The 55,392-nt window shown below is 66.7% G+C and carries 52 protein-coding genes, 1 tRNA gene and 1 pseudogene; 30 read left to right on the top strand and 24 right to left on the bottom strand.

Features of this window, described 5'->3' with window-relative positions; all coding sequences use genetic code 11:
* Positions 1–77 precede the first annotated feature (77 nt).
* The 4 genes from AC5JLE_RS02440 to AC5JLE_RS02455 all read right to left on the bottom strand — a co-directional run bounded on the left by AC5JLE_RS02440 (position 78) and on the right by AC5JLE_RS02455 (position 4,332).
* Positions 78–1,616: a PH domain-containing protein gene (locus tag AC5JLE_RS02440; RefSeq protein WP_496064987.1), complete on the bottom strand. Its 1,539-nt coding sequence runs from the start codon at positions 1,614–1,616 to the stop codon at positions 78–80.
* The gene (locus AC5JLE_RS02445) at positions 1,613–2,113 is read right to left on the bottom strand and encodes a PH domain-containing protein (RefSeq protein WP_032958281.1); all 501 of its coding nucleotides are present in this window, start codon (positions 2,111–2,113) and stop codon (positions 1,613–1,615) included. Before AC5JLE_RS02445 ends, AC5JLE_RS02440 begins: the two co-directional genes overlap by 4 nt.
* Positions 2,114–2,187: 74 nt before the next feature.
* Positions 2,188–3,324 (bottom strand): GTP cyclohydrolase II RibA, encoded by a 1,137-nt coding sequence (ribA, locus tag AC5JLE_RS02450; RefSeq protein WP_032958282.1) that lies wholly within the window; start codon positions 3,322–3,324, stop codon positions 2,188–2,190.
* An 87-nt stretch (positions 3,325–3,411) separates the two neighbouring features.
* Positions 3,412–4,332 (bottom strand): lauroyl acyltransferase, encoded by a 921-nt coding sequence (locus AC5JLE_RS02455; RefSeq protein ID WP_481445636.1) that lies wholly within the window; start codon positions 4,330–4,332, stop codon positions 3,412–3,414.
* Positions 4,333–4,393: 61 nt separating this feature from the next.
* Between AC5JLE_RS02455 and dtd the strand changes: the two genes are divergently transcribed.
* From dtd to AC5JLE_RS02475, 4 genes are all read left to right on the top strand, one after another.
* Positions 4,394–4,834, top strand: a complete 441-nt coding sequence (gene dtd, locus AC5JLE_RS02460) for a D-aminoacyl-tRNA deacylase (protein WP_134967104.1) — start codon at positions 4,394–4,396, stop codon at positions 4,832–4,834.
* A 90-nt stretch (positions 4,835–4,924) separates the two neighbouring features.
* Positions 4,925–6,778 carry an RNA polymerase sigma factor RpoD gene (gene rpoD, locus AC5JLE_RS02465; protein WP_014648552.1) on the top strand — a complete coding sequence of 618 codons (1,854 nt, stop codon included), beginning with the start codon at positions 4,925–4,927 and terminating at the stop codon, positions 6,776–6,778.
* A 266-nt stretch (positions 6,779–7,044) separates the two neighbouring features.
* A complete protein-coding gene (locus AC5JLE_RS02470; protein WP_496064988.1) occupies positions 7,045–7,356 on the top strand; it encodes a hypothetical protein in 312 nt (103 codons plus the stop codon).
* A 40-nt stretch (positions 7,357–7,396) separates the two neighbouring features.
* A tRNA-Ile gene (locus AC5JLE_RS02475) sits at positions 7,397–7,472 on the top strand.
* 412 nt (positions 7,473–7,884) lie between these two features.
* Here the strand turns inward: AC5JLE_RS02475 and AC5JLE_RS02480 are convergent.
* From AC5JLE_RS02480 to AC5JLE_RS02505, 6 genes are all read right to left on the bottom strand, one after another.
* Positions 7,885–8,454 (bottom strand): YdcF family protein, encoded by a 570-nt coding sequence (locus tag AC5JLE_RS02480; protein ID WP_241884841.1) that lies wholly within the window; start codon positions 8,452–8,454, stop codon positions 7,885–7,887.
* 294 nt (positions 8,455–8,748) lie between these two features.
* Entirely contained in the window at positions 8,749–8,931 is a 183-nt protein-coding gene (locus tag AC5JLE_RS02485) for a hypothetical protein (RefSeq protein WP_496064989.1), read from the bottom strand.
* A 4-nt stretch (positions 8,932–8,935) separates the two neighbouring features.
* Entirely contained in the window at positions 8,936–9,496 is a 561-nt protein-coding gene (locus AC5JLE_RS02490; RefSeq protein WP_032958323.1) for a fasciclin domain-containing protein, read from the bottom strand.
* Between the two features lie 177 nt (positions 9,497–9,673).
* Positions 9,674–9,925 (bottom strand): hypothetical protein, encoded by a 252-nt coding sequence (locus tag AC5JLE_RS02495; RefSeq protein WP_164109741.1) that lies wholly within the window; start codon positions 9,923–9,925, stop codon positions 9,674–9,676.
* Positions 9,926–10,016: 91 nt separating this feature from the next.
* Positions 10,017–10,262, bottom strand: coding sequence for a hypothetical protein (locus AC5JLE_RS02500; RefSeq protein WP_014648541.1), 246 nt, complete (start codon positions 10,260–10,262; stop codon positions 10,017–10,019).
* A gap of 669 nt (positions 10,263–10,931) precedes the next feature.
* Complete coding sequence (locus AC5JLE_RS02505; protein WP_401729926.1) at positions 10,932–11,324, bottom strand: DoxX family protein; 393 nt, start codon at positions 11,322–11,324, stop codon at positions 10,932–10,934.
* A gap of 117 nt (positions 11,325–11,441) precedes the next feature.
* Between AC5JLE_RS02505 and AC5JLE_RS02510 the strand changes: the two genes are divergently transcribed.
* The 3 genes from AC5JLE_RS02510 to AC5JLE_RS02520 all read left to right on the top strand — a co-directional run bounded on the left by AC5JLE_RS02510 (position 11,442) and on the right by AC5JLE_RS02520 (position 13,106).
* The gene (locus AC5JLE_RS02510; protein WP_041863852.1) at positions 11,442–11,861 is read left to right on the top strand and encodes an H-NS histone family protein; all 420 of its coding nucleotides are present in this window, start codon (positions 11,442–11,444) and stop codon (positions 11,859–11,861) included.
* A gap of 49 nt (positions 11,862–11,910) precedes the next feature.
* Positions 11,911–12,318: a hypothetical protein gene (locus tag AC5JLE_RS02515; protein WP_049404777.1), complete on the top strand. Its 408-nt coding sequence runs from the start codon at positions 11,911–11,913 to the stop codon at positions 12,316–12,318.
* A gap of 164 nt (positions 12,319–12,482) precedes the next feature.
* A complete protein-coding gene (locus tag AC5JLE_RS02520) occupies positions 12,483–13,106 on the top strand; it encodes a hypothetical protein (protein ID WP_227864596.1) in 624 nt (207 codons plus the stop codon).
* A gap of 287 nt (positions 13,107–13,393) precedes the next feature.
* Here AC5JLE_RS02520 and AC5JLE_RS02525 read toward each other — a convergent pair whose 3' ends face one another.
* Both AC5JLE_RS02525 and AC5JLE_RS02530 read right to left on the bottom strand, forming a co-directional pair.
* A complete protein-coding gene (locus AC5JLE_RS02525; RefSeq protein ID WP_046432704.1) occupies positions 13,394–14,035 on the bottom strand; it encodes a glutathione S-transferase family protein in 642 nt (213 codons plus the stop codon).
* Between the two features lie 86 nt (positions 14,036–14,121).
* Positions 14,122–14,391, bottom strand: a pseudogene (locus AC5JLE_RS02530) (helix-turn-helix domain-containing protein); the annotation flags it as partial.
* 122 nt (positions 14,392–14,513) lie between these two features.
* Here AC5JLE_RS02530 and AC5JLE_RS02535 point away from each other — a divergent pair.
* Together AC5JLE_RS02535 and AC5JLE_RS02540 are read left to right on the top strand one after the other, a co-directional pair.
* Complete coding sequence (locus AC5JLE_RS02535; RefSeq protein ID WP_227864594.1) at positions 14,514–14,750, top strand: EamA family transporter; 237 nt, start codon at positions 14,514–14,516, stop codon at positions 14,748–14,750.
* Between the two features lie 453 nt (positions 14,751–15,203).
* Positions 15,204–15,656, top strand: coding sequence for a PA2169 family four-helix-bundle protein (locus AC5JLE_RS02540; RefSeq protein ID WP_014648535.1), 453 nt, complete (start codon positions 15,204–15,206; stop codon positions 15,654–15,656).
* A 91-nt stretch (positions 15,657–15,747) separates the two neighbouring features.
* Here the strand turns inward: AC5JLE_RS02540 and AC5JLE_RS02545 are convergent, their stop codons facing one another.
* Together AC5JLE_RS02545 and AC5JLE_RS02550 are read right to left on the bottom strand one after the other, a co-directional pair.
* Positions 15,748–16,419 (bottom strand): response regulator transcription factor, encoded by a 672-nt coding sequence (locus AC5JLE_RS02545; RefSeq protein WP_164109733.1) that lies wholly within the window; start codon positions 16,417–16,419, stop codon positions 15,748–15,750.
* 314 nt (positions 16,420–16,733) lie between these two features.
* Complete coding sequence (locus AC5JLE_RS02550; protein WP_014038605.1) at positions 16,734–16,835, bottom strand: class III lanthipeptide; 102 nt, start codon at positions 16,833–16,835, stop codon at positions 16,734–16,736.
* Between the two features lie 460 nt (positions 16,836–17,295).
* Here AC5JLE_RS02550 and lanKC point away from each other — a divergent pair, with 460 nt between their 5' ends.
* The 5 genes from lanKC to AC5JLE_RS02575 are packed head-to-tail and all read left to right on the top strand — an operon-like array spanning position 17,296 to position 24,993.
* Positions 17,296–20,016 carry a class III lanthionine synthetase LanKC gene (gene lanKC, locus AC5JLE_RS02555; RefSeq protein ID WP_164109731.1) on the top strand — a complete coding sequence of 907 codons (2,721 nt, stop codon included), beginning with the start codon at positions 17,296–17,298 and terminating at the stop codon, positions 20,014–20,016.
* Positions 20,013–21,656, top strand: coding sequence for an ABC transporter transmembrane domain-containing protein (locus AC5JLE_RS02560; RefSeq protein ID WP_164109730.1), 1,644 nt, complete (start codon positions 20,013–20,015; stop codon positions 21,654–21,656). The genes lanKC and AC5JLE_RS02560 overlap by 4 nt, the downstream gene beginning before the upstream one ends.
* Positions 21,657–21,693: 37 nt before the next feature.
* Positions 21,694–23,019, top strand: a complete 1,326-nt coding sequence (locus AC5JLE_RS02565; protein ID WP_164109728.1) for an ABC transporter permease — start codon at positions 21,694–21,696, stop codon at positions 23,017–23,019.
* 10 nt (positions 23,020–23,029) lie between these two features.
* A complete protein-coding gene (locus tag AC5JLE_RS02570; protein ID WP_032958343.1) occupies positions 23,030–24,244 on the top strand; it encodes an FtsX-like permease family protein in 1,215 nt (404 codons plus the stop codon).
* 53 nt (positions 24,245–24,297) lie between these two features.
* Positions 24,298–24,993 (top strand): ABC transporter ATP-binding protein, encoded by a 696-nt coding sequence (locus AC5JLE_RS02575; RefSeq protein WP_496065008.1) that lies wholly within the window; start codon positions 24,298–24,300, stop codon positions 24,991–24,993.
* A 79-nt stretch (positions 24,994–25,072) separates the two neighbouring features.
* On the opposite strand, the gene AC5JLE_RS02580 is transcribed toward AC5JLE_RS02575, so the two are convergent.
* Positions 25,073–28,423, bottom strand: a complete 3,351-nt coding sequence (locus AC5JLE_RS02580; RefSeq protein ID WP_496064990.1) for an autotransporter domain-containing protein — start codon at positions 28,421–28,423, stop codon at positions 25,073–25,075.
* A 174-nt stretch (positions 28,424–28,597) separates the two neighbouring features.
* Here AC5JLE_RS02580 and AC5JLE_RS02585 point away from each other — a divergent pair, with 174 nt between their 5' ends.
* From AC5JLE_RS02585 to AC5JLE_RS02595, 3 genes are all read left to right on the top strand, one after another.
* Complete coding sequence (locus AC5JLE_RS02585; protein ID WP_496064991.1) at positions 28,598–28,963, top strand: hypothetical protein; 366 nt, start codon at positions 28,598–28,600, stop codon at positions 28,961–28,963.
* 137 nt (positions 28,964–29,100) lie between these two features.
* A complete protein-coding gene (locus AC5JLE_RS02590) occupies positions 29,101–29,301 on the top strand; it encodes a hypothetical protein (protein WP_134965937.1) in 201 nt (66 codons plus the stop codon).
* A 104-nt stretch (positions 29,302–29,405) separates the two neighbouring features.
* Positions 29,406–29,756: a VOC family protein gene (locus AC5JLE_RS02595; RefSeq protein WP_032958352.1), complete on the top strand. Its 351-nt coding sequence runs from the start codon at positions 29,406–29,408 to the stop codon at positions 29,754–29,756.
* Between the two features lie 15 nt (positions 29,757–29,771).
* On the opposite strand, the gene AC5JLE_RS02600 is transcribed toward AC5JLE_RS02595, so the two are convergent.
* Positions 29,772–30,401, bottom strand: coding sequence for a TetR/AcrR family transcriptional regulator (locus AC5JLE_RS02600; RefSeq protein ID WP_046432686.1), 630 nt, complete (start codon positions 30,399–30,401; stop codon positions 29,772–29,774).
* Between the two features lie 124 nt (positions 30,402–30,525).
* Here AC5JLE_RS02600 and AC5JLE_RS02605 point away from each other — a divergent pair, with 124 nt between their 5' ends.
* Entirely contained in the window at positions 30,526–31,998 is a 1,473-nt protein-coding gene (locus AC5JLE_RS02605) for an MFS transporter (RefSeq protein ID WP_164167088.1), read from the top strand.
* 11 nt (positions 31,999–32,009) lie between these two features.
* Here AC5JLE_RS02605 and AC5JLE_RS02610 read toward each other — a convergent pair whose 3' ends face one another.
* Complete coding sequence (locus AC5JLE_RS02610; RefSeq protein ID WP_046432675.1) at positions 32,010–32,315, bottom strand: KGG domain-containing protein; 306 nt, start codon at positions 32,313–32,315, stop codon at positions 32,010–32,012.
* 194 nt (positions 32,316–32,509) lie between these two features.
* On the opposite strand from AC5JLE_RS02610, the gene AC5JLE_RS02615 reads away from it, so the two are divergent.
* A complete protein-coding gene (locus tag AC5JLE_RS02615) occupies positions 32,510–33,994 on the top strand; it encodes a DUF4434 domain-containing protein (RefSeq protein WP_164167086.1) in 1,485 nt (494 codons plus the stop codon).
* Positions 33,995–33,998: 4 nt separating this feature from the next.
* Here AC5JLE_RS02615 and AC5JLE_RS02620 read toward each other — a convergent pair whose 3' ends face one another.
* The gene (locus AC5JLE_RS02620; RefSeq protein ID WP_014648520.1) at positions 33,999–34,463 is read right to left on the bottom strand and encodes a MarR family winged helix-turn-helix transcriptional regulator; all 465 of its coding nucleotides are present in this window, start codon (positions 34,461–34,463) and stop codon (positions 33,999–34,001) included.
* A 49-nt stretch (positions 34,464–34,512) separates the two neighbouring features.
* Between AC5JLE_RS02620 and AC5JLE_RS02625 the strand changes: the two genes are divergently transcribed.
* The 3 genes from AC5JLE_RS02625 to AC5JLE_RS02635 all read left to right on the top strand — a co-directional run bounded on the left by AC5JLE_RS02625 (position 34,513) and on the right by AC5JLE_RS02635 (position 39,159).
* Positions 34,513–35,424 carry a S41 family peptidase gene (locus AC5JLE_RS02625; protein WP_049439338.1) on the top strand — a complete coding sequence of 304 codons (912 nt, stop codon included), beginning with the start codon at positions 34,513–34,515 and terminating at the stop codon, positions 35,422–35,424.
* A gap of 98 nt (positions 35,425–35,522) precedes the next feature.
* Positions 35,523–36,416 (top strand): NAD-dependent epimerase/dehydratase family protein, encoded by an 894-nt coding sequence (locus AC5JLE_RS02630; RefSeq protein WP_014648518.1) that lies wholly within the window; start codon positions 35,523–35,525, stop codon positions 36,414–36,416.
* A gap of 211 nt (positions 36,417–36,627) precedes the next feature.
* Positions 36,628–39,159 carry a methyl-accepting chemotaxis protein gene (locus AC5JLE_RS02635; protein ID WP_100450657.1) on the top strand — a complete coding sequence of 844 codons (2,532 nt, stop codon included), beginning with the start codon at positions 36,628–36,630 and terminating at the stop codon, positions 39,157–39,159.
* A 78-nt stretch (positions 39,160–39,237) separates the two neighbouring features.
* Here AC5JLE_RS02635 and AC5JLE_RS02640 read toward each other — a convergent pair whose 3' ends face one another.
* Positions 39,238–39,624, bottom strand: coding sequence for a DUF2628 domain-containing protein (locus tag AC5JLE_RS02640; RefSeq protein WP_014648516.1), 387 nt, complete (start codon positions 39,622–39,624; stop codon positions 39,238–39,240).
* Positions 39,625–39,841: 217 nt separating this feature from the next.
* Between AC5JLE_RS02640 and AC5JLE_RS02645 the strand changes: the two genes are divergently transcribed.
* Positions 39,842–40,012 carry a hypothetical protein gene (locus AC5JLE_RS02645; RefSeq protein WP_005419553.1) on the top strand — a complete coding sequence of 57 codons (171 nt, stop codon included), beginning with the start codon at positions 39,842–39,844 and terminating at the stop codon, positions 40,010–40,012.
* Between the two features lie 60 nt (positions 40,013–40,072).
* Here the strand turns inward: AC5JLE_RS02645 and AC5JLE_RS02650 are convergent, their stop codons facing one another.
* Positions 40,073–42,118: a TonB-dependent receptor domain-containing protein gene (locus AC5JLE_RS02650; RefSeq protein ID WP_164167084.1), complete on the bottom strand. Its 2,046-nt coding sequence runs from the start codon at positions 42,116–42,118 to the stop codon at positions 40,073–40,075.
* 496 nt (positions 42,119–42,614) lie between these two features.
* Between AC5JLE_RS02650 and mdoH the strand changes: the two genes are divergently transcribed.
* From mdoH to hemC, 5 genes are all read left to right on the top strand, one after another.
* On the top strand, positions 42,615–44,540 hold the full coding sequence (gene mdoH / locus AC5JLE_RS02655) for a glucans biosynthesis glucosyltransferase MdoH (RefSeq protein WP_041863849.1): 1,926 nt from the start codon (positions 42,615–42,617) through the stop codon (positions 44,538–44,540).
* A gap of 50 nt (positions 44,541–44,590) precedes the next feature.
* Positions 44,591–45,250, top strand: coding sequence for an alpha/beta hydrolase (locus AC5JLE_RS02660; RefSeq protein WP_046432661.1), 660 nt, complete (start codon positions 44,591–44,593; stop codon positions 45,248–45,250).
* Between the two features lie 3 nt (positions 45,251–45,253).
* On the top strand, positions 45,254–46,297 hold the full coding sequence (locus AC5JLE_RS02665) for a sensor histidine kinase (RefSeq protein ID WP_414615637.1): 1,044 nt from the start codon (positions 45,254–45,256) through the stop codon (positions 46,295–46,297).
* Between the two features lie 10 nt (positions 46,298–46,307).
* Positions 46,308–47,039, top strand: a complete 732-nt coding sequence (locus tag AC5JLE_RS02670; protein WP_014648511.1) for a LytR/AlgR family response regulator transcription factor — start codon at positions 46,308–46,310, stop codon at positions 47,037–47,039.
* A 653-nt stretch (positions 47,040–47,692) separates the two neighbouring features.
* Complete coding sequence (hemC, locus tag AC5JLE_RS02675) at positions 47,693–48,604, top strand: hydroxymethylbilane synthase (protein WP_014648510.1); 912 nt, start codon at positions 47,693–47,695, stop codon at positions 48,602–48,604.
* Positions 48,605–48,657: 53 nt separating this feature from the next.
* Here hemC and AC5JLE_RS02680 read toward each other — a convergent pair whose 3' ends face one another.
* Positions 48,658–49,434, bottom strand: a complete 777-nt coding sequence (locus AC5JLE_RS02680) for a DUF481 domain-containing protein (RefSeq protein ID WP_032961276.1) — start codon at positions 49,432–49,434, stop codon at positions 48,658–48,660.
* A gap of 106 nt (positions 49,435–49,540) precedes the next feature.
* Positions 49,541–50,143: a LolA-like protein gene (locus AC5JLE_RS02685; RefSeq protein ID WP_134966655.1), complete on the bottom strand. Its 603-nt coding sequence runs from the start codon at positions 50,141–50,143 to the stop codon at positions 49,541–49,543.
* Between the two features lie 81 nt (positions 50,144–50,224).
* Between AC5JLE_RS02685 and AC5JLE_RS02690 the strand changes: the two genes are divergently transcribed.
* On the top strand, positions 50,225–51,196 hold the full coding sequence (locus AC5JLE_RS02690; protein ID WP_014648507.1) for a helix-turn-helix transcriptional regulator: 972 nt from the start codon (positions 50,225–50,227) through the stop codon (positions 51,194–51,196).
* A gap of 25 nt (positions 51,197–51,221) precedes the next feature.
* Entirely contained in the window at positions 51,222–52,016 is a 795-nt protein-coding gene (locus AC5JLE_RS02695) for a MetQ/NlpA family ABC transporter substrate-binding protein (RefSeq protein ID WP_014648506.1), read from the top strand.
* Positions 52,017–52,152: 136 nt separating this feature from the next.
* On the opposite strand, the gene glpK is transcribed toward AC5JLE_RS02695, so the two are convergent.
* Together glpK and glpD are read right to left on the bottom strand one after the other, a co-directional pair.
* On the bottom strand, positions 52,153–53,652 hold the full coding sequence (gene glpK / locus AC5JLE_RS02700) for a glycerol kinase GlpK (RefSeq protein WP_197557133.1): 1,500 nt from the start codon (positions 53,650–53,652) through the stop codon (positions 52,153–52,155).
* Positions 53,653–53,757: 105 nt separating this feature from the next.
* On the bottom strand, positions 53,758–55,263 hold the full coding sequence (gene glpD, locus AC5JLE_RS02705; RefSeq protein WP_496064992.1) for a glycerol-3-phosphate dehydrogenase: 1,506 nt from the start codon (positions 55,261–55,263) through the stop codon (positions 53,758–53,760).
* Positions 55,264–55,392 lie beyond the last annotated feature (129 nt).

The raw sequence follows: 55,392 nt of genomic DNA on the forward strand, positions 1-55,392 counted from the left end.
GGTTTGGGCGGGCCGGGGGCGGCAAACCTGGTTTTGTTTGGGGGTGGCGGCCCCGGGCCCGGCACTACCGGTATTGCTTACCAGCGCAACTTGCGCCGCGCCAGCGCCGCGGCCAGCTGCTCCATCACGTGTTGCGCCTGCGCCTGCGGCAGGTGGCGCAGGGTCAACGCCACATCACCGTGCGCACCGGCCGTATCCAGCTGCAGGCTGCTGGTGCCGAGCAGCTTGTCCAGCGGTGAACGCTGCAGGCGCAGGCCCTGCACCTTGTCCAGCTCGGCCCAGCGCCACCAGCGCTTCCACCAGCCGCCGCGCACGGCCACGTAATGGGCATCCAGATACCAGCCCATGCGCGCCATCTGCCGATGTGCCACCAGCAGCGCCACCGGCAGCCAGGCCAGCACGATCAGGCCCCATGATCCCCAGCGCCAGTACGCGGCCGCTGCCAGCAACGGCACCAGCAGCAGCGCGCCCAGGCACAGCCGCCACCAGCCACGCTGCGGAATGGACTGCCATTGCGCCGGCGGCCATTGCAGTTGAGGCAACAGGTGCTGCACCAGCTGCTCGCAGCGCATTGCCGGTGCCAGCGGTGCCAGCTCGCGCAGGGCGCGGTCCTCGTCGCGCGAGGGGCCGCCGGCGGCGCTGTCGATGCGCAGCTGGCGCAGGCCGAACCAGCGATGCAGGGTGGTTTCGCGCAGCGTCCAGGCCTGGATGCGGCGACGCGCGACACTGCTGCGGGTACGGCTGAGCAGGCCGGCCGAGACGGTCAGGCGGCGATCCTGCTCGCTGAGGGTGAAGCCGTGATAGCGCAGCAGGGTCAGCACCACCGACAGCGCACGCAGCGCCAGCCAGCCCAGCAGCAAGGCTGCGGCCAGCAGCAGGAAGGCGCCGGCCACGCCGGGATGCAGGTGGCTTGCGTAGCCGAAGGCTTCCCGGCCGCCACGCTGGATGGCCGCGTCCATCACCGGCCGCGGCACGGTCTGGAACAGCACGCCGAAGGCGGCGATCGCCAATGCCCAGCCGCGGTTGGACAGCAGGCCCATGCGCACCACATCCCAGCTCGACAGGCGCAGCAGCACCTGTTCGGTGTCGGAGTCGGTGATCGAGGGGGCGGCCACGACGTCGGCGGCCTGCGGTGCCTGCCCACGCTGGCGCACCAGTCGTTCCAGCGCCAGCGCCTGGTCCAGCTTCAGCACGCGCATTTCGGCTTCCGGACGCACGCCGCCGGCCGATTCAAGGTGCAGCTCGGCCACGCCGAACAGGCGGTGCAGCGGGTTCTGCCGCACTTCCACGTTGTGGATGCGGGCGAACGGGATCTCGCGGCGGTTGCGCGCCAGCAGTCCGCTGCGCACGGTGATCGCGTCGCTGCCGATGCGGTAGCGGTAGCTGAGGTACTGCAGCACCGAGACCAGCACCAGCGCGGCAATCGCCGACAGCGGAATCAGCTGCGCCCACATCGGGTCGCGGTCACCGCGCTGGCCGAACACCAGCAGCGCCACCAGCGGCAGGAAGTAGTGGCGCAGCTGCATCAGCAGCACGAACAGCCACGACCACGGGTGCAGGCGATGGTCCTCGCCACCGGCAGGCAGCGATGCGGGCAGGGGCGGCGGCAGGCTCACAGGGCGTCGGCGTCCTGGTCGAGCTGATGCGACAGGGTGTCACGCAGGCGCTCGGCGTCGGCCTCGTCCAGGCCGCTCACGGTCACTGCGCTCATGCGGGTCCCGGCAGTGTGCACGATCAGCGTGGCCAGGCCGGCACGGCGTTCCAGCGGGCCGCGGCGCAGGTCCAGGTGCTGCACGCGCGAAATGGGGATGCGCGTTTCCAGCTGCCACATCAGGTCGCGGCGCAGGCCCAGCCCTTGGGTATCCAGCCGCCAGCGGGTGCGGGTCAAGCGCCGGTGGCCAAGCCACGCGCCGAAGACGATGCCGATCAGCAGCCCAAGGGCGGCCGTCCACAGGCCGCCGGGCAGCTGGAAGAACCACGCGGCCGCGGCCAGCGGCAGGCCCGGCACGAACAGTCCGCCGAAGGCGCCTTCCAGTGCGGCCAGGCGGGCGGCGCGCTGCGGCAGCGACTGCCAGGCATCGGCAGGCGGGGAGGTCAGGGGAACGTCGATCACGCGGGCTCCGTCAGGTGGCAGGGCGGGCGGTGGCGGCAGGGCCGCACCGCGCAGACGGTAGCAGGTCGACCGCGCTACTGGGCAGCCTGGATCAGCGCGTCCACATCCAGCATGTGGCCGGCACGATCGGCCTTGGTGCGCAGGTAGTGTTCGTTCTCGGCAGTGATCTCGCCGGTGACCGGAATGCAGTCCAGCACCTCGATGCCGGCGTTGCGCAGACGCTGTGCCTTGGTCGGGTTGTTGCTGAGCAGGGCCACGCGCGAAATGCCCAGGCCATGCAGCATCGCCACCGCACTGCCGTAGCGGCGCTCGTCGGCACCGAAGCCCAGCTGTGCATCGGCATCGATGGTGTCCAGGCCGTCGTGCTGGTAGCCGTAGGCGCGCATCTTGGCGGCGATACCGGTGCCGCGGCCTTCCTGGTCCAGGTACAGCAGCACGCCGCCGCCCAGTTCCTTCAGCTTGCGCAGGCCGCGCCGCAGCTGGTCGCCGCAGTCGCACTTGAGTGAGCCGAACAGGTCGCCGGTCAGGCACGAGGAGTGCACGCGTACCGGCACCACCGCCGACAGGTCCGGTTCGCCGACGATGATCGCGACCTGGTCGCGCTGGGCCACGCCGCCGCGGAACACCGCGAAGGTGGTCATGCCGACGTCGCGCAGCGGTACCGGCGAACGGGCGACCAGTTCGTAATCGTGGGCGGCGTGTGCCGCGCCCTCGGCCAGGTCGCACAACGCCACTTCGGCCGCACCCGCAAAGGTCATGTCCTCTGCATCCAGGCGCACCGCCACCATCGCCGGCAGCAGCAGGCCCAGGCGGGCCAGCTCCACCGCGCCGGCATCGAAGGCGTCGCCGGCCGTCCAGTCGTCCGGCATCGGGCCGGGCTCGCGCAGGTAGCCCAGCGAGGGCAGGGCATCGAAGGCAACCCCCGCCAGCGGCAGGCGCGCGCCTGCCGGTGCCTCCACGCCGAGCACGCGGGCGCGGGTGGCGGTCAGGAACAGGTAATGGCGCTCGCGTGCGGCAGCGGCGAAGGCAGCGAAGCTGCTGGCAGTGGCGCTGTCCAGTGCAATCACCGCCAGCCGCTGGCCCTGCCCATCGTGGAGCAGTACCGGGCGACCGGCACGCAGTTCGGCCACCGCGCGTTCGCAGCGGATCGCGGCGGGGTCGCCGAACAGGGAAGAGGCAGCAGGCATGGCGGGACCGGGGGAGGCGGACATCGCAGTCTCTATGGGGGCGCCGGCGTCGTATTCAACGTGGTGCGGCCGCCGGTCGCAGGGGCCGGATGGGCATGGGCGTGGGGGCCGTCAGTGCGGATGCTCTTCGGTCGCATACGGATCGTCCTCGCCGCTGCCCGGTGGCCGCAGCGTATAGCGCTTGTAGGTCCACTGGTACTGCGTCGGGTCGCGGCGGGCGATGCGCTCGATGCCGGCATTGAGCGCGGTGGCGGCCACCTGCGGGTCCGGATCGGCCACGGCCGGGTCGGTCGGCTCGATGTGCAGGGCGAATTCCATGTCCGGCCCGATGCGCTCGCACCAGCCATACAGCACGGTGGCGCCGGTGCGCTCGGCCAGCCGGTTGACCAGGGTCATGGTCAGCGCCTGCACGCCGAAGAACGGCACGAACACGCCATCGCCGGCCTTGGGCTGCTGGTCGGGCAGGATGCCGGTGGCGCCGCCGTCCTTGAGCACCTTGAACAGCTGGCGCACGGCCGGGCCCTCGGCGCGTACCTGCTGCACGTTCTGGCCGCCGCGCACCAGCTGCAGGAAGGCGTCGCTGGCCTCGTCTTCCGGCGGCTTGTAGACGATGGCGATCTGCCCGCGCGAGGCCAGCCACTGGTTCAGCAGCTCCCAGTTGCCGAAGTGCGGTGCGGCCACGATCACGCCCTTGCCGCTGGCCAGGGCCGCGTCGTACAGGGCTTCGCCGTGGCGCTGCTTCAGGTGCAGCCGCAGGTTGTCGGCCGGCTGCCGGCTCCACAAACGCAGGGTCTCGATGGCCTGCAGCGCAGTGGAGCGCAGCAGTTCGCGGTGCAGGCGGTCGCGTGCAGGACCGTCCAGCTCCGGGTAGGCCAGTTCGAGGTTGCGCCGGGTAACGCGGCTCTCACGGGCATTGACACGAACCCACGTCCACGCCAGGGCGTGTGCGAACCCCCGCAGCAGCGGCCAGGGCAGGCGGGCGAACAGGGTGGTGGCGCGGTAGACCAGCCGGGCTTTGCGTTGCGGATTCATCGGCGCCAGTTTAGCCAAGGGCGCTGCTATCGTGGCCGGCCCCGTTCATTGGAAGCCCACGATGCTCGTCCTGATCCAGCGTGTCAGCCAGGCCGCCGTCCATGTCGACGAGGAGGTGGTGGGGCAGATCGGCCCCGGCTTGCTGGCCCTGGTCGGCATGGAACCGGGGGATAGCGAGGTCCAGCTGCGGCGGATGGCCGAACGCCTGCTGGGTTACCGGGTGTTCGCCGACGAGGCCGGGAAGATGAACCGGTCGCTGCGCGACACCGGTGGCGGCCTGCTGCTGGTCAGCCAGTTCACCCTGGCGGCCGATACCCGTTCGGGCATGCGGCCGAGCTTCACCAGCGCCGCACCGCCGGACGAGGCTGAACGCGGGTTCAATCGATTTGTCGACATCTGCCGTGAAAATCATGCGCCAGGGGTGGAAACGGGCCGGTTTGGCGCCCATATGGTCGTCAGCCTGGTCAATGACGGTCCCGTGACCTTCCTTCTCAGGCCCTAGGCCGCCGGGACCACCGCCCGGCAGGCAGGGCCCCGGGCTGGTATAATGCTACGTTCCCTATTTCTCCCTAGCCGGTGGCGCGAGCACTACATGGCCAACGAACGTCCTGCCCAATCCGAAATCAAGCAACTGATCAGCAAGGGCCTGGAACAGGGCTACCTGACCTACGCCGAAGTCAATGACCATCTGCCGGACGACATGGTCGACCCGGAACAGATCGAAGACATCATCGGCATGATCAACGGCATGGGCATCGATGTCCATGAAGTTGCGCCGGATGTGGAAACCCTGCTTCTCAACGACGGCAACACCGGTAACCGCGAAGTCGATGACACCGCGGCCGAAGAAGCTGCCGCCGCGCTGAGCGCGCTCGACACCGAAGGTGGCCGTACCACCGACCCGGTGCGCATGTACATGCGCGAAATGGGCACGGTCGAGCTGCTGACCCGCGAAGGCGAAATCGCCATCGCCAAGCGCATCGAGGAAGGCCTTTCGCAGGTCCAGGCGGCCCTGGGCCAGTTCCCGGTTTCGGTCGAATCGCTGCTGACCGACTACGAGGCCCACAAGGAAGGCAAGAAGCGCCTGGCCGAAGTGATCGTCGGCTTCAACGACCTGGCCGACGAAGAGCCGGCGCCGCCGGCGGTCGCTGCCGATGACAGCAGCGATGCCGACGCAGAAGGCGACGAGGACGAGGACGATGACGTCGAGGGTGGCGAGGAAGAAGCCGCACCGACCGGTCCGGATCCGGAGGAAGTCGCTGCGCGCATGCAGGCGCTGAGCGATGCTTTCAATGCCTTCAAGAAGGCGGCGACCAAGGGCGACAAGAAGAACCTGCCGCGCCTGCGCGAAGAGATGTCGGCGGTGTTCGTCACCCTGAAGCTGCCGCTGCCGCTGACCGACGTGCTGACCAAGCAGCTGCGCGACACCATGGCGTCGATCAAGGCCCATGAGCGACGCGTGCTGAACCTGGCCACCGTCACCGCGCGCATGCCGCGCAAGGACTTCATCCGCTCCTGGGAAGGCAACCAGACCAACCTGGAGTGGGTGGAAGACGCACTGAAGCGCAAGCAGAAGTGGTCGTCGGCCCTGCGCGAAGTGAAGGACCAGATCATCGCCGAACAGCAGGCGACGATCGACATCGAGAAGCTGACCCAGCTGGACCTGGAAGAGCTGAAGGAAATCAGCCGTGCCATGGCCTACGGTGAAGCCAAGGCGCGCAAGGCCAAGAAGGAAATGGTCGAGGCCAACCTGCGCCTGGTGATCTCGATCGCCAAGAAGTACACCAACCGTGGCCTGCAGTTCCTCGACCTGATCCAGGAAGGCAACATCGGCCTGATGAAGGCCGTGGACAAGTTCGAGTACCGCCGCGGTTACAAGTTCTCGACCTACGCCACCTGGTGGATCCGCCAGGCGATCACCCGCTCGATTGCCGACCAGGCGCGCACCATCCGTATTCCGGTGCACATGATCGAGACGATCAACAAGTTGAACCGCATTTCCCGCCAGATGCTCCAGCAGTACGGCCGCGAGGCCACGCCGGAGGAGCTGGCCAAGGAAATGGACATGCCGGAAGACAAGATCCGCAAGGTGATGAAGATCGCCAAGGAGCCGATCTCGATGGAAACCCCGATCGGCGACGACGAGGATTCCCATCTGGGCGACTTCATCGAGGACACCAACGTGGAGTCCCCGATCGAGAACACCACCAACATCAACCTGTCTGAAACCGTGCGCGACGTGCTGGCCGGCCTCACCCCGAGGGAAGCCAAGGTGTTGCGCATGCGCTTCGGCATCGACATGAACACCGACCACACGCTGGAAGAAGTCGGCAAGCAGTTCGACGTGACCCGCGAGCGCATCCGCCAGATCGAAGCGAAGGCGCTGCGCAAGCTGCGTCACCCGAGCCGCTCGGAGCAGCTGCGCAGCTTCCTGGATATCGATTGATTTCCAGCGGCTGGTGAAGCGTTGAGAGAAACCCCGCCTGGTGCGGGGTTTTTCTTTTTGGGGTGCCTGGACATGCCCGACGGGGCTTGCCGATGACGCATCTGCCGTTTGAATTTTTCCTGCGACGGTCGCACGCTGATCGCGCAGATGCTCAACACATCCCGTAGGCGGGCCGGTCATCACCGGCGCCGATGCAAGCGCGCGGCAGGTCACGTGCAACTCGTACGGCCTGCGGCATTGATTCGTCATGCATCTGGAGTCACGCCATGAATGATGTGGAGCACAATGTTCCCGAGCCCGTGCAAACCGATTTCCCGCCGCTGCTGGACTGGGATGAGGTGATGCGGGATGAGTGCGAGGATCGATTGGGATTTGCACGCCGTACGACGTATGCGCTGCTGACGCTGTCGGAGGCCGGATTGCTTGCCGGCTTCAGCGGCGACAACCAACAGGGACTGGAGCAGATCAGAAGGATGGTTGCGTTGTTCCAGGCATGCCTGAGGCGGCAGGTATGGCTCGCGGAAGCGGCGGAGAGGCGGCTGGGGCGTATTTCGGAGGCGCTTGCCGCCGCCGGGTAGCCGATCGGGCGCGGCCTCCACTACACTGTGACGCTGCGCCGGGCCTATAGCTCAACGGTTAGAGCAGGGGACTCATAATCCCTTGGTTCCAGGTTCGAATCCTGGTGGGCCCACCATAAGAAGCAGGTGCTTGGGCGTCGGGCCCGATGCCTCTACCGCGTCGGCGGAAAGAACATTGGAAATAATTCTCGGACGCCGATAGGGTTCCACGGGATTTACTGCGCATCGACAGGCAATGGACACTTGTTGCCATGACAAGGAAGGCAGCAAGAAACGAATGGTTGGTCCTCGCCGGCAGGTGCGCGGAGAGTACACGGAGGCGGCCACGCCGGCTGGCTCTATCGCCAGGACCATATCTCCATGGTGACGCTCGAAAGCGGCAAGATAAGGGCCTACAGGGAGTACTGGGATCCTTACGTTGCGCTGAGGGACTTCGGGCTGGTCAGGCCCGGTGTTGCCGCTCGGTAGCCCTGAACAGCACACGGCGTCGTGGCGTGATGCGTGCAGCGTGCCTTGGCAGCACCTGGATCAGCTTTCTGGAAGCTCGATCAGGAATCCCCTTCTTATGTAGTCCGGGATCTTCACGTACTCGGCCCTGACGCGTTCGGCGAACTCCGGATCCAGGTGCCAGTCACTCTTGTCCACCGCGAAATAGTTGACCCACTGCGCGGTAACGGTTGGCCCTGGCCAATGACGGGCCATTGTCATCAGATATCGACGCGCGGAACAGATTTTTCCGATGGCAATGACGCTCCGTCTCTCTTCGAGAGGCAGCATGCGCTCGGCAAGCTCGCGCGAGCGCCATACGTTCTCACCAGTGTTCATGGCGAGCGGCTCGATGATGAGCACATGCTCTGGAATTCCCAACTCCATGAGGCGGGTAGCCATGGTTTCGGCTTCTGAATCGTGAAGACCTCCGGTCATGCCACCGGAAACGACTGCCTTCCGGAACATTCTCTTGTGCCACAGGGTGACTACTGCCTGGCAGAAATCCTCCACTCCGTGCCGAGTTCCGAAGATCAGTGCGAGATCTGAGCGTACTGCAGGGCGCTCCGGCATGACGTAGTCGCCTATGCGCTCGATGTCTTCCAGTTGCATGGCTGCTTCCCTCATGGTCAATTTGGCTGGCTTCTAAGTTGACCACTGGAGTATTACGGCCTGTGGGTTCTCGAATTGGTACGAAGACCCTCTTCGACGCGCAGGTCAGGGGGGCGGCCCACAATCTGGTGGTGCATCTCCTGGATACCCCGCATGACATTCGTCGTGATCGCGTCCGCGAGCGCAATCGCGAGAAAGGCGCAACGTTCCCCATGGAGGTACCCGCTGCCTTCTGTGAGCTGGCGAGCGAGCATTGGGAACCGATGGACCCAACCGAATGCGAGATCTACGACGTCAGGTAATCACCTGGAATCCAAGGCCCCCTTCTGACTGACAGGGATACCAAGGCCCCAACGCCGCTGCACGCTCCTGATACATGAGGTAGCGCGTCATCGCCCGCAGCCGCGATGCTGATTCATGGGAGGAGACGGCGGCAGCCGCGATGCGGCTGCCGCGCATGTGCTCGTCCTGCTGCATGCAACTACTTCGGCATCAACACCGTGTCGATCACGTGGATCACGCCATTGGACTGGCCGACGTCGGCAATGCTGATCCCCGCCTTGCCGCCCTTGGCATCGATGACCCACAGCTTGCCGTCATGCAGTGCGACGGTGAGGGATTCACCTTCAACGGTCTTCAGCGTGGCCTTGCCGCCGTGCTTCCTGGCATCGGCCATCAGCTGCGCTGAACTGTAATTGCCCGGCACCACGTGGTAGGTCAGGATCTTGGTCAGTTGTGCCTTGTTTTCAGGCTTCACCAGCGTATCGACCGTACCTGCGGGCAGCTTGCTGAAGGCTGCATTGGTGGGCGCGAAGACGGTGAAGGGGCCGGCGCCATTGAGGGTATCGACCAGGCCCGCTGCCTTGACCGCAGCGACCAGGGTCGTGTGGTCCTTGGAGTTGATGGCGTTCTGGACGATGGTCCTGGTGGGATACATTTCCGCCCCGCCGACCATCACGGTACTGGCGGCGAAGCTCATTGAAGTGGCTGAGACGAGTACGGCGAAGCTGACTGTGGCGGCTATCCGCTGAAGGGCTTTCACGGCGCGTTCCTCTATAGGATGCCCGCAAGGCGCGGGCATCCTAGATACGCGCTGGCGCGGCCCTTGGATGCAGGCAGATGCATCAGTGCGCGTTGTCGCTTGAAACGTCGCAGCGTTGTAAAAGCCGAGTGAACGACTGCCCCTGCCGGCGGCTACGCAGCACGAACTGCGCGCCGCTCAGCGGCGCGGATGACGGATGTCGGATGGGCAGCCAGAAAGGCGCGCGTTGCTGATGGCCTGGCGGACACCACAGCCACGGCATGACAGCACGGTTCCACCGGCAACGTGTTCCATCTCATGCTCGTCCCACACGCTCGTCGATCCGCAGGCGGTGCAGGTGGCGACGATCTGCAGTGCGCGGGCCAGGTCGCCCTGCTCCCCAGCCCTGTAGGTGAGATCGGTGATCTGAAAAATACCGGTATGACTCATGGGAATGCCGGGGGGTGCTTGTTGACGAACGATAGGGCCCACCGGGTATCGGTCGTGTCGGTGCTGTGTTGATGGATGGTTGAAGTGCAGGCTATTCGTCGCTGCGTCGATTGAGCTCTTCAAGCCGTGCGCGGCTGACTGACTGGTGATTGCCGCAGGTTGGGCAACTGAGGGCAGCCGCACCGTCGAGATCGACAAGGCCATGGTTGGGAATGGCCCTGAACTGCCAGGAACACTTGATGCAGGAGCAATCGATTCGGGTGACCTGCAGCAGGGTGCCGTCTGCCCGCGTCACTCCCTCGACGCTGATTACGTAGAACTGTCCGATGTCACGCATGAAGATGAACGAAATCCCTGAATCCGTAGGGCGCCATCATGCTGTTTTGTGGGCCATCTGGGACAAAGGTGGCTTGGTCGAATTCTGAAGAGTTAAGAATTCGAGTGACGGTGCGGACTCGCAGCGGGACAAGTAATCCAACGCCGCGCGAGTGAGAGTTGGATACGACGACGTGAGCGCCTTCCGCAAGGTGTTCCAGGGCATTGTCGGCATGTCCCCGTCCGCATGCCGGGATCATTTCCGTGTCCGGCGGCGTGCACAGGGGGAAGGCCGACGTCGGGGGGCGTGGTTGACGGGATGGTGTCGACCCATCGCCAGCATGCCGGTGTCACCGCGCGGGGTCGTCGACCACAGGCATGCTTGGCGTGCGGATGCTGATTCCGATCCCGACAGGAGATCGCATGATGCGCAGTGCTTGTACGTCCTTCGTTCTGGCTGCATCGCAATGCGTTCCGGCATTCGCGTCCGACGCTGGCGAATCAGCCAGGTCAAGACGCCGGCGCCGATCATCGATGGCCTGCAGTACAAGCGCGCCTTCAACGTGGCCGGACCCTCATGGCCGAGGGTTACGGTGCCATCGAGTTCCTGGATGCACAGGGCAAGGTGATCCACACGCTGGCGCCAGAGGCCGAACTTCGCCGCTAGCGCGTGCACACCTCGAATCGAGGCTTACCCGCGCCGACCGCGCCCGTCGATGCTGTAGCGCCCGGCCCCGGTGCAGACCAGCAGCAGGAACCCACCGGCCAGCCCCAGGTTCTTCAGGAACATGATCTGCTGGGTCTGGTCGGCGAAGTTGTGGTGGAAGATGAAAGCGGTGACCAGGCTGAAGCCCGCCAGCACGATCGACACCAGCCGGGTCTGGAAGCCGAGCAGGATGCACAGGCCACTGCCGATCTCGAAGGCGACCGTTGGCCACAGCAGGATGCCGGGCACGCCCATGGCTTCCATATAGGCCTGGGTGCCGCTGAGATCGCCGAGCTTGCCCAGCCCGGAGACCAGGAACAGCGCCATCAGCAGGATGCGCGCAAGCAGGTAGGCAAGCGAATGCGATGAGGTGCTCACAGGGATGTCCTCGGGGATGGCCGACGAAGGCGATCGGAGCCCACCCGCAGTGAAGCCCGTGTCTACGCGGGGGCAAGCCGCCTTGACAGGCGCCGCGCGGCAGTAGACCTTTCCAGCATGACGATCGATATTGAATCGCTCAGCCTGCGGGAGCTGGGCGCCTTGGTGGTTGCCGCTGAACAGCGGAAGCAGCTGATTTCCAACCGCCGTCCTGCCAGCGCGGTGCGGCGTATGCTGAAAGCTGCCGCGGCGGAAGCGGGATATACCCTCGAAGAACTCTTTGGCGATGAAGCCATCGAAGCGGGCGCACCCAGCCGGAAACCGGCACGGCGCAGAACCGGCAAAGTGGCCGCCAAATACCGAGACCCGGAATACAAGCGGCTGACCTGGTCCGGTCGCGGGCGCATGCCGCGTTGGCTCGCTTCCAGGATCCAGAAGGGCCACAAGGTCACCGACTTCCTGATTCCCGGGTTGGCGCGACCGACGGCGCGCAAGGGCAGCCCGATCGGCAAGCGCACGGTCTTCAAGAAGGATTGAACCTGCCACGCTGCTACCCTGCCGGGGTCTTTGAACGAAGGAGCGCGGGATGGCACACGATGCAGGCAGGACGATCACGCCCACGATGCTGTATATCGCCGCGGCCGCGGCCGTGCTGGTCAGCCTGCTGGCCTGGGCGGTGGAATGGAGCGGGATGGCCTATGTCTGCCCATATTGCCGCGTGCAGCGCACGGTCATCGGCGTGCTGGGCCTGCTGACGCTGTTCGCGCGCCCGGGCGGCATCGTGGTGCCCTGGCTGTCGTACAGCGCGGGCGCCTTCGCGTTCGTGGTGGCGGCGATGCAGCACTTCAACGGTTGGAAGCGCATTTCCGCCGGCGACTTCAGTTTCAACGAACAGTGGTACATCGATCCGTGGCTGCTGTCGGGCTGCGCGATGCTGGTCCTGGTGGCGCAGCTGATGCTGGTGCAGGCCGCCTGCCGGCGCAGGTTGCACTGACAGTGTCGTCGCTGCGGGAGAAGTGCCGGGTATGGCAAGCGCTCTCAATCCTTCAAAGCGGTAGTGACATCGCGTGTGGCGCGCGATGCTCATGAAGTATGCCGTCGCACAGGATCCTCTACATACTGAATCCATCGGGCAACATGGCACGAAAGTTCAGCGTCATGCGTGATCGTGAAGGCGGCATCCGTTGCGACAAAATGGAACCCGGCGCGATGGATTGCGAACCCTTCGTCATCATCGACGAGCTCCCGGTCGAGCAACCGGCGATCAACTATCTTCAGTTCAAGCGCATAGTCGCTCAATCGGTGATCAGCCTGTCTGAGCCCGGCTACCCGACCAATGTGTACGATGACATCCAGAATCCGCAGAGAAGGGATGCGGTCAGCCAGCATCTGGGGCAGCGTTTCGAGACTTACATCTACCTGGCTTCCGGCGCGTACTCGCTTGGCATCGATGTCTGGGCGCCGCAGAAGATCCGCTATGCTGACGGGTCTACCGCTTCCTACAACTACAGCATGATCAACCGTCGCTGGGAGCCCAACGCCCTCCTTTACAAGGACAGGTTCGGTAACTCCATTCCGCTTAGCGTTACACAGTTGAGCGAGGGGCGAGGCGGCGTTACGCATCGCTTCGAATTCCCGAATGGGAATGCCACCGATATGGGAAGCTTCGTCAATGCGCTCAACAACATCGGTGTCCCGGTGACGGGGGCGGGCAATCAGTCTGTCACCTGCACCAGCACGATCAGGCTCACCGAGGTCAAGGTGACCTGCAACCGGAACTGATGAGGAATAGATCGATGCGAGTTTCACCAGGCCTGGGTTCCACGGTCATATTCGGTACTTCCTTTGTGGGAGCACTGCTATGCGGGTTCGTGTTTCCATCCATGTCGGCAGGTTCCCCGGAGCTGACCCCTTGGATGTTCAACGGCCTGCTGGCGTGCGGTGCGGTTGCGCTTTTTAGTGCTCCCTTTGGCTGGCGGGGTTACCTGAACTGGAGATCGCGTCGATTGAAGTAACGCATGGGGCCTGCGTGACTGCTGGCCCCTTGTTGCCTGGGAGGAGGCGCAGCGCTAGGCGTCCTGGAAAACCGCCAGCTGCGCAGCAAACGCACGCTGGTAGGCGGGCCGCTGCGTGGCCCGGGCCACATAGGTGGCGACCTGTGGGTACTCGTCGAGCAGGCCGCTGCTCTTCAGGCGCAGCAGCACCGAGACCATCATCAGGTCGCCCACGCTGAATTCGCCGTCCAGCCACGTTGTCCTGGCCAACCACGTCGATAGTTGGGCCAGCCGCGTCCGGACCCGCTCATCGAGCATTGGCAGCCGTTGCGCGTACCAGGGTTGCTCGCGCTCAAGCACCCAGGCCATGGAGCGCTCGACGATGGGGGGCTCCACCGTGTTCAGCGCAGCGAACACCCACATGATCGCGCGCATGCGGGCGTCCGGATCGCGCGGCAGCAGGCCGGGGTGCTGTTCGGCCAGGTGCAGGGCGATGGCGCCGGATTCGAACAGGGTCCGGTCGCCCTCCTGCCACGTGGGAATCTGCCCGAACGGATTCCGTGCCAGGTGCGCGGGCTGCTTCAGCTCGGCGAAGCTGAGCAGTTGTACGTCATAGGCCACGGCCAGTTCCTCCAGCGCCCAGCGCACGCGCATGTCACGGGCCAGGCCCTGGCCGCGGTCGGGGGAGGCGGCGAAGGCGGTGAGGATCGGTGGCATTGGAGCGCTCCTGCAGGCCGATGGGCCTGCCTTTCCTGTTCCGACGAGCGACGGGGCGGGAAATCGACAGCCCTCGATGCGGGCCTTCACCCGGCCCGATGCTGCTCCCGATACTGATCGGGCGTGCACTGCGCGTGCCGCTTGAACATTTCGGCAAACGCGCTGACGCCTGAATAGCCCGGCTCCCCGGCGATGCGGCTGATCGGTTTGCGTGTGCACAGCGCCTCGGTGGCGCGCACGAACTTCACACGCCCACGCCGGCCGCCGAGTGACATGCCCAGTTCACTGCGCGCCATGCGCTCCAGCGTGCGCACGCTCATGTGAGGCCGCTGCGCGATCTCGGCCACGGATTCGGCCGTGCATTTGCCGCCTGCATCGTGCTGATGCAGCGCCGGAAGATTCCGCTGACGGTGCTGGAGTCACTGTTCCTGCAGGCCACGGCGGCGTCGCTGATCCTGCTGCCGGTGCAGCTGCCGGAGTGAACAACCTGACCGCGGTGGGCTGTTTCGGTTTCGCTGCGGTGTGTGCATCGATCCTTGCGCCCCTCAGCTGGATGACCGGTCTTTCGCGCTTGGGCGCGGCGCGCGTTTCGGGATTCTTCAACCTGGTGCCGATCGTGACCGCCGCGCTGGCGGTGATGCTGCTGGGTGAGTCACTCAGCGGATGGGGTGCTGGGTGGCAGCCTGCTGGCGGTGTCGGGTGTGGTACTTGCTGAATATGCCGCCAAGCACGGGTGCGGAAGGCCGATGCGGCCCGATATTCCAGCAAGGTCTGCACGAAACGTGCACCTCACGTCGACGTTGTGCGATGCCGTTGCGCTTCAGTCTGGCAACCCCATTCCCCGCCCGCGCAGGAGCCCATCGATGAATACGCCTGGAAAGCCGAGACCCACCTGGAAGCAATGGCACGTGCTGCTGGTGATCCTGGCAATCGCGCTGCTGGTCACTCTGATCATCGTCACCGCACCGTGGTAACGCGTGCAACGCGCTCAGATTCCGTGAAAGCCGACGATGCTTGAAATGACGAAGTCAGCAGGTGTTTCGCATGGTGATGCGTGCATCAATTCGTGCTCACCTGGTTGGCACACGCGATTGCACACAGTGGGGTCGAAGGCAATGCAGATGCACTGCCATTCTCCACTGACTTTCGAGCACACAGGAGCGACGCCATGAGCACCCAGTCCACCATCGAACATCGCCTCAACGACCTGATCGAAATCGCCCGCGATGGCAAGTCTTTCTATGAAGAAGCGGCCACCAAGGTCAAGGATGCCGAGCTGTCGGCACTGTTCACCCGCATCGCTGGCGTCAAGGGCCGCATCGTGGCGGCGTTGAGCGGCTCAGTGGCCGCCAGCGGTGGCAAGCCGGCCGAACATGGCACCGTGGTCGGTTCGATGCAGCAGTTCTACGGCAAGGTTCGAGCCGCTTTCGGTGACACCAACTATGGCTACGTGGCTGAACTTGAAGAATCCGAGGACCGCCTGCTGGGCGCGTTCAAGGATGTGCTGCAGGACAACGAGCTGCCGCCGGCCGTGCGCCAGGAAGTGACCCAGCTGCTTCCGGAAGTGCAGGAGTGCCACAACGTCATGCGTGCGCGAAAGCACGCAATGAAGGCCGCCTGACCGCAGCGGTCGGCCCAATCAGCGGGACTGGCAGCCGGGGCGGTTTACCGCCCCGGCTGTTGCATTTGCGGCCCGCGCCGATGGCCTTTGATCAGGCCGCGTCGTCGTTCAGCATGTAGCCCAGCCCACGCTTGGACTCGATGCTGACACTGGCCGAGCGCAGGGCACGGCGCAGGCGTGATACGTGCGGATCCAACACGGTGGTACCGCCGTCGGCGCCGGCCAGGTGCACGGCAGCACTCAGCACTTCATGGCGGACGATCCGGCCCTGGCGGGCGCAAAGCGCTTCCAGCAGCAGCAGCTGGCTACGCGGCAGGCTCAGGGGCGCACCGCCTACCAATGCCATGCGGTTGGAAAAATCGAACGTGAAATTGCCGATTCTCAGAATGTGGCCGGCATCAGGGTCGAGGCGCCGGGTAATCGCGCGCAGCCGCGCGGCCAGTTCGTCGAACTCGAACGGCGTGGGCAGGTAGTCATCGGCACCGGCATCCAGGCAAGCGATGCAGTCGGCAGCGTGATTGTGGCGCCCCAACAGCAGAATGGGCAGCCAGGTACGCAAGCCGCGCACGATCTGCACCAGCTTCAGTGAATCGCCTTCGGGCAGCCAGCGGTCGAGAATGAGGGCGCGGTACTCCACGGCCTGTACCGCGGCCTTGGCCAGTGACCAGGTTGCCACGAGGTCCACCAGCATGTTGCGGCTCTGCAATACGTTGCGAAGCGCCTGTGCAAGTTCGGCGTCGTCCATGGCCACGAGGATGCGCATGCTGCGTCTTTTCCTGATTGCTGGATCCGGCGGGCGTGCAGGCGCACTGCGTAGCGTCCGTCATGGTGGTGAGGTCGCAGCGGGGCCGAGCAATGGTCACGGCTGCAGCACGTGCTGCAGCTGGCTGATCATCCCCCCCCCCCGGGATGCCTGTCCTGGCATTGGCAGATGCAGGACGCGCAGCGCGGGCAGCGGACGGCTGCCTGCCAGCGATCTCTACGTCGTATGGAGATCTGCCACGTGGCGGTGCATCACGCTGTGGCAGATGTCGAGGTGGTGGGCGCGCACCACCACCTCAGGCAAGCCGGAGAGGCTTAGCCGTTGCAGCAGTTGCTGTCGGAGCTGCTGCAGCTGTTGCCCAGGTTTTCCTGCTGGTTTTCGATCATCAGGCGCTGCAGATTCAGGACGCGATTCATATCAACTCTCCTTAGTCGTACATGGGATCGGGAGGCATGCGTGCCTCCCACGCGTTACGCAATGAAATGATTCACTGCGCGATTGCACCACGCAATCTCAAAGCCCTGTTGCAGTTGCTGAAGAACCCCGGTCTATACGTGGCGGATGGAAAATGGCATTGCCGATTGGAATGAGTCAAGTCAATTGTGGAATGAGAATCGCCTGCGCAATGTAGCGGCAAGGTACGGTGGCAATCATCGATCTGCAGGGACATTCCGGGCGGCTGCATTGCAGCGATAGCCGGCGGATTTCACGCCGTGCTTACGAATGAAGCAGGCAGGGAATCCGCATTCCGCATTTTGCGATGCCTGCAGGCTGGAGCGCCCGCAATGCATCCATCGCGCATGTGCGAGGCGTTGCGAGGCGTTCGCGGATGTGTGCACCGGGCAAACGAGCCGTGGAAACGACCAGGGAGAGACGATGTCAGCGCGTCAACGATCACTGCGTGAAGCACGCCACATGGACAAGGCCGCCTATGTGGGGGGCGACGAGCGGTTCTACGAATTGAGCTACAACCAGTACCGGCCCAGCGAAGATTTCCGCAGTATCGTTGAAGCGGAGATCGAGGCGGCCGGCATGGCGTGGACGATCCATCGCATCGGTGTCTGGTCGCACCTGGCGACGCATGGCGACCCGGTCGCCGGCAACCTGCCGCCGCAAGGCTGGAAGATCCACGTTTCAGCCACGCAGGAGAACTGCCAGCGGGTGCTGCGCACCGTCACCCGGATGGCCCTGGCCGAGCGCGTGAAGTTCAAGTTCGCCAATGACATGAACACGATGCGCATGATGAGCTCCAAGCGTTGGCCACGCGGTGGCTCGGGCAAGTTCATCACGCTCTATCCGCTGGACCTTGCGGTCTTCACGCGCTTCATCGAGCAGCTGCATGGGGCGCTGAAGGACGAAGATGGCTCGTACATCCTGTCTGATCGACGCTACAAGGACTGCCGCTGCCTGTATTACCGCTATGGCGGCATGCGCCAGGTGTACCGGCTTGATTTCATCGGCCAGAAGGTGCCGATGCTGGTCGCGCCCGACGGCAGCCATGTTCCCGACCTGCGCAATCCCTATTTCGAGGTGCCTGCCTGGGAAACCGACCCGTTCCCCAGCGAGGATGATCCCGGCGAGATGACGTTGAAGGAGGGCCGCTATCAGGTGCAGGCCGCGCTTGGGTTCTCCAACACGGGCGGGGTCTACCTGGCGTTGGACCAGGTCACCGGGGAGGAAGTGGTCATCAAGGAGGCGCGGCCCCATGTGGAAATGCACGGGGAAGGGCTCGACGCCACCAGCCGCCTGGCACGCGAGCGGCGCAATCTGGAGTTGCTGGGCCCGGTGGGCGCCTCGCCGCGCTGCCTGGATGCATTCACCGATTGGGAAAACAGCTATCTGGTGGAAGAGCGCCTGGATGCATTCGATCTTCGCGAGCTGATGCTCAAGCATTCGCCGCTGATGAAGGCCCGTCCCAGCGCACGCGATGGTAGTGACTACTACGGCATGTGCGTGACCATCTTCACCGGTCTGCTTCGCGCGGTCGACCGCGCACACAAGGTGGGAGTGGTGATCGGTGACATCTCGCCGTCCAACATCATGGTCGACCGCAGCGACATGCGTGTGCGCCTGATCGACCTGGAGGCCGCGTTCCTGGACGGCAGCGATGAGTGGGATGACATCCACACGCCCGGATTCCGCCGGATCATGAAGGGTCGCAAGCGCGCCAGCTGTTTCAGGGATGACCGCTATGCGACCGCGGTGGTGATGTTCTACTGCCTGTTCCCGCTGATGGCCATGGCCTACATCCGTACCGACCTGTTCCAGAAGGTGCTGCCGGTGATGATGGAGGACATCGGCTGGCAGCACACGCCAGTGGCCGAGGTCATCCAGGCGCTTGTGGACGACCGTATCGGCCTGGAAGAGGCCGCACAGCTGCTGCAGCAGCCGGCGACCCTGCAGGCGCCGTTCTCGTCGCCGCAGCGCCCGTTGCCGGCGCCGCGCCAGTGTATCCGGCGGCTGCTCGCGTTCATGGATGCACACAGCCGGCTGCAGCCGGAGCGGACGCTGTTCCCACTTGATCCGTTCGCGCACTCCACCAACACGATGAGCCTTGGTCTGGGGGCGACCGGTGTGATCCACGCCTTCCATGGGGTGGGTCATCAGCCGTCGCCGGCGGTGATGGAGCGCTATGCGCAGGAGCTGCAGGCCCTGGATCGCACATCGCTACCGCCGGGGTTCCTCACCGGCCTTGCCGGCATCGGCTGGTCGGCGCTGCTGCGTGGCGAGGTGGAACTGGCCCGCAGCCTGCTCGACAGCGCTGACGGCAGTGACCTGTTGCATGCGCATCACTCGCTGTATCACGGCATGGCGGGTATCGGAATGGCGCACCTGGCCATGCATCACGCGACCGGCCTGCCCGGGCATCTCGACAGGGCGCTGTCGCTGGCGCGGCGGCTTGCAGACACCGTCCACCACGGAGAGCGGGGTGCCTACTGGCAGGACGAAGGTGGCGTCCGCATCGGCATGGGTTACGGCCAGGCCGGCGTGGCGCTGTTCCTGCTGAGGCTGTCGCAGCTCAGTGGTGATCCGGCATGGCGCGTGCTTGGCGAGCAGGCACTGCGACACGATCTCTCCTACGGCTTCGAGCTGGAGACCGGGGTGACCACCTTTCCCAGCTCACCGGAAGAGGTCAACACCTATGAACCCTATCTGGAGCAGGGGACTGCGGGCATCGCCAAGGTCGCGATCCGTTACGGCCTGTGGCAGGACGTGAATCGGCTGGTGGATGACTTCCATCGCAAGTATTCCGGCTTCTGCGGCCTGTTGTATGGCCTGTCGGGCATGCTGGATGTGTTTGTCGACGCCCATCTCTACTCCGGTGACCCGAGGTACCTGCAGATGGCGGAGCGACCGTACCAGGGCATCGTCGATCTGTATCTGTTCGAGGAGGAGGAGGGAATGGCGGCGGTGCCGGGCGAGAATCTGTTCCGCATTTCCTTCGACCACGGTACCGGCATCGCCGGAGTGATCCGCGCCCTGCATCGGTACGACACGCTGGCGCCGGATGAGTTCTTCCTGGATGCACTCGATGTGCATGGCGCGGTGGTACGGGAAGTGGACGCAGCCGGGGTGGGGCAGGCGGCGGTTGCATGAATGCGCGCCCGCACCCGGCCGGACAGCCACCTCAGCGCGAGCAGACCGCGCAGCGGCACAGTGTGCGCGCCATCCTCGCCAGCTTCGCGATCCTGCTCGGCCCCCTCCGCGGGCGCTACCTTGCGGTGGCCGCCACCACCGCGATGTTCGGCGGACTGGGCGGGCTGCTGCATCCGCTGCTGATCCGCGCGATCTTCGACGAGGCCGCCAGCCGGCAGGATTTCAATCGCTTCCTGCTGCTTACCGGTGCATATCTGCTGCTGTGCCTGGTGACCAACCTGGGCAACTACAGCTGCGCGCTGTGGCAGCAGCGCGTGGATAACCGCATCGTGGAGCGGATCGGGACCTCGTTGCTGACCGCCTACTATGGCCGCAGTTATGACGAGGTGGTGCAGAAGGGGGCCGGCTACTATGTGGCGCGGATCCGCTCGGACGTGAAGGATGGCGTGGTGCCGATGCTGTCGGTCGCACGCACTACCCTGACCCAGGCGGTGACATTCGTCGCCTTGATCGCAGCCCTGCTGATCATCTCCTGGCGTGCGTTCCTGGTGCTGATGGCCATCATTCCCATCGCCACCACGGTCAGCGTGCTGGTCGGCCGACGCATCCGCGAGCTGACCGTGGTGGAGCGTGACCGCGAGGCCGAACTGGTTTCTTTGCTGACCCGGGCCGTGTCTGCCTTCAAGATGGTCTGTACGTTCGGCCTGGGCCCCAGGACGGTGCAGGCCCATGACCGCAGCCTGCGCGAGGTGCTGGATTCGACCTACCAGCGCTTCAGGGTGGTGAGGACCCTGCAGGGTGCGAGCGACCTGACGATGGTGATCTCGGATGTCTGCTCGATCTTCGTCGGCGCACTGTTCGTGTTCCGCCAACAGATGACACTGGGTTCGTTCATCGCCTTCATGAACGCCTTCTGGCGCTCAGCCACGACGCTCATCGGCATCTTCAAGAACATTGCCGAGATGCACAGCCACGGTGTGGTGGTGGTGCGGGTGGCGGAGTTCATGACCGCGCCGGCAGCCGCGGCGTCGGCCACGCACATCGAGGGTGGTCTGCTGGCGACGTCGATCGGCTACGGGTACGGCGCCACTCCCGTGTTTTCGGATTTCACCCTGGCCCTTTCACCCGGTGAACGTGCACTGGTGATTGGCGACAATGGCAGCGGCAAGACGACCCTGGCCAACGTCCTGGCCGGGTACTTCCAGCCCGTCGCCGGCCAGCTGCTGCGACCGGCGCGTATCCGCGCCATCACGCTTCCTCTGCAGTTCCCTCCGCTGAAGGTGCGCGACCTCGGCGCCGATCCGGTGCTGCTGGCGCGACTGGGGATGGACGGCGACGGGATCGCCGACAGCCTGCCGGAAACCCTGTCGGCAGGGCAGCAGCAGAAGATCGCCCTGGCGATGGTGCTGGGCGAGGATGCCGACCTCTACATTCTTGATGAGCCGGTCGCCAACCTCGATAGGGCCAGCCGCGAGATTGCGATGGACGCGATCTTCGCACGCAGCCATGGCCGCATGCTGGTGATGATCATGCACGGCGCCGAGGCCTACCGCGCCCGATTCGATCACGTACACGAACTTGGCAGGTCCATGTGGCAACCGGCACGGGTCACGCCCGTGCACGTCCGGGGAGAGGCATGACATGAAGTCGATACAGGGTGCAGGAAAGGGTGCGGGCATGCGCAGGCTGGTCTACTGCGCGCAGGTGGCGCTGCACAATACACTGCGGAGCAAGGCCATCACCGCCCTGATGGTGCTGGCCATCGCGGTGGGAATTGGAGCCAGCATGACCACCTTGACCGTGGTCTACCTGCTGTCCGGCGATCCCTTGCCTGGGCGCAGCGGTGAGCTCTACTACCCCCAGCTTGATGCCAACCCGAACTCGAAGGGCCGCGAGCCGTACGACGTGCTGGACTATCGTTCGGCCTACGACCTGTGGTCGTCCGGGCGCGCGGACCAGCAGACACTGCTGGTCACCAATCCGGTCAAGCTGCGGCCCGATCAGGGCAGCGCGCCACCGGTCATCCGCTCATCGATCTCCACCACGACCGACTTCGCGACGATGTTCGCGGTGCCGCTGGCGCATGGACGCTGGTGGTCGCGCGAGGAGGATGACGCGCGCGCACGTGTGGTGGTGATCTCGTCGGAGCTCAACGAGCAGATGTTCGGTGGGGGCGACAGTGTGGGGCAGACACTGCGGGTCAAGGACACCGCGATGCGCATCGTGGGCGTGCTCGCGCCCTGGCGGCCCTCGCCGCTGTTCTACAAGGTGCGGGGCGGCCGCTTCAGCGGCGGCAACACGTCGGGCTTCTTCGCCTCGGCCGATGATCTGTTCATGCCGCTGACCTCCAGCCTGGAGATCAATGACGGCGACTTCGTGCCGTTCACCTGCTGGTCCACGCCGGAGGAGCGCGGCCGGCTGCAGACCGCGCCGTGTGTCTGGGTACACCTGTGGGTCAAGCTGGACAGCGCCGCCAAGGTGGCCGCCTATCAGCGGTTCCTGCAGAACTATGCCGCTGAGCAGAAGGCCCTGGGCCGGATCAGCCACGCCGACAACACGCGGCTGCGCTCATTGATGCAGTGGCTCGACTTCAACCAGGTGGTACCCAGCGACGTGAAGCTGCAGGCCATCCTGGCCTTCGCCTTCCTCGGGATCTGCATTGCCAATGTGGTCGGTCTGCTGCTGGCGAAGTTCCTGCGCTACAGCGGCGAGATCGGCTTGCGTCGCGCACTGGGCGCAAGCCGCGCGGCGATCTTCCTGCAGTGCGTGGTCGAGGCCGCGCTGGTGGGGGCACTGGGTGGCACGCTGGGCCTGTTGCTGACCTGGCTCGGCCTGAGCGCGGTGCGCAGCCAGCCGGTGGCCTATGCGGACCTGGCGCGGCTTGATACCACCATGCTGCTGTTCACCCTGGCGCTGTCGGTGCTGGCCAGCCTGCTGGCGAGCCTGATTCCCGCGATCCGTGCCAGTGCGGTCCAGCCCATCGCCCAACTGAAGCTTCTGTAGAGGAACCACCATGCAGATCGGCATCGTACTTTCGGCCCTGCGCCGGCACCGCCTGGCGACCTTCCTCATCGCGATGGAGATCGCATTGGCCTGCGCCGTGCTGTGCAACGCGATCTTCCTGATGATCGAGCGGAACGCTGCAATGCAGCTGGTCAGTGGCCTGGACGAGTCACGGCTGGGGGTGATCCAGCTCGACGGCATCGATGCCGAGCGCGCCAACGATGTCAACGCGCGGGTCGTTGGTGCATTGCGGGGGCTGAGCGGCGTGACGGCGGCCGGGCTGGTCAGTGCCATGCCGTTCGGCAGCCCGGGCATACGCGCCGGCGTCAACCTGGACGAGGACCAGCAGGTGCCCGGCGGTGTTCTGGATTTCTACCTGGCCGATGCCGTGGCCCTGGACGCGCTGCAGTTGCACCTGGTGGGGGGGCGCATGCCCGGTGCGGACGAGTTCGCACCGACCGATGAACTGGTGCCGGCCAATCCCCCGGCGCTGGTCACCCAGGAGCTGGCCCAACGCTACTGGCCCGGCGAAAACGCCGTGGGCAAGAGCCTGTGGGCGATGGATACCCGGCTGCGGGTGATCGGCGTGGTCGAGCACATGGCCGTATCCCGCCCCGGCCGCGGTGAAGCCAAGGGCTCGGACTGGTCGGTGATCGTGCCCGCATCGCAGGGGCCGCGCCTGACCGGCCGCTATCTGGTGCGCGCCGAGGCCGGCGACATGAACCGCGTGATGCGCGATGCGCAGCAGGCAATCCGCCGTGTCGCGCCGGACGTGGTGTTCGATGTCGAAGGCAGCCGGCGCATCTCCGAACTGCGCGAGCGGCATTTCGAAGGTGACCGGGTCATGATGGGGCTGCTGGGCGGTGTCATCATCGCACTGCTGGCTGCCACTGCCCTGGGCATAGTCGGACTGGCCAGTTACTGGGTGGAGCAACGTCGCAAGCAGATCGGCATCCGCCGCGCGCTGGGGGCCACGCGCACCGATGTGATGCGCTATTTCCAGATCGAGAACCTGCTGATTGTCTCCATCGGCATCGCGGCCGGGGCTCTGCTGGCCTACGCGATGAACCTGACCCTGATGCGCTTCTACGAACTGCCGCGCCTGCCACTGCTGTACCTGCCGGTGAGTGCGGTGATCCTGCTGCTGCTGGGCCAGGCGGCGGTACTGCTGCCGGCGCTGCGTGCCGCGGCCATCGCGCCGGTGTCGGCCATCCGTTCGTTGTGAGTCCCGCAGCGGCCTTGGCCGGTCGCTGCTTCCATCTGCAAGCGAGAATTCCCATGCTCAGGATGCAAGGCGTCAGCAAAGTGTTCCAGGTGGGTGAAGTCATGACCCATGCATTGCGCTCCATCGACCTGTCGGTGCAGGAGGGCGATTTCCTGTCGATTACCGGCCCTTCCGGCTCCGGCAAGTCCACACTGCTGAACATCCTCGGTCTGCTCGAGGGCTTTTCCGGGGGCCACTACGCGATCGGTGGCGTGGATGTTGGCGGCATGCGCGACGCGGCGCTCAGCGCGCTGCGCAACGAGAAGATCGGCTTCGTGTTCCAGGCGTTCAACCTGATTCCGGATCTGACCATCCAGGCCAATGTGGAGGTGCCCCTGCGCTACCGTGGCATGGCGGCAGCCGAATGCAGGCAGCGTGTGGCCTCGGCACTGGCCCAGGTCGGACTGGGCAGCCGCATGTCGCACTATCCCGGCGAACTGTCGGGCGGGCAGCAGCAGCGCGCGGCGATCGCCCGCGCCATCGCGGGTACGCCGGCCCTGCTGCTGGCTGACGAGCCGACCGGAAACCTGGACTCGCAGATGTCGCAGGGGGTCATGGAGATTCTGCGTGAGCTCAACCAGGGCGGCATGACCATCATCATGGTGACGCATGACAAGGAGCTGGCGGCGTGCGCGGGTCGCAGCGTCCACATCGTGGATGGGCAGATCGTCGAGGTCAAAGCACAGGCCATGCAGGCGCTGTGCGCCTGAGCTGAAAGAGCGTCACCCGCAAGCAGAAGGGGCGGCCGATGGGCCGCCCCTCCTGTTTTCATCGCACTGCAGGCACAGATCAGAAACGCACGGACCAGCGTGCATTCGCACCATGGTCACGGCTCTCGCTGCCGAACTGGCCGCTGTAGCCCAGCTCCAGCTGCTGGCGCGAGGTGAGCCACGCCGACAGGCCCAGTTCGGCCACCACCGCGTTGTCGGCGATCGGCGCGCCGTTGACCGCGAACGTGGAGCTGCCATTGGCAAACGCAAGGTTGGCGACCTGGCTGCGATCCCCCGAGGCACGACGATAGCCGACGCCCCCGCGCAGGTGCAGCCAGCTGTCCTGCTGGAACGAAGCCTTCAGCCCCTTGTCGAAGCGCACGCCGGCGGTGGCGATCGTGGTTCCGGTGTCGTTCACCTTGCCCTGCAGCGCCGCTGCTCCACCGCGTTCGCTGATGCGCTTGAGGTCCACTTCCACGCGCGCCACCTGCAGGTACGGCTCCAGCCCGGCTTCGGGGCCACCGAAGCGATAACCAGCTTCGATGAAGGCCTGGCGGGTGCGGGCGTCGTAACGCGCGCTCAGGCTGTCACTGAAACCTGCGAAGGCGACTTCACGCGTGCTCTTCACCTCGTGCTTGCTCCACGCCACACCACCGCGCAGGCCGAAGCCGCCCCAGGTGTGGCTGGCGTAGGCACCGAAGTGCGTGTTGTCGATCTTCGACTTGGCGCGGCGGTCCTGCTGCTTGACGTCGGTACGGCCGGTACCGGCCAGCACGCCGACCTGCCAGCCGGAGAACTCGCGGTCGATGCCGACCAGCAGGCCGTTGCTGTTGGCCTCGGTGCGGGCGGTGTTGAAGTCACCGTCCAGCCTGCTGTTGCCACCGATGGCCTGCACCCATGCACCCGTCGCATCACCCACGTCGCTGCCGGGCGCGCTGGCGCCGGCACGGCGTGACAACGCGGCATCGCGCACGTAGCGGCTGCCCTCGACCAGGGCGATGGCCGTGGCCGGATGCAGCTCGCCGCTGAGGCCATCGAGCACGCCACCGACCTGCTGCGGGAACAGCTGGGTCAGCGGCTTGGGCAGGCCCTGGGCGATCGGCAGCAGGTCGGCGGCGGCCGCCACCGCACGCTGGTTGGGCGTGTTGGCAGCCGTGGCCAGCGAAGCGCCACGGGCAACGTCGATGCGCGTGCCATTGGCGCCGTAGGCCAGGCTGAACTGCAGGAAGGGCGAGAACGCACTGAAGTCGGTCTTGGCGAACTGGCCGCTGATGCCACCGTCGGCACGCAGGACGTTGAACTGTTCGCCGAGGTAATACACGCCCGGTTCCGGCAGGGCGACCAGGGTGCCGCCGAGGGTGGCGGTGCCGGTCACGTGCAGCTGGTCACTGCGGCTACCCGGTGCCAGCTCCGCCGCATACACGCCGGTGGCGCCCTGCACGTAGTTGCCGTTGATGGTCAGCGTGCCGATCGAGTTGCCCGGCGCGATGATGCCGTCCACGCGGGTGTTGCCGAGCGTGCCGACGCCCTTCAGCAGGCCATTGGCGCCGACGGTGGTGGTGCCACCGGTCTGCGTGCCGTTGAAGGACACCACGCCGCCGTTGACCACCAGGTTGCTGTTATCCAGCACGCCGCTGGTGCTGACCGTGCTGACGCCACCGGTGGTGGTCAGGGCGGTGGAGACCAGCCTGCCGTTGAGCAGCAGCCGGCCACCCTGGACCTCGACCGTCGAGGTGAGCGTGTTGGCGCCGTTCAACTCCAGCATGCCGTCCTGCACCACGGCGCCGTTGAAGCTGTTGTTGCCGCTCAGGCGCAGCCAACCGATACCGGATTTGGTCAGCTTGCCGGGGCCGCCGATGTCGTTGGTCCAGTTGTCCCACGCATCGCCTTCCCAGACCTTCAGGCCGCCGGCCCTCTGGTTCATCACCACGTTGGTGTCCACGCGCAGCGAGCCATAGCCCTCGATGGCCTTGCGCAGGTCGACCATGCCCCAGCCGTAGATTGCATCGATGCCTGGCGCGCCGAGATCGCGTGCGGTGGTCAACAGCACGTCGCGGACCTGGGCGTTGTCCAGGTACGGGAAGCGCTCCATCAGCAGGCCGAGGGCGCCGGTGATATGGGGGGCGGCCATCGACGTGCCGGTCTTGGTGCCGTAGACGTAGCTGGTGTTCTCGCTGTCGATGATCAGCCGCACGTAGGCGGAGGTGTTCTCGATGCGGCCCTGGATATCGCCGGAGACGATGGTGCTGACGATATCGGTACCGGGGGCAGAGATGCACCAGTTGGCGGCAACGCCGCAGATGCTGGAACTGCCATCGATCACGTAGTCGGTTTCACCTGCGGCGGCGTCGGGCCGGCGGACATTGGCGACCGCCAGCCAGTACGGTTCCAGTTCGGGCTTCCAGCGCGGCATCGAGGCGGTGATGCCGGCAACCGCACCGCTGCCGTTGCCAGCCGACCACACCTGGATGAGAGTGGAGCCCGGGGCATCGCCGTTGTTGGCGTAGATGCTGCCGTACACGCCGTAGTCGGCACCGATGCTGGCGTACTGCTGGTCCAGCGCGGCGGCGGTCATGTTGCGCGTGGAAATGCCCCAGCTGTGATTGATGGCGCGTACACCCTGCGCCTGGATCTGCGCATACATGTCCAGCGTGGCGGCATCATCCGGATCGGTGCGGTACACCGCGCGCGGACGATAGAACCTGTCCGGGTCCAGGCGCCACTCGTAGTAGGTGTCACCGAACACGCGGGCGGCAGTGAGATCCGCACCAAAGGCCACGCCATGCATGCCGGTGCCATTGCGGTTGGCGCCGATGGTGCCAAGCACATGCGTGCCGTGATCGGCGTAGCTGAAGCCATAGGGCTGGCCGGCGGCGATCAGGCGTGCCGCCAGTGAGGCCGGAACGCCGGCGCCCAGTCCGTAGTAGTTGTAGCCGGGCTGTTCGCCGCGGGTCTGCCCGCAGGCGCCGGCCCCTGCGACCACACCCGGCGTCGCACAGTCGGCACCGATGGTGATGCTGGAGGTATTGCGTCCTGCAAACTCCGGATGCGCCAGTGCGGAGCCCGAGTCGAACAGCGCCAGGCGTACGCCCTTGCCGGTCAGGCCGCGCGCATAGGCGTAGTCCGCGCCCATCGCGCCCAGGCCCCAATCGGCGTTGAATTCGTCGCTGCGCCAGCTGGCCGGATCGCCGGGATTGCCAAGAACGGCGGTGCTGCTGGCGGCAGCTGCCGTGGCCGTGGTTGCAGGTGCGGTGCTGGCAGCGGGCTGCGCCCACGCGGCCTGCAGCTGGCGCTGCTGCTGCCAGGCCTCGAGTGATTCGCTGGCCATGGCTGGCAGTGCGGTGGCCAGCAGCAGCGAGCTGGCGACGGCAAGCGCCAGCGGGCGATGCGACAGGGAGCGGGACGAACGGCCGTACAGCGGGTGATTCATCGGACAACTTCCTTGGTTGACGGACAACAAGGCCGTTAACGCCAAGGCATGGCGATATCCCCCAGTAATGTGAAGGGAATTTTATGAACGTGTTAATGTTTTGTGATCGGTGCATGGTGCGGCTCCAGCGGGCAGGGCACCGTGACCCGTCCTTCCGAGGCTTCGGAACCGTCCATGCGTACCGCATTCCGTAAACCACCGTTGGCGATATTGGGTGGTGCCGATCCTGGCAGCGACGCGTTCGAGCGCGCAGCTGGTGGCCAGGTGCCCAGCGTCATCCCGGAAGGCAGCATGCCGCAGGCCGACTGGCCGGCCACGGTGGTGGTGCCCTGTGGCATGGGGGATGCGCGCAACCTGATCATGGCCCTTGCCGTGATGCCTGCATCGTCAGCGGTGGGCGCGCCTGCACGATCTCGGAGGTTTGGCTGCACAAGCGGCCGCTGGTGTCGCTTGCAGGGGCAGGTGGCGGGTCCGACGCGCTGCCGGACACCCGCCGGACGAGCGCGGCAATTCGCCGATCCTGCCGTGGCGCAACAGTGATGAGCTGGCCGGGCAACTGCGTGTCCTGGGAATGCTGCAACACTGAGTCCAGCCGCATCCGCCTTCACCCAACGTCCCGTGTGCAGCGCTAAGGTGGCCCGGCCTGGGCTCCCCAGGCTTATCAAGGAGTGATGTCGATGCGTACTTTCAGGAAAGTGATCGCCGGTGCTGTGTTCGCGTTGGCCTGCAGCGGCTCGGTGGCCGTGGCCGGACCGATTCCGCCCTGCGATCTGCCCTGCTGGAAGGCCTACCAGGCGTGCGTAGCCGGTGGGGGTGATGCCATGGAATGCCAGTACGAATACGATCGATGCGTCATGGAGCGCTGCGGCGCGGTGTAAGCCCAGCCATGATCGGCTGATGACGGGCCCCGTCCATGACGGGGCTCTTCTGTTTGTGCGCAGGGTCGGGCACTCTCGGCGCATTCTTCCTGGTGGAGTGGAACATGGCCGTCATGCGTGTCGTCGCCAACATCGCCACGTCTGATCCCGCCCGTGCCGCTGCATTCTATGGCGAGCTGCTCGGCATGCCGGTGGTGATGGACCATGGCTGGATCGTCACCCATGGCGGGCAGGGCAGTGCGCTGGCGCAGGTCAGCTTCGCCAGCGAAGGGGGTTCCGGCGCACCGGTGCCGGACCTGTCTATCGAAGTGGACAACCTGCAGGAGGTGCTGGAACGCATGCACGCGGCTGGCATCGCGCTGGACTATGGGCCGGCCGACGAGCCCTGGGGCGTGCGGCGCTTCTTCGTCCGCGACCCGTTCGGCCGGCTGTTGAACATCCTCGCCCACGCCTGAGCGACGGCGGGCGCTTCAGCGACGGGTGCCGCCACGCTTCGGCGCCGGCGACACGCCGACCATGCGCAGGCAATCGGCCACCACCGCCGCAATGAAGGTGTCGGCGTCCTGCGTGGGCGCAGCGATCAGGTCATCGGTGGCGCCATGTACGCCGGCATAGATCAGCGAGGCCGTGATCTGCGGTGCCGGCAGCTGCCACAGGCCTGCACGGGTGCCCGCCTCGAGGATGTCGAGCAGCTGCTGCTGGATGGCGTTGCGCTCGGCATTGCCGCGCTGGTGGTGGTGATGGTTGGCGTAGACGACGTCGTGCAGTGCGTGCGTGCGCACATAGGTCTCGATGTTGGCGCGGATCCAGGCGCACAGGCGCGCCACGCCATCGTGGGCAGGCTGCTGCTGAACGGCATGGTCGACCTCGGCCATGAACTGCAGCGTGTAGCGCTGCGCCAGCGCCTGCAGGATCTCGGTGCGCGAGGCGAAGTAGGTATAGAACGTGCCCTTGGCCACGTCGGCGGCGGCCACGATGTCACTGATGGTGGTCGCTTCCACGCCCTGTGACAGGAACAGCGCCTGCGCGGCGTCCATCAGCTCTTCCTGGCGGGTTTCAGCGGGTTTGGTGCGGGGCCTGGCGACTGCGGGAATCTGCATGGGGCGGGGTCCGGGTGCGACGGTCGCCATTCTAGCTTCCTCCGGCAATGACTGACCGCCGGTCATTGACTGACGGTCAGTCAGCAAACTACGATGCGCGCACGCTCCCTCCCGGCATCCGCACATGCAACGCTTCCGACGGCCGGCCCTGGTGCTGGCGGCCTACCTGGGCACCTTCCTCGCCTCGCTGGACATCAGCATCGTCAACGTCGCGCTGCCGACGCTGCAGCAGGCACTGCACACCGACATGGCCGGGCTGCAGTGGGTGATCAACGCCTATGCCATCGCCCTGTCCGCAGTGATGCTGTCGGCGGGGCCGCTGGGTGACCGCTATGGCCACCGCCGCATGTGGCTGCTCAGCGTGGCGACCTTCACCGTGGGCTCGCTGCTGTGTGCCTGCGCAGGCAGTCTTTCCGCACTGGTGGCGGGGCGGGCGGTGCAGGGGGTGGCCGGCGCCCTGCTGATCCCGAGTGCGATGCCGATCCTCAGCCATGCATTCCCTGATCCGCGCCAGCGTGCACGCGCGATCGGGGGCTGGTCGGCGTTCAGCGCGCTGGCGCTGGTGCTGGGGCCGCTGCTGGGAGGCGAACTGGTGCAGCGCGCAGGTTGGCCCAGCATCTTCCTGATCAACCTGCCGCTGGGCCTGCTTGCACTCGCGCTGGGGGCCTGGGGCATTCCTGAGCGACGGCATCCGCAGCACGCCGCGCTGGACCCGGCCGGGCAGCTGCTCAGCATCGTCGCGCTGGGTGCACTCAGTTACGGCCTGATCGCGATCGGCGAGCACGGCCTGCTGGCACCTTCGACCCTGCTGGCGCTCGGCATCGCAGCGTCCGGCCTGGCGCTGTTTGCGTGGGTCGAGCGCCGCGTGGCGCGGCCGCTGCTGCCGCTGGACCTGTTGGCGAAGCCGGGTTTCGGCATGCTCAACCTGGCCTCGTTCGTGCTTGGATTCACCGCTTATGCGAGCCTGTTCTTCCTGTCGCTGTTCTTCCAGCAGGCGCAGGGACATGGGGCTGCGCAGGCCGGTGCGCAGCTGGTACCGCAGTTCGTGCTGATGGCGGTGGTGTCGCTGCTGTTCGGCCGTCTGGCGGCGTGGTTCGGGCTGCATGCCGCGCTGGTGACGGGCTATGCAATGACAGGCATGGCGCTGTGTGCGATTGCCACGTTCGAGCCGACTACAGCGCACGGTCAGGCCAGCGCACTGCTGATGCTGCTCGGCACTGGCATGGGACTGGCGGTACCTGCGACCGGCATGGCGGTGATGTCATGCGTACCGGCCGAGCGTGCCGGCATTGCGTCGGCCACGATGAACGCGCTGCGCCAGGCGGGCATGAGCCTTGGCATCGCGCTGCTGGGCAGCCTGATGGGCCTGCGCGCGGTACGCCAGTTCACTGCGACCGCGCAGGCGGCAGGGCAGCCCGCAGTGGCCGCACAGGCGCGCACGCTGATCCTGCAGCCGTCTTCACTGCTGCCGGGGACGCAGATACTGGCCTGGTACCGCGACGCGATGGCCAGCGGTTTCGGCTGGGCGATGGCTGTCGCGGGCGTGCTGGCCCTGTTGGCAGCGCTCGCCCTGTACCGCCAGTGCAGGCGCGCCTGAGCACGCTGCGGTCAGCCCTGCTGGCGTTGCGGCCCTTCCTTCGTCGGCGCGGGTTCGGCCGCGTGCTGCCGCTGTTGCCGTGCATTGGCGTGGCGCGCGTGCCCGCCTTCGCGGCCGATCGCTGCCATGTGCTGGCGATTGCGGCTGATCGCCTCGCCGCCCTTGCGGCCTGCCACGCGTGCCTCGGCCGGGCTGAACTCATGTGCATTGCCGGACGCATGCGCGGCGCGTCCACCCTTTGCGGCAATCGCGCGCTGCTTATCCCGGTCCATCGAAGCGAAGCCGCGATGGGAGGTGCCGTGATGCTGGTCAGCCATGTGAAGGCTCCCGGTGCATGGAAGGGGAGCTCATCCTTGCGTGTGCCCGGATAAGGCAGTGTCCGCACCGGCGGTGCTGCCCTCACGCCACGCCGCACCGGCTTTCACGGCGCAACTACGCCGCTGCGCGATGAGCGCCGCTTGGCTAGGATGGACCGGCATGGCGGATGACCGCCCAGACAGGAAAGGACGCCGTGAACAGATTCGGATGGCTTGTACTGCTGGCCTGCGCTGCACCGGCCCATGCGGACACTGCGCTGCTGAGCGGCAGTTTCGTTCACTTCGGTTACTCGTCCACCGATGAGCAGCTGCCAGCGGCGCAGCTGCCGCTGTTCCTCGACGAACTGCGGGACCTGGGCAACGACACGCTCATCATCGGCCAGACCCGCGCCACCCGTGCCGGCGTGGGCTGCGCCAGCAGCGCGCAGGATTTCGAATGGATCGCCGGCTTCCCGGCCAAGCTGGGCACGGTGCTGGACGCGGCCGCAGCGCGTGGGATGAAGGTCGTGGTCGGCACCACCTACAGTTCGGGCCAGTGTGCGGCGTTCTGGCAGGGCTCGAACGCTGCAGCGGTGGCGCAGGACGCAGCGCAGTCGATGGCGCAGCTGGCCCAGCAGTACGCGATGCATCCGGCATTCGCCGGCTGGTACATCACCGATGAGCCCGCGCAGGTACCGGCCGAGCGTGCGTCGTTCTATCGTTCAATCGTTGCCACACTGAAAGCGGCGACGCCGTCCAGGCCGGTGATGGTGGCGCCCTATCTGGCATCCTCCAGCGTCGACCCGGCCAGCGTGGCCAGTGCTGCGCTACGGTTCCGCTCTGCCACGGGGGTCGACGTGCAGATCTGGCAGGACGGCATCGGCGCGGCGTCGCACGCGAAACTGTTCCAGTGGGATCGACCGGGCTATTCCACCGAGCAGTACTACCAGGCGTTGTCGGCGCAGCTGGGCGCCAGCGCTGTGTGGGCCGACATCGAGCTGTTCAACCATGGCAGCCCGCTGTTCCTTGATGCCGGTAACGGCCTGTCCGGTGCATACCGGTCGGCGTCGGTGCAGCGCATCAACCAGCAATTGTGGAGCGCGCGTTCGGCTGGCAAGCGCGTTGCCTGGCTCAACCAGTACCACATGTCCGAAGTGGTTGGCCCCGGCCAGGGCTACGGCGAGGCGCCGCGGATGATGAACACCTATCGCGGGTTGTACGGGTTGGGTGCCTCGTACCTCGTCGATCCGGTGCAGACCACCTATCACTACAGCGTGGCGCCGGCGACCAGCTATCCCGACGGCAGCGGCCATGAGCTGTTCGACCGCCGGGTAGGCGACCCGCGCAATCCGATGGACGCGGGCTGGGTAGGCGTGCACGGCAACGTCAGCATCACCATCGACCTGGGCCAGCGCCGACGGGTGGACTGGATCGGCCTGCACACGATGACCCGCCCGGCCTGGGGCATCGTCACGCCGACGTCGGTGGAGGTGATGTGCGCCGAGCCCGGAACTGCCGCCGTAACGATCGGCACGCTGTCGGCACCCTTCACCCAGTCCGGCGTGATGGGCTCGACCGAAGAGGAGTACGTGCTCGGCAATGCAGCCCCCCTGGCTGCGCAATGCCGCACGCTGGAGCTGCGCGTGGCCAACGGCAGCTGGACATTCCTCAGCGAGATCGAGATGGCTGCAGAGCAGTAACGCCTCAGCGCCGGCGGGCGTCCTGCAGGCGCTGTGCGAAGGGCCGTTGTTCGAGCGCCACCAGTGCTTTGCGCAGCACCTGCTCCAACGACTGCCCCAGATCGGCATCGAGGCTGCGTGCCGCCACTGCGGTGGCCTGCCATTGCGCCTGCAGCACAGGCATCGCGCGCTGCGCGCGCGGGCTCAACTGCAGGATGCGTTCGCGCCCGTCGTCACCATTGGCAGTGTGCAGCCAACCATCGCGCACCATCGCCGCCACGGTCTGGCTGAGCGCCGAATGGCTGAGCCCGCAGGCCAGCGCGAGGTCCTTGATCCGGCAGGGGCCCTGCGCCATCAGCGTGCGCAGCACCGGCGTGTAGCGCGGCCGGTAGTCCAGTTGCAGGTGCCGGTAGGCCTGCTCGACGGCCGGGTCCAGCTGGTCCAGCAGTGCGCGCAGCAGGGTACCCAGCGTGGCGTGTTGGAGATCCATGAGTGGGATGATATATAAGCGCTTATATATCCTCAATGCGGGGTGGATGATGGCGGTCTCCTGGATGCTCGGCGCGCTGCTGGCGACGGCCTGCCCGGCGCAGGATGCGGTGCTGCAGGCGGCCGCCAGCGCCGTGCAGGCGCAGTACCTGGACGAGGCGGAGGCCGCCCGCATCGCCGATGCCCTGCGCAGCTGGTCGGCGCAGCAGCGCTATGCGGACAGCTGTTCGGATCCTGCTGCGTTCAGCGCACGCCTGAACCAGGACCTGGACATGTTCGATGGCCACTTCCACGTTGAGCGCGTGGACGCAGCTGCCGGCCAGGACGACTGGTTGATGGCCTGGCGTGCCGATGCCCGCAGCAATGGTGCCGGTGTGCGCGAGGTGCGGGTGCTGGAAGGCAACATTGGCTACCTGCGGTTGAGTACCTTCTATCCGCTGGATCTGGCGCGCCCGAAGTTCGCTGCGGCCTTCACGCTGCTGGCCGACACCGATGGCCTGGTGCTGGATCTGCGCCAGAACGGGGGAGGCGACGATGCAAGTGCCGACCTGCTGGTGCGCACGCTGCTGGACGCGAAGATCGGCGCGGTGCAGCAGCTGGACCAGCGTGGCCGGCGCACGCCGGTACCGCTGCCGCCTGCCAGCCTGCCTGTGTACCTGAAGCCGCTGGTGGTGCTGATCGACCGGCGTACCGGTTCGGCGGCCGAGTTCGTCGCCTATTCGCTGCAGGCCCTGGGCCGCGCGCGCATTGTCGGCACGCGCAGTGGCGGTGCCGCGCATATGTTTGGTGATCCTGTGCTGCTGCCCGATGGCTATCAGATCAGCATTCCCGACCGGCAACCGATCAATCTGCGCACCGGCGGCAATTGGGAAGGCACCGGCGTGAGGCCTGATGTGGCCGGCGGCGACGATCCGCTGTTCATCGCGCGGCAACTGCTGGCGCCTGCGAAGTCGTCTAGATGAACGCACGATTGCAGGGCTGTCCTATCGCAGATGCGCGAATGCATGCCTAGAATCGAAGCATCCCGGTAGTTCCCGGGCGCTTCGAGTGAATGGACTCAATGAAGATTCTGTTGACCGGCAGTTCCGGGCGCATCGGGCGCGCGATCTTCGGTGCGTTGGCGGCCGCCCACGAAGTGGTGGGGCTGGACCGCAGCCCGTTCGCCACCACGCGCATCATTGCCGATGTCACCGATCGCCAGGCGGTCACGCGTGCGGTGCAGGGCGTGGACGCGGTCATCCATACCGCGGCCCTGCATGCTCCGCATGTCGGCCTGGTGCCGGACGCGGTATTCCAGCAGATCAACGTGGAGGCAACCGCGCACCTGCTGCAGGCCGCACGCGAAGCCGGCGCACGGCGTTTCGTGCTGACCAGCACCACCGCCCTGTACGGCCATGCCGTGGTAGCCGGTGGCTGCCGTTGGATCGATGAAGACACCGAGCCGCTGCCGCGCACGATCTACCATCGCACCAAGCTGCAGGCCGAGACCCTGGCTGAAGCTGCCGCCACGCCGGGCTTCAGCGTTCGCGTGCTGCGCATGGGCCGGTGCTTCCCGGAACCGCCCGAGCGCATGGCGATGTTCCGCCTGCATCGCGGCATCGACGCCCGCGATGTGGCCAGCGCACACGCTGCACTGCTGCTCGACGAAGGCGCCCGATTCGCCCGCTATCTCGCCTGCGCACCGACGCCGTTCCGGCGCGAGGACTGCCTGGAACTGGCCACCCACCCGCGCAGCGTGCTGGCCCGTCGCGCGCCGCAGCTGCTGGCCGAGTTCGAACGCCGTGGCTGGCCGCTGCCATTGAGCATCGACCGTGTCTACGACAGTGCCCGCCTGCGCAGTGAGCTGGGCTGGCAACCGTGCTTCGGGCCGGATGACGTGCTGCAGCAGTATGCCGTCGGCAGCATCGAGGTACTGCCGCGCGCGCAGTGGATCAAGGACCGCGTGGCCGAGTGAGGCCATCGCGACGGACGGGTGGCTGACCCGACCCTGAGCAGATTCAGGAATGTGCAGGCCGGTCGCCTCAACCTCGTTGGCGGGCGGCCGCTAACCCGGTGCGCTTCCAGCGCCGGGCCCGCCCGGCGGCCGGTGGCCTGCGCGACGGATCGCGCGCCTGCGCGGTGCCTTCGTGGTGCCGGTCGTCCTGAACTGCCTTGCGGACCCTCCCATGCCTTCTTCCCGTTCCGCCGCTGCCCGCCGCCCGGGCAGCATCGCCCACAAGCTGATGCTGGGCACCGCCGCGATCGCGCTGCTGTGCTTCGGCCTGACCGCGTTCCTGATCTACCGACAGGCCAGCGCCAGCCTGATCAGCGCCTCGCGCCAGACCATGACCAGCGAGGCGACCGCTGAGGCGCGCCAGGTGGCGGCCGATCTGGGCACCGCCTTTGCCAGCAACGATGCCATGGTTGAAAGCGTGCTGGCCCAGCGCGCCCGTGGTGACGTGCCCGACCGCGCCAGCTTGGCGGCGGTGCTGGGCGAGCAGCTGCGCGCCCATCCCGAATGGCTGGGCAAGAGCACCATGTGGGAGCCCGATGCCTTCGACGGCAAGGATGCCGAGTTCGTCAACACCGAGGCGCACGATGCCACCGGCCGCTACATGAGCTACTGGGCCTGGCAGGAGGGCAAGCCGCAGCAGTCGGTGATGACCGATTACACCGAGACCGCCAGCGGTTCCGGTGACTGGTACATGGTGCCCAGCCGCGACAAGCTGCCGAAAGTGAGCGAACCGTATGCCTATGACATCGCCGGGCAGCAGGTGCTGATGAGTACGCTGAGCACGCCGATCATCGAGAACGACAGGTTCCTCGGTGTCTTCACCGTCGACTTCTCGCTGGCAGCGTTGCAGAAGCACCTGGCCACGCTGAAGCCGATGGGGGCCGGCCGCGTCGAACTGCTGTCGCCGAAGGGCGTGGTGCTGGCCTCGGCCAATGCCGCCGAAATCGGCAAGCCTCGCAACGACGCACTGACCCGCAGCATGCTGGCCGAGATCGCCGCCGACCGCCCCTTCGAGGCCTTCAGCCCCGATGCGGCCGGCAACGTGCGCGTGTATGTGCCGCTGCGCGTGGGCGATGCCCCGCAGCGCTTCGCGCTGGGCGTGGTGATGCCGCATGCGGTGATCGTGGCCGAAGCGCGCCAGCTGCTGTGGCTGACCCTGCTGGTCGGCGTGATCGCCGCGCTGACCCTCAGCGCCGGTGTCTACATACTGCTGCGCCGCCTGGCGATCCGCCCGCTGGCCGAAGCGGTGCGCGTGGCCGGTGACGTCGCCGCCGGCAAGCTGGACAGCACCCTGCCGGCGCGCAGCAACGACGAAGTGGGGCGCCTGCTGGACGCGATGCAGGGCATGCGCGGCCAGCTGCAGGCGGTGATGGCTGCGCAGGCCGAAATGGCGCGCCGCCACGATGCCGGTGAACTCAGCTACCGCATGGATGCCGCGGCGTTCCCGGGCGAGTACGGCCGCATGGTGGCCGACAGCAACCAGCTGGTGGCCTCCAGCAACGCGGTCACCCAGCGCCTGGTTGAAGTGATGCAGCGCTATGCCGTCGGCGACCTCAGCGTGGACATGGAAGCACTGCCGGGCGAGAAGGCTGTGTTCACCGCTGCGATGGCAACCACCAAGCGCAACCTGGCCGCGATCAACGAGCAGATCCAGCAGCTTGCCGCTGCGGCCGCCGCCGGTGACTTCGCCGTGCGCGGTGATGCACTGCGCTTCGACCACGATTTCCGCCGCATGGTGGAGACCCTCAACACCATGATGGAAGTCAGCGACCACAACCTGGCCGCACTGTCGACGCTGCTGCGCGCGATCGCCGGCGGTGACCTCAGTACCCGCATGCAGGGTGACTTCCATGGGGTATTTGCGGTGATGCGCGACGATGCCAACAGCACCGTGCAGCACCTGACCCAGATCGTCGGCCAGATCCAGCAGTCGGCAGCCAGCATCCGCCTGGCCGCCGGTGAGATCGCTGCCGGCAACAGCGACCTGTCGCGCCGTACCGAACAGCAGGCTGCCAACCTGGAAGAAACCGCCGCGTCGATGGAAGAACTGACCTCCACCGTGCGCCAGAACGCCGACCACGCGCTGCAGGCCAACGCGCTGGCCGGTTCCGCGGCGGGCGTGGCCAGCGAAGGCGGCCAGGTGGTCAGCCAGGTGGTGCACACCATGGAGCAGATCGAGGCGTCTTCGCAGCGCATCGCCGAGATCATCTCGGTGATCGATGGGATTGCGTTCCAGACCAACATCCTGGCGTTGAACGCAGCAGTGGAAGCGGCGCGCGCCGGTGAGCAGGGCCGTGGCTTCGCCGTGGTTGCCAGTGAAGTGCGCGCGTTGGCGCAGCGTTCGGCGGGTGCTGCGAAGGAGATCAAGGAGCTGATCGACGCCTCGGTGGCCCAGGTCGGTGCCGGTGCGCAGCTGGTGCACGGCGCGGGGCGCACCATGCAGGACATCGTCGGTCAGGTCGGTCGGGTCAACGAGATCATGGCCGAGATCTCGGCCGCGTCGCGCGAACAATCGGCCGGCATCGAGCAGGTCAACCAGACTGTGGTGCAGATGGACGAAACCACCCAGCAGAACGCCGCGCTGGTGGAGGAAGCCAGTGCCGCCGCGCGTGCGATGGAGGAGCAGGCCGAGCAGCTGGCGGTGGCGGTGTCGCGCTTCCGCCTGCAGGCCGAGCCGGCGGCCGTGGCACGCCGCGCGGCCTGATCGCGCAAATGAAGACGCCCGGCGGGGGCCGGGCGTCGGTTGCATCCTTGCCGCGCATCCCTGCGCCGGTCTGATGGCTTAGAACATTCCTTCAAACGGGTTCCAGCTGGCGCGACCTTCCACCTTCTCCAGGTAGTAGCTGTAGTTGGTGCTGGAGGCGACCAGCAGATTCATCGCGATGAACAGCATGCGCCCGACGACGTCGGGAAGGAACATGCTGACGATGGCCAGCGCGATGTTGATGCCGATGACCACCAGCGCCTTGCGCCACATGCCCAGGATCAACAGGTAGATCGCACCGAAGAACAACGCGAAGAAGTTCAGGTTGATCTTCAGGCGGTCACCGAACGACAGCGCCTTCCAGGCCTGCTTGAAACCGGGATTCTTGGGCGCGCCATGCTGGCGGAAGAAGTTGAAGCGGAACTGCCACTTCGGGCTGAACTGGGACAGGTCAGTGGTATTCATTTGGGGGAAACATCCCTGTGAGAAAACGTTTTCATGATAAGGCAAGTCCTATTCAGGATCCAAGGGCTGCCGTCAAAAATGTGACGCGTGCCGTGTTCCACGTGCTGCGGCCGGGTGCCGCACCGTCACCCGCCCGCCTTGTTTTTAGGATAGGGTGCGCAGTTCCGCTGCCGCCCCGGTTGGACCCGTGCGGCGGCGGGATGTCCATGGAGGTTGCATGACCACACCTGCTACACCGGAAAACGCACCGGGACCGGTGCTCCTGCCGACACCTGAAGTGGTGCAGGCACAACAACTGCTCGCACGCCAGCAACTGGCGGTGGCGATGGACCGTGCGCGCACGGCCGCCACGCGGGACGCGGCACCGGCCGCGCTGGAAAGCGAGTAACCCGCAATACCGTCGATCGCGCTGGCATGTCGCCAGCGCGATCACGGCGCGTGCCGCCGGTCAGAAGCGCGCGGTCATGCTGAGGAAGTAGCTGCGCCCGGCGACGAAGTAGTCGGTGGAGCCTTCCGCATACAGCTTCTTGTCGGCCAGGTTGCTGACGCCACCGCGCAGGGTCAGCACCTCGTTGACGTTCCATGCGACGGTCAGGTCATACAGGGTGTAGGCCTTGAGGAAGGTCGTGGCGGTGCCGGTCTGCTTGCCGGTGTACTGCGCCGACAGGCTGCCGGAGAACACCGTATTCGGCGACCAGTCCAGCGACGAGTAGCCGGAGAATTCCGGCGTATCGATCAGGTTGCGGCCGGTGGTCAGGTTCCTGGCTTCCTTCATCCAGGTTGCCGAGGTGCGCCAGCGCCACTGCTCGCCGAAGCGGACGTTGAAGTTGCCTTCCATGCCGCTGGTGCGCGCGCGCTGCACGTTGCTCATGCGCGTCCACCAGATGCCGTTGAAGCGGCCCAGCGGTGCGTATTCGATCTTGTTCCGGAAGTCGGTGTGGAAGTAGGTCACGCCAACATCGATCAGGTCATTGTCGAAGCTGATGCCGATCTCGCGGTTGGTGCTGGTTTCCGGATCCAGGTCCGGGTTGCCGGCCATGTAGCACCCGCCGCGGGTATAACCCAGCGGGATCAGCGAGGTGCAGCCACGGCCGCCGGACTGGGTGGCAGCGGTGGCCGAATTCTCGGTCAGGCTGGGCGCACGGAACCCCTTGGAGACGCCACCGCGGATGGTCCACTGTTCGGCCGGATGCCAGACCAGGTACGCACGCGGGCTGACGTGGCCGCCGAACTTCTCATGGTGGTCCAGGCGCGCGCCCACGGTCAGGGCCAGGGTGCGGTGCAGCTTCAGTTCGTCTTCGACAAACAGCGCCCAGGTATCCACTTCCAGGCTGGAGCCGCTGACGGCGTTGCCGGCGTAGTCGATCGGCGCGCGGCCGATGGTATCGGTGTTGGTCAGTTCCTGGCGCTTCCACTGCCCACCCACGGCAAACTGGTGTTCAACGCCCAGGGTGAACGGCGTGGTCAGGCTGCCTTCGATGATCGTGTCGGTGGCCTCTGAGCGGCCGGTGGCGCCGATGTCGTTCTTGTATTCGGTCCAGTACGCGCTGAGCCTGGAGGTGCCGAAGCTCCACGTGCCATCGTGGTTGAGCGCCAGCGAGCTGCGCTTGAGCTCACTGGCTCCCCAGGCGCCTTCGTCCTGCTTTTCCAGCGACGCATCGATGAAGGCCTGCTGCACGCCATGGCCGGCTTCCAGCGACAGTTCCTGTGCGTCGCTCAGCTTCCACTGCAGCAGCGCATCGACAGTGCGGTCCTTCTCGCCGGCGTAGGCATTGCCGTAGACACCGTGGTTGGACTGGTCCGAATCACGGCGCATGCTGTTGGCACCGATGCGCAGGCCGAAGCGTTCGCCGAGTGGGCCGGAGAAGGTCGCGCCGATCTGCTGGGTATCGCCGCGCTTGCCATCACCGGGACGGGTGTAGCTGTGGGTGGCGCTGCCGTTCCATTCGTCGCCGATGCGCCGGGTGATGATGTTGATCACCCCGCCCATGGCGTCGGAGCCGTACAGCGAGGACATCGGCCCACGCACCACTTCGATGCGTTCGATCTGGTCGGGCGAGATCCAGTTCAGGTCCTGGCGGCCGAGGTCGGGGCGGTAGTTGGTCGCGGCCGAGCTGCCCATGCGCTTGCCGTCCACCAGCACCAGCGTGTAGTTGGACGGCATGCCGCGCAGCTTGATCTTGGACTGTTCGCCGACGGCGCTGAGGCCGCCGGTCACGCCCGGCACGCGGCTGAGCAGGGTGGCCAGGTCGGGAACCGGCTGGCGCTCGATGTCCTCACGGCTGATCACGCTGATGCTGGCCGGGGCATCCTTGATCCATTGCTGGCTGCCCGAGGCGGTGACCACCACGGTATCCAGGTCCTTGGTGGAGGCATCGGCGCCGGCCTCTGCAGCGGCCAGGCCGGGCAGGGCCAGCAGGCAGGCGGAGGCCAGGGCAGGGGCCAGGCGGGTGCGCGGCAGGCGCGCGGAACGGGAACGGGACGATGGGGACATGGCGGCTTCCATGGGAGGTGGGGTGACCCGGTGGAAGCAGCAGGCGCAGGCAGACAGCAGGCAGCCACCCTTCCGTGGGTCGTCGGTGCGCGCGGTGTGGACCGGCGCAGCTGGGTGGGTCGCGGCCGTGCGGAAGACGGTGACCTGCCTGGTTAATGAAATGATAACCGTTCGCGTTTGATACGATCCAGTGCCCGGGGCGATGCAATGACATCCGGCCATCCCCCGACGTGATCGCCTGCTATTTGCTGAATGGGGATAAATCCCGGCGTAGGCCTTCGCACCCGGCTTACATCCAGCGCCCTAGACTGGGCCGCATTTTCGATTCCGCCCCGTTGGAGATCGTGTGGGTTCCGGTAGTGACAGACATCGACTGTGCGGCCTGAAGCCGACACAGTCTGGACAAGTGCGGGCGCCGGGAAAGCGCGCCGGGAACCTTGGTGCATGCAGCCCGGCCGGGATGGCCGGCCGTGCCGACGGCGCGGAGTAGGCGGCGATGGGGGTGCAGACCATCCATGCGGAAGCAGAAACGCCCCGGCTCGACGCCGGCTGGGCGCTGCTGCCCGCTGAATCTCCGTTGCAGATGCCCGAACAGACCCTGCGCGAAGGTGCACTGAAGGTCCGGCGGCATCGCACGTCGCCGCGCCTGATCGGCCTGCGCCGGCTGTACATCTTCGGTGGCACGCTCGGCATGACCGCCGTGGCCACGCGGATGATGTGGCGGGTGCTGTCGGCCAATGGCATCAGCGTGCTCGAAGCCTGCCTGCTGGTGCTGTTCGTTGGCCTGTTTGCCTGGATCGCGCTGTCTTTCGCCAGCGCCCTGGCCGGCTTCCTGACCGCCGTGTTCGACCGTGGCTATCGCCTCGGCATCGACCCGGACAAGCCGCTGCCGACCGTGCACAGCCGCACCGCGCTGCTGATGCCGACCTACAACGAAGACCCGCGCCGCCTGCTGGCGGGCCTGCAGGCGATCTACGAGTCGGTGGCGGCCACCGGCCAGCTCGGCCGATTCGATTTCTTCGTGCTCAGCGATACCCGTCGCGAGGACATCGCCGCAGCCGAGGAGCGGGTGTTCGGCGAGCTGCGCGAGCGGGTGCCGGACGGGCAGATCCGCCTGTTCTACCGCCGCCGTGGTGACAACAGCGGGCGCAAGGCCGGCAACATCGCCGACTGGGTCCGTCGCTTCGGCGGTGCCTACCCGCAGATGCTGATCCTCGACGCCGACAGCCTGATGACCGGCGACAGCATCGTGCGCCTGGTGGCCGGCATGGAGCACAACGCCGACGTCGGCCTGATCCAGACCCTGCCGTCGGTGATCGGCGGCCGCACCCTGTTCGCACGCATGCAGCAGTTCGGTGGCCGCGTGTACGGGCCGGTGATCGCCCGTGGCGTGGCCTGGTGGCATGGCGCCGAGAGCAACTACTGGGGCCACAACGCCATCATCCGTACCCGCGCCTTCGCCGACCACGCCGGCCTGCCGGCGCTGCCGGGGCGCAAGCCGTTCGGCGGCCACGTGCTCAGCCATGACTTCGTCGAAGCAGCGTTGATGCGTCGTGGCGGCTGGGCCGCGCACATGGTGCCCTACCTCGGTGGCAGCTATGAAGAGGGCCCGCCGACGCTGACCGATCTGCTGGTTCGCGACCGCCGCTGGTGCCAGGGCAACCTGCAGCACGGCAAGGTCGTGGGCAGCCGCGGCCTGCACTGGATCAGCCGCACGCACATGCTGATCGGCATCGGCCACTATTTCACCGCACCGATGTGGGCAATGCTGATGCTGATCGGCATCGCCATCCCGCTGTTCCAGGAGGGCATCGACTTCAATGCCCTGCTGCACCTGTCGCCCAGCGTGTACTGGCGCGCACAGGACGAAGAGCAGGTGGTGCGCCTGTTCGCCGCCACGATGGCGGTACTGCTGCTGCCCAAGGTGCTCGGTTACCTGGCGATGCTGCTGGACCCGGTCGACCGCCGTGGCTGCGGCGGTGCGATCCGTGCCTTCGTGTCGATGCTGGTGGAAACCGTGCTGGCCGCGCTGATGGCGCCGGTGGTGATGTACGTGCAGTCGCGGGGCGTGGCCGAAGTGTTGTCCGGCCGCGATTCCGGCTGGGATGCGCAGCAGCGTGACGACGGCGGCATCTCGTGGCTGGCACTGATCCGCGGCTACGGTGGCCTGGGTGTGTTCGGCGCCTTCATGGGCGTGCTGGCCTGGGCCGTGTCGCCGTCGCTGGCGGCGTGGATGGCGCCGGTGGTGATCGGCATGGTGTTGGCCATTCCGGTGGTGGCGCTGACCTCCTCGCGTGGTCCGGGCGCCTTCCTGCATCGCCTGGGCCTGCTGGACATTCCCGAAGAGAACATCCCGCCACCGGTACTGGTCCGCGCCGCGCAGCTGCGGCGCGAAGCGGCCGAGCAACCGCCGCTGTACTGATTGCCCCACGCCAGCGGCATAATGCGGCTCGAACTTGAAGGAGCCGCATCATGCTGCAAACGGTGGAACAGGAAACCGGCGCCTCGCCGCAGTGGTCGGTGATCTGGCTGCACGGCCTCGGCGCCGATGGCCATGATTTCGCGCCGATCGTGCCGGAGCTGGTGCGGCCGCACTGGCCGGCGCTGCGCTTCGTGTTCCCGCACGCACCGGTGCGGCCGATCACGATCAACAACGGCGTGCCCATGCGCGGCTGGTACGACATCGTCGGCATGGACTTCCGGTCGCGTGCCGACATGGCCGGCGTGCAGGAATCGGTGGTGCAGCTGGACGCGCTGATCGCGCGCGAGATCGAGCGTGGCGTCGCGGCGGAGAAGATCTTCCTGGCCGGCTTCTCGCAGGGTGGTGCGATCATCCTGACTGCTGCGCTGTCGCGTACCGCGCCGCTGGCCGGCGTGATCGCCCTGTCCACCTATCTGCCCGAAGCCGACAGTGCCACGCGCGTTGAAGGCGCGGTGCAGGTGCCGGTGTTCATGGCCCATGGCAGTGGCGACCCGGTGATCCCGCAGGCCGTGGCGGCCCACAGCGCACAGGCGCTGCGTACGCTGGGCCTGGACGTGGCGTGGCACAGCTACCCGATGGCCCACCAGGTCTGTGCCGAGGAAATCCAGGCACTGGGTGACTGGCTGCAGGAACGGCTGGGCGCGGCCTGAGCCATGCCCCTGGCCAGCCCATCGCCGTGGATGCCGGAACTGTGCCGCCTGCCGCGGCTGGCGGCGATGCTGGGCCTGGCCGAGCTGGTGGTGGTGGTGCTGGCGCTTGCGCCGGATGGCAGCCGCCACTGGACCGTTGGCGAGCTGCTGTCGGCCAGCGGCTTCGCGCTGTGGCTGGCGCTGGCCGTGACCGCCAGCCTGTGCCTGCTGCGGCAGGCGCTGTCCAGGCTGCCGCAGGTGATGGGGGCGGTCGCTGCCATCGCACTGGCGGCCCTGATCGCGGTCGTCTGCGCCGGCATCGTGCACGCGCTGTACGCGGTGCTGGGTGACAGCTTCGCCAACGGCATCAGCTTCTGGCGCTTCACCCTCGGCAGCGCCGCCACCACCGCGCTGATCACCGCGCTGGCGCTGCGCTACTTCTATGTCAGCGACCGCTGGGCCGCGCAGGTGCAGGCCAATGCACGCGCCCAGGCCGATGCGCTGCAGGCGCGCATCCGCCCGCATTTCCTGTTCAACAGCATGAACCTCATCGCCAGCCTGCTGCATCGGGACCCGGCGGTGGCCGAGCGTGCCGTGCTCGACCTGTCCGATCTGTTCCGTGCTGCGCTCGGTGCAGGCGAGGGCGATTCCACCCTGCGCGACGAATGCGAACTGGCCGAGCGCTACCTGTCGATCGAATCGCTGCGCCTGGGCGAACGCCTGCAGGTGCGCTGGCAGCGTGACGAGCCGCTGCCGTGGGACCTGCCATTGCCAAGGCTGGTACTGCAGCCGCTGGTGGAAAACGCCGTGCTGCATGGCATTTCGCGCCTGCCCGAGGGCGGCACCATCGAGCTGCAGCTGCTGCGCGAGGGCAACGATCTGCAGATCCGCGTGCGCAATCCCGCGCCTGATCCGCAGGCGCCCGGGCTGGCCCTGGCGCGGGGGGCTGGCCATGCCCAGCACAGCATCGGCCATCGGCTGGCCTGGCGCTTTGGCAGTGCCGCGCGGATGACGGCTGGCTGGAGCGAGGGCTACTATGCCTGCCAGGTGACAGTGCCGATCCAGTGAGGGGACGATCGTGAGGGTAGTCATCGCCGATGACGAACCACTGGCGCGTGAGCGCCTGCGCAGCCTGTTGGCCGCACAGGACGGCGTGGACGTGGTGGCCGAGGCCGGCAACGGCGAGCAGGCCCTGCACGCGTGCGCGGAGCTGCAGCCGGACCTGGTCCTGCTGGACATCGCAATGCCTGGGCTGGACGGCCTGGAAGCAGCCCGCCACCTGGCCAGCTTCGAACCGCGGCCGGCGGTGGTGTTCTGCACTGCCTACGATGCGCATGCGCTGTCGGCCTTCGAAGCGGCAGCCATCGATTACCTGATGAAGCCGGTGCGCGCCGAACGCCTGGCAGCGGCGATTGCACGGGCACGCACGTTCCTGGCCGGTCGCGATGGCCAGCCGCAGGCGCACAGCGGGCAGCAGGCACGCAGCGTACTGTGCGCACGCCTGCGCGGCAGCCTGCGGCTGATTCCGCTGGACGACATCCACTACCTGCAGGCCGAAGAGAAGTACGTGGTGGTGCACCACGCGCGCGGCGAGGACCTGATCGAGGAATCGCTGAAGTCGCTGGAGGAAGAGTTCGCCAGCCGCTTCATCCGCATCCATCGCAACTGCCTGGTGGCGCGGCACGAGCTGGTGGAGCTGCGCCGCGGCTCCGGCGGGCAGGTGCAGGCGGTGCTGCGGCATGGCAGGCAGCCGCTGGAAGTCAGCCGCCGCTGTGTGGCGACGCTGAAGCAGGAACTGCGGCATCTGTGAGTGGTCCCGCGCGGCCTGCGGCCGCGACTGCTTACAGATCAACATCAACATCAAGATCAACAGCAGGTTGGCCGGCTCGTTGTTCTTACGTGCTGGGTCGGGCCGGGGTGGGGGGGGGGGGCCCCCCGGAGAACCCACCCCGGGGGGGGCCGGGGGGCCCCCCCCGGCCCCCCCCCGGCCCCCCCCCCCCACCCCGGCCCAACCCTCTCTTTTTCCCGCGTCGGACGGCAAAGGCATTGTTGTTATCGGGTGGGGGAAGAGGGGTCAGATCCCTTTTCCTGCGGAAAAGGGATCTGACCCCGGAAGCCGTCGGCTGTTGCCTTTGCTTCTGCACTCTTTTTTTTGATCTTCCGTGGCTGGCGCACACGGAAACTGTCAGGGGCCGGGGCGGTGGGGTCATGCGGGGTGTCCGCGGCATGGGCCCGAGGCATGCCTCGGGCGGGTTGGGCAGGACGCCCAACCCCGGTCTTGCCGTGTGCGCAGGACAGCGCACACGAGCAAGCCGCGGCCAAGCCTCCACGGACGGATTCACGGCGTCCCCCGCGAACCCACCCCGCCCGGCCAAGCGCGGCTGTTGCTTTCACGACCCCGCCGCCAGCCACGAGGGGCTCCGCCGTTGGCCGTATCCGCGCCGAAGGCGCGATAATGACCGGATGGAAACCGTCCGCATCGCCACCCGCAAGAGCCCGCTCGCCCTCTGGCAAAGCGAACACGTCGCCAACCGCCTGCGCCAGGCCCATCCCGGGCTGCATGTGGAACTGGTGCCGATGAGCACCCGCGGTGACGAGGTGCTCGACCGCTCGCTGGCCGCCATCGGTGGCAAGGGCCTGTTCCTGAAGGAGCTGGAGCTGGCCATGCTGCGCGGTGAGGCCGACTGCGCCGTGCACTCGCTGAAGGATGTGCCGATGGAACTGGACGAACCCTTCGCGCTGCCGGCGATGCTGACCCGCCACGATCCAGCCGATGGTTTCGTCTCCAACCTGTACGCCTCGCTGGACGCGCTGCCGATCGGTGCGCGGGTCGGCACCTCATCGCTGCGCCGCCAGGCCCAGCTGCGCGCGCTGCGCCCGGATCTGGAATTGCTGGACCTGCGCGGCAACGTCAACACCCGCCTGGCCAAGCTCGACAATGGTGGTTACGACGCCATCGTGCTGGCCGTGGCCGGCCTGGAGCGCCTGGGCCTGGGCGGGCGCATCGTCGCGCGCCTGCAGCCGCCGCAGTGGCTGCCGGCACCGGCGCAGGGCGCGGTGGCGGTGGAGTGCGACGGTGGCAATACGCGCCTGATGGCGCTGTTCGCCACGCTTGATGACGCCGCTACGCGCGCCTGCGTGGAAGCCGAGCGGGCGATGAACCGCGCGCTGCATGGCAGCTGCCACGTGCCGGTGGCGGCCATCGCGCAGTGGCAGGGCGACGACCTGCACCTGCAGGGCCTGGTCGGCAGTGCCAGCGATGGTCGTGCGGTGCGCGCCGAGGCGGTGGGACCGGCCCGGGATCCGGAGGCGCTGGGCCAGCGCGTGGCGAAGATGCTGCTGGAAGCCGGTGCCGGCGAACTGCTGAACGTCTGAGCTACCGCCGGCACTACCGGAAGAAGAACGGGCGCCCTGGGCGCCCGTTCTGCTTACTTGAACTTGTAGACCACGTTCATCGTGGTCAGCGTATCGGTCTTGCGCTTGTCCTCGGCCACGTCACTGTTGTAACGCGCCTGCCAGCCGGCCTTCAGTGCCAGGTGCTCGTTCATGCTCACCGAGACACCGAAGTCGTTCTGGCCGAAGGTGTTGTACGAACCGGATTCGACCAGCAGCGTGTTGACCAGGTCGGTGTTGTCAGTCAGCGAATACTTCATGTCGAACAGGCCACGGCCGATCAGGCCGGTGCGGGTGCGGTCGTCCTCGGTGCTGTGGGTGCGGCGCACACCGGGGCCGATCTGCGCGTCGAACGAGAAGCGCTCGGTGTTCCACAGGCGGGTGCCGTAACCCAGACCGAACGAGCTCTGGCGGTCGTAGGTGGCGAAGTCGTCGCGTTCCGTACGCACCGTCGCGGTCAGCTGGCGGTGTTCGCCCAGCTGCAGCGCGCTGCCGGCACTGCCGGTGTAGCGGTTGGCGGTGGTGTTGTTGCGGCGGGTGGTGGTGCCGTCGTCGTTGGTTTCGGTCACCTTGGAGCTGGAGCGGAGGCCGAACAGGTCCATGCTGTGCACCCAGTCACCGTCGGTGTAGCGCAGGCGCAGGCGGCCGTTGAAGCTCTCGGTGCTGCTGTTGCCGCGTGCCGAGGCAAACCCGAGCTCGCCACCACTGCCGCTCCACGGCGAGGACATCGCCGCCAATTCGGAGGCATCCTGTGCGTATGCGAGCGGCGCACACAGCAGCAGGGGGATCAGCAGGGACACGCGCAGGGACATCGAGGCTTCTCCGGAACGGTTGACAGCCGGTGATGATACTGGAAGCGTGATGGCGGTCCGAATCGATCCAATGCGCGCTTCAGCGAACGTTGGCGCGGTCGCCTATTCAGGGCAGATCGACGCGCACCTCAGGGTCGTTGAAGCGCGAATAGCGCAGGCGCAGCTGGAAGCTGCGGCCATTGCTGCTGCCGCTGCGTACGATCTGGCGTGGCAGGCCCTGGGCATCCACCCAGTACTCCAGGCGTTCGCCGGGCTGGGCACCGCGCAGCCGGTAGTGCCGGGTCTGCACCCCGTCCAGCGACTGGCTGCCGAGATCTTCGGCCTTCAGATCGGCGGGCAGGGCATCGGCGGGCAGCGGGTTGCGCCATTGCTCGAGCAGGCCGGGCGGGGTCGGCACCTGGCGGATCGCGCCGTCGGCCTGCAGGAACATGGTGTCGCCGATGATGGTCTGCGGCCCCGCCGGCGTCTCCACCCGGAAACGATCAGGCGCGACGAAGTCCATGGCGCTGCGCACCGGCTGTGGTGCGCCCAGCACCTCCAGTTCGGCGTGGAAGCTGCGCAGGGCCGCGAAACGCTGGCTGGCGCCCAGCACCGCCTGCGTCGGATCGGCGACGGGTACCGGGGGCTCGGCGCCGGCCGGCGCCGGCGCGCGATCACAGGCGGCCAGCAGCAGGCAGGCCAGCAGGGACAGGGCAGGCAACCGGCGCATCGGGCATTCCATGGGGGTGGGGGCGACCACGATAGCCCAAACGTCCCACACAAGACCCGCGACTCGGACATAATCGGGGGTATGGACCGATACGAACGCATCACCGCCCTGCATCGTCTGCTCAAGTCCGCGCGCTATCCGGTGACGGTGGCGACCCTGCAGGACAAGCTCGGTTGTTCCCGCGCCACCGTCTACCGCGACCTGGCCTTCCTGCGCGATGCGCTGATGGCACCGATCGAGGGCGACGGCGAGGCGGGCTTCCGCTACCAGGCTGACGAGAGCGACCGTTTCGAGCTGCCCGGCCTGTGGCTCAGCTCGGAGGAGCTGCATGCCCTGCTGGCCTCGCAGCACCTGCTGGCGCGGACCGGCGGTGGTGTGCTGTCGTCGGTGCTGGCACCGCTGCAGCAACGCATCGAGAGCCTGCTGGCGGCCCAGGCCGGCGTGTCCAGCTGGCCGGTCGACCGCGTGCGGGTGATTCCGCACCGTGGCCGCAAGTTTGACGAAGGCAGCTTCCGCAGCGTCGCATCGGCCGTGCTGGAGCGCCGCCAGCTGGCGTTCGAGTACCGTGCCCGTTCCACCGACGAGCCGACCAAGCGCACCGTCTCGCCGCAGCGCCTGACCCACTATCGCGACAACTGGTACCTGGATGCCTGGGACCATGACCGCGACGCCCTGCGCAGTTTCGCGGTCGACCGCATCCACAAGGCGCGGGTGGTCGACAGCACCGCGCGCGATGTCGCCGACAGCGAGCTGGACGAGCAGCTCGGCGCCAGCTACGGCATCTTCTCTGGCGCGCCGAAGGGCTGGGCGACCATCCTGTTCAGCGCCAAGGCCGCGCGCTGGGTGGCCGACGAGCACTGGCATTCCAAGCAGCAGGGCCGCTTCCTGGCCGACGGCCGCTATGAGCTGAAGGTGCCGTACAGCGTCTCGCGCGAGCTGCTGATGGATGTGCTGCATTACGGCTCGGATGCCGAGATCGTCGAGCCCATGATGCTGCGCGAGCAGGCCAAGGCGTTGCTTGAGCTGGCCCTGAGCAACTACGAAAACTCCTGACACTCCCCCGAGAATTCAATCCCCCATGAAAAAGACCCTGTTGCTGCCCCTGCTCGCCGCTGCGCTGGCCCTGACCGCCTGCGGCAAGTCCGGCGAGCCCTCGCAGAAGCTGGTGGTGGCCGCCACGGCCGTGCCGCATGCCGAGATCCTCGAGGTGGTCAAGCCGATCCTCAAGCAGGAAGGCGTGGACCTGGACGTGCGGGTGTTCAATGACTACGTGCAGCCCAACGACCAGCTGGTGCAGAAGCAGGTGGATGCGAACTACTTCCAGACCGAGCCCTACCTGGATGCCTACAACCGCGACCGCAAGACCGACCTGGTGAAGGTGATCGGCGTGCACATCGAGCCGTTCGGTGCGTACTCGCGCAAGGTCAAGTCGCTGGCCGAGCTGCGCGAAGGCGCCGACGTGGTGATCCCGAACGACCCGAGCAACAACAGCCGCGCGCTGATCCTGCTGCACAAGGCCGGCGTGATCGAGCTGAAGGACCCGACCAACGCACTGGCGACCCAGCGCGACATCATCGCCAATCCGAAGAACCTGAAGTTCCGCGAGCTCGACTCGGCGATGCTGCCGCGCGTGCTGGACCAGGTCGACCTGGCCCTGATCAATACCAACTACGCGCTGGACGCAGGCCTCAACCCGACCCAGGATGCGCTGGCGATCGAGAGCAAGGACTCGCCGTACGTGAATTTCCTGGTCGCGCGCCCGGACAACAAGGACGACGCCCGCGTGCAGAAGCTGGCCAAGGCCCTGACCAGCCCGCAGGTGAAGGCCTTCATCGAGACCAAGTACAAGGGCGCGGTGCTGCCGGCGTTCTGACGCCAGCGCCCATTCGCCTGTAGAGCCGAGCCTATGCTCGGCTCTGCTTTTTGCGGTATCCCGCCAGCGGCAGCCGAGCATGGCTCGGCTCTACAGTGTCACTCCACGTGCCGCAGCAGGGCAGGGCATTGCCGTTTCAATCGACGTGGAAGGCGAGGGTCGCGGCCACCGCCTGCTGCCATCCCGCATACAGTTTCTCGCGCCGGGCCACCTCCATCCGTGGCTCGAAGCGCCGGTCCAGGCCCCATTGCGCGGCGATCTGTTCGCGGCTGTTCCAGAACCCCACTGCCAGGCCGGCCAGGTAGGCCGCACCCAGCGCGGTGGTCTCGGTCAGTCGCGGCCGCAGCAGCGGCACACCGAGAATGTCGGCCTGGAAACCGGCCAGGAAGTCGTTGCCGATCGCACCGCCATCAGCGCGCAGCTCGGTCAGCGCGATACCCGCATCGGACTGCATCGCATCGAGTACATCGCGGGTCTGGTAGGCCATCGCTTCCAGCGCGGCGCGCACGAAGTGCGCCTTGCGGGTGCCGCGGGTCAGGCCGAACATCGCACCGCGCACATCACTGCGCCAATAGGGCGCGCCGAGGCCGACGAACGCCGGCACCAGGTAGGCGCCGCCACTGTCGGGCACCTGCGCAGCCAGCGCCTGGCTGTCGCTGGCGCGTTCGATCATGCGTAGTCCATCGCGCAGCCACTGCACCACCGAGCCGGCGATGAAGATCGAACCCTCCAGCGCGTACTCCACGCGCCCGTCCAGGCCCCAGGCAATGGTGGTCAGCAGGCCGTTGCGCGACCGCACCGCCTGCGCGCCGGTGTGCATCAACATGAAGCAACCGGTGCCATAGGTGTTCTTGACCATGCCCGGCTGGAAACAAGCCTGGCCGAACAGCGCCGCCTGCTGGTCACCGGCGATGCCGGCGATGGGGATCGGATGGTCGAAGAAGAACTGCGGCCGGGTGTGTGCGTACACCGCGCTGGAGTCGCGCACCTGCGGCAGCATCGCGCGCGGAATGCCGAGCAGGGCCAGCAGGTCGTCATCCCAGTCCAGCGTGTGGATGTTGAACAGCAGCGTGCGCGCCGCATTGCTGTAGTCAGTCACATGTGCCTGGCCACCGCTGAGGTTCCACACCAGCCAGCTGTCGATGGTGCCGAACAGCAGCTCACCACGTTCGGCGCGCTGCTGCGCACCATCCACGTGGTCGAGGATCCAGCGCACCTTGGTCGCGGAGAAATAGGCGTCGATCAGCAGCCCGGTCCGCTCGCGGATCAGCGCTTCATGCCCGTCGGACTTCAGCCGCTCGCAGATGGAGTGGCTCTGCCGCGATTGCCAGACGATGGCGTTGTGGATCGGCTGGCCGGTGGCACGGTCCCAGACCACGGTGGTTTCGCGCTGGTTGGTGATGCCCAGCGCGGCGATATGGCGTGGGTCGATCTGCCCGCGGCTGAGCAGTTCGGTCAATGTGGCATAGACGCTGGTAAGGATCTCGCGGGGGTCATGCTCGACCCAGCCGGGCTGCGGGAAGATCTGCGCGAACTCGCGCTGCGCGCTGCCGACGATGTCGCCGGCGCGGTCGAACAGGATCGCGCGCGAACTGGTGGTGCCCTGGTCGATGGCCAGCACGTAGCGGGGCGTCATGCAGCGTCTCCAATGGCGATGGGGAAATCCTAATGCATCGATCGCGTCGCGCGCGGCTGCCCTGGTAGCTGCCAACCTGGGTTGGCACACGTGGCAACACGGGGGTCAGAGCCCTTTCCGTGGAAAAGGGATCCGACCCTCCATCCACGCCTGCAGCCGTGCCACCTGCGCAGCATCCAGGCGCAACCCCAGCTTGCTCCGGCGCCACAGGATATCGTCGGTGTCACACGCCCACTCGCGTTCGCGCAGGAAGTCCACTTCGCGTGCATGCAGGCCACCGCCGAAGTCCTCGCCCAGATCGTGCAGGCCGTGTACACCCTGCAGCAGTTCCGCGCTGCGACTGCCATAGGCCCCGGCCCAGCGTCGCGCGATACCTGCGGGCAACCACGGTGCCAGCGCCAGCAGGCGCGAGCACGCCTGTGCGGCGTCGCCCCAGTCGCTGCCCGGCAACGGGTCTCCGCGCGCCGTCCAGGCCGGTCCCATCTGTGGCAGGGTAGGGCGCAGCAGGTCCAGTGCCTCCTCGGCCAGCACCCGGTAGGTGGTCAGCTTGCCGCCCAGTACATGCAGCGCCGGTGCCGGGTCCACCTGCACCTGCAGGCGGTAGTCGCGGCTCAGCTGCGCTGCGCGCGGATCCGGGTCGGCCAGCAATGGACGGACACCGGCGAACGCCCAGACCACCTCGTCCGGGGCGATGGGGTCACGCAGGTAGCGATTGGCCGCTTCGCACAGGTAGGTCACCTCGGAAGGCAGCACGCTGCAGCGCGCCGGGTCACCGCGATAGTCGGTATCGGTGGTGCCCACCAGCAGGTGGTCGTGGGCGAAAGGCAGCAGGAACACCACCCGCCCGTCGGGCTGCTGCAGCAGGCAGGCGCTGTCATCGGGCCAGGGCCTGCGCAGCACGATGTGGCTGCCCTGCACCAGGCGCAGCGCAGGGCCGCCGCTGCGCGCCTGCATCCGTTCCAGCAGGCCCCCGGCCCACGGGCCCGCCGCATTGACCACGGCGCGGGCATTCACGGGGTGCCGCTGGCCATCGGCGGATTCCAGCACGGCCCGCCACCGGCCCTGCACGGGGTGCAGGTCGATGCAGCGGCTGCGCACCTGCACCTGTGCGCCCCGCTGCGCGGCATCCAGGGCGTTGAGCAGTACCAGCCGCGCGTCATCGACCTGCGCATCGGCGTAGCTGAAGGCCTGCCGCAGCGCCGGGGAGAGCCACTGGCCGAGCGGATCGTGCTGCAGTTCCAGTGCGCGTGACGCGGGGAAGGCGGGGCTGCGCCGGCCCAGATGGTCGTACAGCCACAGCCCCGCGCGCAGCATCCAGCGCGGGCGCAGGTGCGGTTCCCACGGCAGGACGAAGCGCAGCGGATGGACCAGATGGGGCGCCTGCCGGCGCACCACCTCGCGTTCACCCAGCGCCTTGCGCACCAGCCCAAACTCGCCCTGCTCCAGGTAGCGCAGGCCGCCGTGGATCAGCTTGCTGCTGGCGCTGGAGGTGTGCGCGGCCAGGTCATGCTGTTCGCACAGCAGCACGCGCAGGCCGCGACCGCTGGCGTCACGGGCGATGCCGGCGCCATTGATGCCGCCACCGATCACCAGCAGGTCGACGTCGTCCATCGTGTCTCCGCGTCCTGTGTCTGTAGAGCCGAGCCGCGCCACCCTTGACCGTGGGCGCCATTGAACGTAACGCATCGCAATGCGCGCGGAGCCCGCCGCTCGACTCGGGATAGGGGGCTTGGCTCGACT

This window comes from Stenotrophomonas sp., assembly GCF_059505245.1.

Coding starts and splice junctions, on each gene's coding strand:
- AC5JLE_RS02650 (WP_164167084.1), bottom strand. CDS start 42,118: ATGTCCCCATCGTCCCGTTCCCGTTCCGCGCGCCTGCCGCGCACCCGC.
- AC5JLE_RS02610 (WP_046432675.1), bottom strand. CDS start 32,315: ATGGCTGACCAGCATCACGGCACCTCCCATCGCGGCTTCGCTTCGATG.
- AC5JLE_RS02580 (WP_496064990.1), bottom strand. CDS start 28,423: ATGAATCACCCGCTGTACGGCCGTTCGTCCCGCTCCCTGTCGCATCGC.
- AC5JLE_RS02560 (WP_164109730.1), top strand. CDS start 20,013: ATGAATGCGCGCCCGCACCCGGCCGGACAGCCACCTCAGCGCGAGCAG.
- AC5JLE_RS02660 (WP_046432661.1), top strand. CDS start 44,591: ATGCTGCAAACGGTGGAACAGGAAACCGGCGCCTCGCCGCAGTGGTCG.
- AC5JLE_RS02600 (WP_046432686.1), bottom strand. CDS start 30,401: ATGCAGATTCCCGCAGTCGCCAGGCCCCGCACCAAACCCGCTGAAACC.
- AC5JLE_RS02625 (WP_049439338.1), top strand. CDS start 34,513: ATGGCGGTCTCCTGGATGCTCGGCGCGCTGCTGGCGACGGCCTGCCCG.
- AC5JLE_RS02540 (WP_014648535.1), top strand. CDS start 15,204: ATGAGCACCCAGTCCACCATCGAACATCGCCTCAACGACCTGATCGAA.
- AC5JLE_RS02485 (WP_496064989.1), bottom strand. CDS start 8,931: ATGCAGCAGGACGAGCACATGCGCGGCAGCCGCATCGCGGCTGCCGCC.
- rpoD (WP_014648552.1), top strand. CDS start 4,925: ATGGCCAACGAACGTCCTGCCCAATCCGAAATCAAGCAACTGATCAGC.
- AC5JLE_RS02500 (WP_014648541.1), bottom strand. CDS start 10,262: ATGCGTGACATCGGACAGTTCTACGTAATCAGCGTCGAGGGAGTGACG.
- dtd (WP_134967104.1), top strand. CDS start 4,394: ATGCTCGTCCTGATCCAGCGTGTCAGCCAGGCCGCCGTCCATGTCGAC.
- AC5JLE_RS02550 (WP_014038605.1), bottom strand. CDS start 16,835: ATGAATCGCGTCCTGAATCTGCAGCGCCTGATGATCGAAAACCAGCAG.
- glpK (WP_197557133.1), bottom strand. CDS start 53,652: ATGACGCCCCGCTACGTGCTGGCCATCGACCAGGGCACCACCAGTTCG.
- AC5JLE_RS02620 (WP_014648520.1), bottom strand. CDS start 34,463: ATGGATCTCCAACACGCCACGCTGGGTACCCTGCTGCGCGCACTGCTG.
- AC5JLE_RS02455 (WP_481445636.1), bottom strand. CDS start 4,332: ATGAATCCGCAACGCAAAGCCCGGCTGGTCTACCGCGCCACCACCCTG.
- hemC (WP_014648510.1), top strand. CDS start 47,693: ATGGAAACCGTCCGCATCGCCACCCGCAAGAGCCCGCTCGCCCTCTGG.
- AC5JLE_RS02595 (WP_032958352.1), top strand. CDS start 29,406: ATGGCCGTCATGCGTGTCGTCGCCAACATCGCCACGTCTGATCCCGCC.
- mdoH (WP_041863849.1), top strand. CDS start 42,615: ATGGGGGTGCAGACCATCCATGCGGAAGCAGAAACGCCCCGGCTCGAC.
- glpD (WP_496064992.1), bottom strand. CDS start 55,263: ATGGACGACGTCGACCTGCTGGTGATCGGTGGCGGCATCAATGGCGCC.
- AC5JLE_RS02565 (WP_164109728.1), top strand. CDS start 21,694: ATGCGCAGGCTGGTCTACTGCGCGCAGGTGGCGCTGCACAATACACTG.
- AC5JLE_RS02690 (WP_014648507.1), top strand. CDS start 50,225: ATGGACCGATACGAACGCATCACCGCCCTGCATCGTCTGCTCAAGTCC.
- AC5JLE_RS02525 (WP_046432704.1), bottom strand. CDS start 14,035: ATGCCACCGATCCTCACCGCCTTCGCCGCCTCCCCCGACCGCGGCCAG.
- AC5JLE_RS02570 (WP_032958343.1), top strand. CDS start 23,030: ATGCAGATCGGCATCGTACTTTCGGCCCTGCGCCGGCACCGCCTGGCG.
- AC5JLE_RS02590 (WP_134965937.1), top strand. CDS start 29,101: ATGCGTACTTTCAGGAAAGTGATCGCCGGTGCTGTGTTCGCGTTGGCC.
- AC5JLE_RS02605 (WP_164167088.1), top strand. CDS start 30,526: ATGCAACGCTTCCGACGGCCGGCCCTGGTGCTGGCGGCCTACCTGGGC.
- AC5JLE_RS02510 (WP_041863852.1), top strand. CDS start 11,442: ATGACGATCGATATTGAATCGCTCAGCCTGCGGGAGCTGGGCGCCTTG.
- AC5JLE_RS02680 (WP_032961276.1), bottom strand. CDS start 49,434: ATGTCCCTGCGCGTGTCCCTGCTGATCCCCCTGCTGCTGTGTGCGCCG.
- AC5JLE_RS02515 (WP_049404777.1), top strand. CDS start 11,911: ATGGCACACGATGCAGGCAGGACGATCACGCCCACGATGCTGTATATC.
- AC5JLE_RS02645 (WP_005419553.1), top strand. CDS start 39,842: ATGACCACACCTGCTACACCGGAAAACGCACCGGGACCGGTGCTCCTG.
- AC5JLE_RS02470 (WP_496064988.1), top strand. CDS start 7,045: ATGAATGATGTGGAGCACAATGTTCCCGAGCCCGTGCAAACCGATTTC.
- AC5JLE_RS02685 (WP_134966655.1), bottom strand. CDS start 50,143: ATGCGCCGGTTGCCTGCCCTGTCCCTGCTGGCCTGCCTGCTGCTGGCC.
- AC5JLE_RS02575 (WP_496065008.1), top strand. CDS start 24,298: ATGCTCAGGATGCAAGGCGTCAGCAAAGTGTTCCAGGTGGGTGAAGTC.
- AC5JLE_RS02495 (WP_164109741.1), bottom strand. CDS start 9,925: ATGAGTCATACCGGTATTTTTCAGATCACCGATCTCACCTACAGGGCT.
- AC5JLE_RS02585 (WP_496064991.1), top strand. CDS start 28,598: ATGCGTACCGCATTCCGTAAACCACCGTTGGCGATATTGGGTGGTGCC.
- AC5JLE_RS02695 (WP_014648506.1), top strand. CDS start 51,222: ATGAAAAAGACCCTGTTGCTGCCCCTGCTCGCCGCTGCGCTGGCCCTG.
- lanKC (WP_164109731.1), top strand. CDS start 17,296: ATGTCAGCGCGTCAACGATCACTGCGTGAAGCACGCCACATGGACAAG.
- AC5JLE_RS02520 (WP_227864596.1), top strand. CDS start 12,483: ATGCGTGATCGTGAAGGCGGCATCCGTTGCGACAAAATGGAACCCGGC.
- AC5JLE_RS02635 (WP_100450657.1), top strand. CDS start 36,628: ATGCCTTCTTCCCGTTCCGCCGCTGCCCGCCGCCCGGGCAGCATCGCC.
- AC5JLE_RS02630 (WP_014648518.1), top strand. CDS start 35,523: ATGAAGATTCTGTTGACCGGCAGTTCCGGGCGCATCGGGCGCGCGATC.
- AC5JLE_RS02545 (WP_164109733.1), bottom strand. CDS start 16,419: ATGCGCATCCTCGTGGCCATGGACGACGCCGAACTTGCACAGGCGCTT.
- AC5JLE_RS02640 (WP_014648516.1), bottom strand. CDS start 39,624: ATGAATACCACTGACCTGTCCCAGTTCAGCCCGAAGTGGCAGTTCCGC.
- AC5JLE_RS02480 (WP_241884841.1), bottom strand. CDS start 8,454: ATGCAACTGGAAGACATCGAGCGCATAGGCGACTACGTCATGCCGGAG.
- AC5JLE_RS02665 (WP_414615637.1), top strand. CDS start 45,254: ATGCCCCTGGCCAGCCCATCGCCGTGGATGCCGGAACTGTGCCGCCTG.
- ribA (WP_032958282.1), bottom strand. CDS start 3,324: ATGTCCGCCTCCCCCGGTCCCGCCATGCCTGCTGCCTCTTCCCTGTTC.